The sequence below is a fragment of the Muricoccus roseus genome, from assembly GCF_900141905.1.
Taxonomy (GTDB): Bacteria; Pseudomonadota; Alphaproteobacteria; order Acetobacterales; family Acetobacteraceae; genus Roseomonas; species Roseomonas rosea.
The window spans coordinates 1-55,802 of sequence record NZ_FQZF01000033.1 but is presented as its reverse complement, the minus strand read 5'-3'; the positions used below and the strand labels follow the sequence as shown (position 1 = coordinate 55,802).

General features: G+C 69.7%; 54 protein-coding genes and 1 tRNA gene (1 of these 55 running past the window's edge). 10 read left to right on the top strand and 45 right to left on the bottom strand.

What is annotated here, in order from left to right:
* The 5 genes from BUB97_RS21340 to dctP all read right to left on the bottom strand — a co-directional run.
* Positions 1–135 carry part of the coding region annotated (locus BUB97_RS21340) for an MCP four helix bundle domain-containing protein (RefSeq protein WP_175562705.1) on the bottom strand (this coding region is incomplete at its 3' end). Its footprint begins 1,034 nt before the window's first position, so 135 of the 1,169 annotated nt are shown.
* Positions 136–227: 92 nt separating this feature from the next.
* Positions 228–1,748: a carbohydrate porin gene (locus BUB97_RS21335; protein ID WP_073138591.1), complete on the bottom strand. Its 1,521-nt coding sequence runs from the start codon at positions 1,746–1,748 to the stop codon at positions 228–230.
* A gap of 1 nt (position 1,749) precedes the next feature.
* Positions 1,750–3,057: a TRAP transporter large permease gene (locus tag BUB97_RS21330; protein ID WP_073138589.1), complete on the bottom strand. Its 1,308-nt coding sequence runs from the start codon at positions 3,055–3,057 to the stop codon at positions 1,750–1,752.
* Positions 3,054–3,563: a TRAP transporter small permease gene (locus BUB97_RS21325; protein WP_073138587.1), complete on the bottom strand. Its 510-nt coding sequence runs from the start codon at positions 3,561–3,563 to the stop codon at positions 3,054–3,056. The genes BUB97_RS21330 and BUB97_RS21325 overlap by 4 nt, the downstream gene beginning before the upstream one ends.
* Positions 3,564–3,611: 48 nt before the next feature.
* Positions 3,612–4,655: a TRAP transporter substrate-binding protein DctP gene (dctP, locus tag BUB97_RS21320; protein WP_073138585.1), complete on the bottom strand. Its 1,044-nt coding sequence runs from the start codon at positions 4,653–4,655 to the stop codon at positions 3,612–3,614.
* A 98-nt stretch (positions 4,656–4,753) separates the two neighbouring features.
* Here dctP and BUB97_RS21315 point away from each other — a divergent pair, with 98 nt between their 5' ends.
* Positions 4,754–5,308, top strand: coding sequence for a sugar O-acetyltransferase (locus BUB97_RS21315; protein WP_073138583.1), 555 nt, complete (start codon positions 4,754–4,756; stop codon positions 5,306–5,308).
* A 168-nt stretch (positions 5,309–5,476) separates the two neighbouring features.
* On the opposite strand, the gene BUB97_RS21310 is transcribed toward BUB97_RS21315, so the two are convergent.
* The 6 genes from BUB97_RS21310 to BUB97_RS21285 form a co-directional block, all read right to left on the bottom strand.
* Positions 5,477–5,668, bottom strand: coding sequence for a hypothetical protein (locus BUB97_RS21310; RefSeq protein ID WP_073138580.1), 192 nt, complete (start codon positions 5,666–5,668; stop codon positions 5,477–5,479).
* Between the two features lie 67 nt (positions 5,669–5,735).
* Entirely contained in the window at positions 5,736–6,491 is a 756-nt protein-coding gene (locus BUB97_RS21305; protein ID WP_245818401.1) for an ABC transporter ATP-binding protein, read from the bottom strand.
* On the bottom strand, positions 6,470–7,333 hold the full coding sequence (locus BUB97_RS21300) for an ABC transporter ATP-binding protein (protein WP_073138576.1): 864 nt from the start codon (positions 7,331–7,333) through the stop codon (positions 6,470–6,472). Before BUB97_RS21300 ends, BUB97_RS21305 begins: the two co-directional genes overlap by 22 nt.
* The gene (locus BUB97_RS21295; RefSeq protein ID WP_245818400.1) at positions 7,330–8,355 is read right to left on the bottom strand and encodes an ABC transporter permease; all 1,026 of its coding nucleotides are present in this window, start codon (positions 8,353–8,355) and stop codon (positions 7,330–7,332) included. Before BUB97_RS21295 ends, BUB97_RS21300 begins: the two co-directional genes overlap by 4 nt.
* Positions 8,352–9,365, bottom strand: coding sequence for an ABC transporter permease (locus BUB97_RS21290; protein WP_073138572.1), 1,014 nt, complete (start codon positions 9,363–9,365; stop codon positions 8,352–8,354). The genes BUB97_RS21295 and BUB97_RS21290 overlap by 4 nt, the downstream gene beginning before the upstream one ends.
* 4 nt (positions 9,366–9,369) lie before the next feature.
* A complete protein-coding gene (locus tag BUB97_RS21285) occupies positions 9,370–10,968 on the bottom strand; it encodes an ABC transporter substrate-binding protein (protein WP_073138567.1) in 1,599 nt (532 codons plus the stop codon).
* Positions 10,969–11,061: 93 nt separating this feature from the next.
* On the opposite strand from BUB97_RS21285, the gene BUB97_RS21280 reads away from it, so the two are divergent.
* Together BUB97_RS21280 and BUB97_RS21275 are read left to right on the top strand one after the other, a co-directional pair.
* Complete coding sequence (locus BUB97_RS21280) at positions 11,062–11,730, top strand: phosphoribosyltransferase (RefSeq protein ID WP_073138564.1); 669 nt, start codon at positions 11,062–11,064, stop codon at positions 11,728–11,730.
* An 86-nt stretch (positions 11,731–11,816) separates the two neighbouring features.
* The gene (locus BUB97_RS21275) at positions 11,817–12,533 is read left to right on the top strand and encodes a DUF1194 domain-containing protein (RefSeq protein WP_073138561.1); all 717 of its coding nucleotides are present in this window, start codon (positions 11,817–11,819) and stop codon (positions 12,531–12,533) included.
* A 50-nt stretch (positions 12,534–12,583) separates the two neighbouring features.
* Here BUB97_RS21275 and BUB97_RS21270 read toward each other — a convergent pair whose 3' ends face one another.
* A complete protein-coding gene (locus tag BUB97_RS21270; protein ID WP_073138557.1) occupies positions 12,584–13,018 on the bottom strand; it encodes a DUF3775 domain-containing protein in 435 nt (144 codons plus the stop codon).
* Positions 13,019–13,183: 165 nt separating this feature from the next.
* Between BUB97_RS21270 and BUB97_RS21265 the strand changes: the two genes are divergently transcribed.
* On the top strand, positions 13,184–13,534 hold the full coding sequence (locus BUB97_RS21265) for a hypothetical protein (protein ID WP_073138554.1): 351 nt from the start codon (positions 13,184–13,186) through the stop codon (positions 13,532–13,534).
* A 22-nt stretch (positions 13,535–13,556) separates the two neighbouring features.
* Here the strand turns inward: BUB97_RS21265 and BUB97_RS21260 are convergent, their stop codons facing one another.
* Genes BUB97_RS21260 through BUB97_RS21250 form a run of 3 tightly spaced genes read right to left on the bottom strand, consistent with a single transcriptional unit; the run spans position 13,557 to position 16,422 of the window.
* A complete protein-coding gene (locus BUB97_RS21260; protein ID WP_073138551.1) occupies positions 13,557–14,384 on the bottom strand; it encodes an aldo/keto reductase in 828 nt (275 codons plus the stop codon).
* 21 nt (positions 14,385–14,405) lie between these two features.
* Positions 14,406–15,446, bottom strand: a complete 1,041-nt coding sequence (locus tag BUB97_RS21255; RefSeq protein ID WP_073138547.1) for a WD40 repeat domain-containing protein — start codon at positions 15,444–15,446, stop codon at positions 14,406–14,408.
* Between the two features lie 4 nt (positions 15,447–15,450).
* Positions 15,451–16,422 (bottom strand): CobW family GTP-binding protein, encoded by a 972-nt coding sequence (locus tag BUB97_RS21250; protein WP_073138542.1) that lies wholly within the window; start codon positions 16,420–16,422, stop codon positions 15,451–15,453.
* A 138-nt stretch (positions 16,423–16,560) separates the two neighbouring features.
* Here BUB97_RS21250 and BUB97_RS21245 point away from each other — a divergent pair, with 138 nt between their 5' ends.
* Positions 16,561–16,923, top strand: coding sequence for a plasmid stabilization protein (locus BUB97_RS21245; protein ID WP_073138539.1), 363 nt, complete (start codon positions 16,561–16,563; stop codon positions 16,921–16,923).
* A gap of 60 nt (positions 16,924–16,983) precedes the next feature.
* On the opposite strand, the gene BUB97_RS21240 is transcribed toward BUB97_RS21245, so the two are convergent.
* A complete protein-coding gene (locus tag BUB97_RS21240; protein WP_073138534.1) occupies positions 16,984–18,996 on the bottom strand; it encodes an AI-2E family transporter in 2,013 nt (670 codons plus the stop codon).
* Positions 18,997–19,124: 128 nt separating this feature from the next.
* Positions 19,125–20,450 (bottom strand): omega-aminotransferase AptA, encoded by a 1,326-nt coding sequence (locus BUB97_RS21235; RefSeq protein ID WP_456306342.1) that lies wholly within the window; start codon positions 20,448–20,450, stop codon positions 19,125–19,127.
* Between the two features lie 136 nt (positions 20,451–20,586).
* On the opposite strand from BUB97_RS21235, the gene BUB97_RS26585 reads away from it, so the two are divergent.
* Together BUB97_RS26585 and BUB97_RS21225 are read left to right on the top strand one after the other, a co-directional pair.
* Complete coding sequence (locus BUB97_RS26585) at positions 20,587–21,834, top strand: glycoside hydrolase family 108 protein (protein WP_217659728.1); 1,248 nt, start codon at positions 20,587–20,589, stop codon at positions 21,832–21,834.
* Between the two features lie 60 nt (positions 21,835–21,894).
* Positions 21,895–21,971: transfer RNA gene (locus BUB97_RS21225), tRNA-Arg, on the top strand.
* Between the two features lie 80 nt (positions 21,972–22,051).
* On the opposite strand, the gene BUB97_RS21220 is transcribed toward BUB97_RS21225, so the two are convergent.
* From BUB97_RS21220 to BUB97_RS21190, 8 genes are all read right to left on the bottom strand, one after another.
* Positions 22,052–23,107, bottom strand: coding sequence for a site-specific integrase (locus BUB97_RS21220; protein ID WP_073138529.1), 1,056 nt, complete (start codon positions 23,105–23,107; stop codon positions 22,052–22,054).
* 4 nt (positions 23,108–23,111) lie between these two features.
* The gene (locus tag BUB97_RS21215; RefSeq protein ID WP_086062434.1) at positions 23,112–23,402 is read right to left on the bottom strand and encodes a helix-turn-helix transcriptional regulator; all 291 of its coding nucleotides are present in this window, start codon (positions 23,400–23,402) and stop codon (positions 23,112–23,114) included.
* 20 nt (positions 23,403–23,422) lie between these two features.
* Positions 23,423–23,752, bottom strand: a complete 330-nt coding sequence (locus BUB97_RS21210; protein WP_073138526.1) for a DUF2190 family protein — start codon at positions 23,750–23,752, stop codon at positions 23,423–23,425.
* Between the two features lie 2 nt (positions 23,753–23,754).
* Positions 23,755–23,970: a phage head-tail joining protein gene (locus tag BUB97_RS21205; protein WP_073138521.1), complete on the bottom strand. Its 216-nt coding sequence runs from the start codon at positions 23,968–23,970 to the stop codon at positions 23,755–23,757.
* Positions 23,971–23,982: 12 nt separating this feature from the next.
* A complete protein-coding gene (locus BUB97_RS21200) occupies positions 23,983–25,830 on the bottom strand; it encodes a prohead protease/major capsid protein fusion protein (RefSeq protein ID WP_073138517.1) in 1,848 nt (615 codons plus the stop codon).
* Positions 25,827–25,985 (bottom strand): hypothetical protein, encoded by a 159-nt coding sequence (locus tag BUB97_RS25950; RefSeq protein ID WP_175562704.1) that lies wholly within the window; start codon positions 25,983–25,985, stop codon positions 25,827–25,829. Before BUB97_RS25950 ends, BUB97_RS21200 begins: the two co-directional genes overlap by 4 nt.
* Positions 25,986–26,203: 218 nt before the next feature.
* Positions 26,204–27,706 carry a phage portal protein gene (locus BUB97_RS21195; RefSeq protein WP_073138513.1) on the bottom strand — a complete coding sequence of 501 codons (1,503 nt, stop codon included), beginning with the start codon at positions 27,704–27,706 and terminating at the stop codon, positions 26,204–26,206.
* Between the two features lie 4 nt (positions 27,707–27,710).
* Positions 27,711–28,298 (bottom strand): hypothetical protein, encoded by a 588-nt coding sequence (locus BUB97_RS21190; protein WP_073138510.1) that lies wholly within the window; start codon positions 28,296–28,298, stop codon positions 27,711–27,713.
* Between the two features lie 232 nt (positions 28,299–28,530).
* Between BUB97_RS21190 and BUB97_RS25945 the strand changes: the two genes are divergently transcribed.
* Positions 28,531–28,884, top strand: a complete 354-nt coding sequence (locus BUB97_RS25945) for a hypothetical protein (protein ID WP_139281412.1) — start codon at positions 28,531–28,533, stop codon at positions 28,882–28,884.
* Here BUB97_RS25945 and BUB97_RS21185 read toward each other — a convergent pair.
* The 10 genes from BUB97_RS21185 to BUB97_RS21140 form a co-directional block, all read right to left on the bottom strand.
* Entirely contained in the window at positions 28,808–30,616 is a 1,809-nt protein-coding gene (locus BUB97_RS21185; protein ID WP_217659727.1) for a phage terminase large subunit family protein, read from the bottom strand. The two genes, BUB97_RS25945 and BUB97_RS21185, sit on opposite strands and share 77 nt — an antisense overlap.
* The gene (locus BUB97_RS21180) at positions 30,603–31,088 is read right to left on the bottom strand and encodes a hypothetical protein (protein WP_139281411.1); all 486 of its coding nucleotides are present in this window, start codon (positions 31,086–31,088) and stop codon (positions 30,603–30,605) included. Before BUB97_RS21180 ends, BUB97_RS21185 begins: the two co-directional genes overlap by 14 nt.
* A 441-nt stretch (positions 31,089–31,529) precedes the next feature.
* Positions 31,530–33,629 (bottom strand): virulence-associated E family protein, encoded by a 2,100-nt coding sequence (locus BUB97_RS21175; RefSeq protein WP_175562703.1) that lies wholly within the window; start codon positions 33,627–33,629, stop codon positions 31,530–31,532.
* A 690-nt stretch (positions 33,630–34,319) separates the two neighbouring features.
* Complete coding sequence (gene acnA, locus BUB97_RS21170; RefSeq protein ID WP_073138505.1) at positions 34,320–36,902, bottom strand: aconitate hydratase AcnA; 2,583 nt, start codon at positions 36,900–36,902, stop codon at positions 34,320–34,322.
* Positions 36,903–36,945: 43 nt separating this feature from the next.
* Positions 36,946–37,806, bottom strand: coding sequence for an alpha/beta fold hydrolase (locus BUB97_RS21165; protein ID WP_073138503.1), 861 nt, complete (start codon positions 37,804–37,806; stop codon positions 36,946–36,948).
* Positions 37,803–38,180, bottom strand: a complete 378-nt coding sequence (locus tag BUB97_RS21160; RefSeq protein ID WP_217659726.1) for a hypothetical protein — start codon at positions 38,178–38,180, stop codon at positions 37,803–37,805. Before BUB97_RS21160 ends, BUB97_RS21165 begins: the two co-directional genes overlap by 4 nt.
* Positions 38,177–39,409, bottom strand: coding sequence for an ABC transporter substrate-binding protein (locus BUB97_RS21155; protein WP_073138501.1), 1,233 nt, complete (start codon positions 39,407–39,409; stop codon positions 38,177–38,179). Before BUB97_RS21155 ends, BUB97_RS21160 begins: the two co-directional genes overlap by 4 nt.
* A 32-nt stretch (positions 39,410–39,441) precedes the next feature.
* The gene (locus tag BUB97_RS21150) at positions 39,442–40,890 is read right to left on the bottom strand and encodes an NAD-dependent succinate-semialdehyde dehydrogenase (RefSeq protein ID WP_073138499.1); all 1,449 of its coding nucleotides are present in this window, start codon (positions 40,888–40,890) and stop codon (positions 39,442–39,444) included.
* Entirely contained in the window at positions 40,887–42,959 is a 2,073-nt protein-coding gene (locus BUB97_RS21145; RefSeq protein WP_073138496.1) for an acetate--CoA ligase family protein, read from the bottom strand. Before BUB97_RS21145 ends, BUB97_RS21150 begins: the two co-directional genes overlap by 4 nt.
* Positions 42,960–42,964: 5 nt before the next feature.
* Positions 42,965–44,152: an acyl-CoA dehydrogenase family protein gene (locus BUB97_RS21140; RefSeq protein WP_073138494.1), complete on the bottom strand. Its 1,188-nt coding sequence runs from the start codon at positions 44,150–44,152 to the stop codon at positions 42,965–42,967.
* A 144-nt stretch (positions 44,153–44,296) separates the two neighbouring features.
* On the opposite strand from BUB97_RS21140, the gene BUB97_RS21135 reads away from it, so the two are divergent.
* Positions 44,297–45,202, top strand: a complete 906-nt coding sequence (locus tag BUB97_RS21135; protein ID WP_073138492.1) for a LysR substrate-binding domain-containing protein — start codon at positions 44,297–44,299, stop codon at positions 45,200–45,202.
* 363 nt (positions 45,203–45,565) lie between these two features.
* Here BUB97_RS21135 and BUB97_RS21130 read toward each other — a convergent pair whose 3' ends face one another.
* The 9 genes from BUB97_RS21130 to rpsF form a co-directional block, all read right to left on the bottom strand.
* Positions 45,566–47,182: a hypothetical protein gene (locus BUB97_RS21130; RefSeq protein ID WP_073138490.1), complete on the bottom strand. Its 1,617-nt coding sequence runs from the start codon at positions 47,180–47,182 to the stop codon at positions 45,566–45,568.
* A 149-nt stretch (positions 47,183–47,331) separates the two neighbouring features.
* Complete coding sequence (locus tag BUB97_RS21125; protein ID WP_073138488.1) at positions 47,332–48,111, bottom strand: ABC transporter ATP-binding protein; 780 nt, start codon at positions 48,109–48,111, stop codon at positions 47,332–47,334.
* A complete protein-coding gene (locus BUB97_RS21120; protein ID WP_408906148.1) occupies positions 48,108–48,911 on the bottom strand; it encodes an MlaE family ABC transporter permease in 804 nt (267 codons plus the stop codon). The genes BUB97_RS21125 and BUB97_RS21120 overlap by 4 nt, the downstream gene beginning before the upstream one ends.
* Complete coding sequence (gene alr, locus BUB97_RS21115; protein WP_073138486.1) at positions 48,908–49,981, bottom strand: alanine racemase; 1,074 nt, start codon at positions 49,979–49,981, stop codon at positions 48,908–48,910. Before alr ends, BUB97_RS21120 begins: the two co-directional genes overlap by 4 nt.
* On the bottom strand, positions 49,974–51,506 hold the full coding sequence (locus BUB97_RS21110) for a replicative DNA helicase (RefSeq protein WP_073138484.1): 1,533 nt from the start codon (positions 51,504–51,506) through the stop codon (positions 49,974–49,976). The genes alr and BUB97_RS21110 overlap by 8 nt, the downstream gene beginning before the upstream one ends.
* A gap of 15 nt (positions 51,507–51,521) precedes the next feature.
* A complete protein-coding gene (locus BUB97_RS21105) occupies positions 51,522–52,802 on the bottom strand; it encodes an SAM-dependent methyltransferase (protein ID WP_073138482.1) in 1,281 nt (426 codons plus the stop codon).
* Between the two features lie 153 nt (positions 52,803–52,955).
* Complete coding sequence (gene rplI / locus BUB97_RS21100) at positions 52,956–53,522, bottom strand: 50S ribosomal protein L9 (RefSeq protein WP_073138480.1); 567 nt, start codon at positions 53,520–53,522, stop codon at positions 52,956–52,958.
* A gap of 16 nt (positions 53,523–53,538) precedes the next feature.
* A complete protein-coding gene (rpsR, locus tag BUB97_RS21095; RefSeq protein WP_043830720.1) occupies positions 53,539–53,817 on the bottom strand; it encodes a 30S ribosomal protein S18 in 279 nt (92 codons plus the stop codon).
* A 6-nt stretch (positions 53,818–53,823) separates the two neighbouring features.
* The gene (rpsF, locus tag BUB97_RS21090; RefSeq protein WP_073138478.1) at positions 53,824–54,294 is read right to left on the bottom strand and encodes a 30S ribosomal protein S6; all 471 of its coding nucleotides are present in this window, start codon (positions 54,292–54,294) and stop codon (positions 53,824–53,826) included.
* Between the two features lie 357 nt (positions 54,295–54,651).
* On the opposite strand from rpsF, the gene aqpZ reads away from it, so the two are divergent.
* The gene (gene aqpZ / locus BUB97_RS21085; protein ID WP_073138476.1) at positions 54,652–55,398 is read left to right on the top strand and encodes an aquaporin Z; all 747 of its coding nucleotides are present in this window, start codon (positions 54,652–54,654) and stop codon (positions 55,396–55,398) included.
* Positions 55,399–55,570: 172 nt separating this feature from the next.
* Here aqpZ and BUB97_RS21080 read toward each other — a convergent pair.
* Positions 55,571–55,802: transposase (locus BUB97_RS21080; RefSeq protein ID WP_175562548.1), on the bottom strand; the 232-nt coding region annotated here is incomplete at its 5' end.

Here is a 55,802-nt window from a genome sequence, read left to right as displayed (position 1 = left end):
ATCCGTGATCACCGTATCCAGCGCGTGGATGCGAAGGATGGCGAAACCACCGAGGCCGGTGATGGCGAAGAGGAGGAGGCCGAGCGCCGCGAGGATCTTCCCGCGGATGCGCAGTCGGTTCAGCGGACCTGTCATGGGATCTCCGGCACGGGCCGCCGGCATCATCGCCGCGGCGCCGGCAGTGGCTAACCGGACTTCCTCAAATGAATCTGAACATCCATCGGCGCTCACTGAAGCGTGAGTGGGCGGCGGAGGCCGTCTTGCTCCAGCGCATGAGCCTGCCTTTCCGTGCCACTTCGCCAGGCCGCCCTCAGGCCGAGCACGGTGGCGTTCCGTATGGCGGCGCCTCCCGGATCGCGCGGGTTCGCCACATGCCCGCCTGGCCGGAGGATGTACTGCAGGAAGGGCTGGACCGTGAGGCCGGGCACGACCTCCCCCTGATAGGAGACCTCCGCCACGGCCTCGCTCGACCGCACGGGTTGCGGCGTGGGGCCGAAGAGAAGTTGGTCGCGGTCCAACCCGCGTGCGGCGGACGAGACATGCGCACAGGCGAGGCCGAGGCCCAGCGTGTCGTTTACGCGGCCCGGGAGCAGCCCTTTGTAGGTGAAGCCGCCATCCGCGTAGAAATCGATCTGGCTCGTCGCCGAGGGGGAGCCCGCGACGCGCAGGAACACGCCAAGCCCCTGGTCCCTGGTGCCGGGCTCGCGATAGGCGAGCTGGTCGATGCTCGCATAGATGCCGCTGTTGCCCCGGAGGCGGCGTGGCACGCCGGAGCCGGCCGGGTCGCGCAGAGAGAGGCCGTTGGCATCGCGGCGCAGGTCGTCGAAGCCGCCGAAGTGGTGATACCCGCCCAGCTTCACCATGCCCGGCAGGCCGGCCGCGCCGCTGCCCAGGGTGAAGCCGAGGTTCAGTTCGGCTATGGCCAGACCGGCGTCGCGCGTGCGGAAGCGGGTGCCGCTCCGGTTGCTGCGCTGTGGGTCCTCACCGGGTCCCGCCGGGTCGCCGTCGAACAGCGCGGCCAGGAAGGTGACGTTTTCGACGGGCGCGAGCTTGAGCCGCAGCCCGGGCGCGGCCAGCGGGTAGGCCGGTCCGCCGGCGGGCAGGTTGGCGCCCATGACCGCGGGCCAGCCGAAGGTGGCATTCACGAACAGCCCCGCATACTGGCTGGTGAAGAACTCGGTATCGACCCCGAGCTGCCCCAGGCGGAGAGCGACCCTGTCGTCCCACAGCGCCTGTTCGAGCCAGAGCTCGTACAGGCGTGAGGAGCCCTGGGCCTCGATCCCGCTCACGGTGGCCAGGTTGCCGAGGCAGCATTCCGACAGGCCCCGGCCATTGATCTGGAAGGCATTGGCATGGAAGCTGAGGCCGGGCAGGCCGGCGAGCTTTTCCAGGTCGATGCTCAGCTCCATGTCGAGCCGCCCCTGATAGACGGAGCCGCGCCTCATGCCGCCCGAGACGTTGCCCAGGGTCTCGGCGATATAGGTGAGGCCATAGGTGACGCCGCGTTCCTCGAACCAGGCGCGCAAACCGCCGGGGTCGGGGTTCGGGAAGGCCTGGGCGATGGAGGCCGCGCCGGGTGCCTCGCCCGGGTCGTCGGTGGCCTCCGGCGCGGCCGGTGCCTGCTGGCCCACGGCCGCGGGCTGCGCGGCGAGTGGCGCAGGAAGGCTCGCGGCCCCCAGCAGCAGCGCGCCCGAGAGGAGCGCGGCGGAGAGGCGGGGGAAAGGCGGCGTGTTCGAGGGCCGGGTCATGTCATAGGTCCCCCATCCAGCGCGGAAGGGCCAGGGCGATTTCGGGCATGAAGGTCACGGCCAGCATCACCGCTGTCATCGCCAGCAGGAACCACCACACCCAAACCATCGTGCTCTCCATGCTGCAGCCTGCGATGCGGCAGGTGACCATCAGGTTGACGGCGGTGGGCGGGGTGAAGGCGCCGATGGCGACGTTCATGGTGATGATCACGCCGAACCAGGTCAGGTCCCAATGGAACAGGGTGGCTATGGGCAGGAGGATGGGCAGGAAGATGAGGTAGGTGGAGATAGCGTCCAGCGCCGTGCCGGCGATCATCAGCATCAGGGTGATCGCGAGCAGCATCACCACCTCATTGTCCGTAAGGCCGATCAGCATCTGTGCCAGCGCATCGAAGATGCCGGCGGCGCTGCCGGCATGGGCGTAGATGGCGGCGAGCGCGATGATGAGCAGGACGACGGCGGAGATCTCCGCGCTGTCGCGCAGCACGTCATAGAGGTCTCGCCAGCCGAAGCTGCGATAGACCACCGCGCCGACGAAAAGCCCGTAGAAGACCGCGACCACCGCCGCCTCTGTGGGGGTGAAGGCGCCGGAGCGGAGGCCGCCGAGGATGACCACGGGCGCGGCCAGGCCCCAGATGGCGTCGAGGAAGGCGCGCCAGAGCCGCCCGGCGGTGAGGGGCGGGCGGGCCGAGCGGGGTTCGGGCAGGCCAAAGCCGCCGCGCCGGGCGAGCCAGACGGCCGGGACGATCAGGGCGAGGCCGGAGAGGATTCCGGGTACGACGCCGGCCAGGAACAGCGCCGGCACCGAGACGCCCGGCACGAGCACCGCATAGACGATGAAGGGGATGGAGGGCGGGATGAGCACATCCGTCGCGCCGCCAGCCGCGGTGAGGGAGGCGACATAGGGCGCGGGGTAGCCCTGCTTGAGCATGGGCGGGACCATGACCGCCGCCACCGCAGCCGCATCGGCCGCGCCGGAGCCGCTGACGCCGCCGAGGACCATGCAGAGCAGCACGGCGACGATGGCGAGCGCGCCGGTGCGGTTACCGACGAGGAGCTGGGCGAAGCCGACCAGCCGTGCGGCGACGCCGGCCCGTTCGAACACCATGCCCGCCAGGACGAACATAGGGAGCGCGAGCAGCGGGTATTTGGCGATGCCGGTCCAGATATTGGTGGGCAGGGCCATGACGCCCATGCCCTCCATGGCGATGACGAGGAAGCCGGTGAGGCCCATGGCGACGCCGATGGGAACCCCCGCCAGCATGAGCAGGATGAAAAGGACGACGAGGAGCAGGAGGGCGAGCGTCATGCGCGGATCACCCGGACCATGCGGCCGGCCAGCCGGGCGCAGATCACCACAGCCATCAGCGGCATCCAGCCGGTATAGAGCCATTGCGGCACGCCGAGGCCGGGGGAGAGCACTTCGAAGCGGTATTCGTCCCAGGTGTAGAAGGCGCCGAACCAGGCCAGCGGGACGAACACGGCGAGGCCGCAGAGCAGGACGAAGATCTCCACGCGGCGCGCGGCGCGGAGGGACAGCTTCTCGGTGAAATAGGTGACGCGGATGTGGCGGTCCGCGCCGAAGGCGGCGGCGCTGCCGAGGAAGGTCATCACCACCATGATCGCGACCGAATACTCCTCGGTGAAGGCGAGGGAGACATCGGTAAAGTAGCGGGTCAGTACATTCGCCATGGTGATCACGGCCAGCAGCGCCATGGCGGCCGCGGCCAGCGCGCCTTCCAGGGTGATGGGGATGCGCGGCGGGGCCTCCCCGAGCTGCAGGCCCGGGGTCTGGATGTCGGCGTGGTCGGTCATGGCGGCTTTCGGCAGGGGCGGGGCGGCGCGGGGCCGCCCCGGGGCAGATCAGCTCACGCGGGCGATGGCGGCCTCGGCCTGACGGACGAGGTCGGTGCCGACGGTTCCGGCCCATTTGTCATAGACGGAGCGGGTGGCGCGGGCGAAGGCCTGTTTCTCGGCGGCGGTGAGGTCGATCACCTCCACCCCGCGTCGGGCGCATTCCTCCAGGGAGGAGCGGTCGCCATTCGCGCCCAGCCCCTTGCGGGCGGCGTTATTACCGGCCTGCCCGGCCTCGCGCGCCGCTTCCACGACGATCTCCCTGTCGCGCGGCTCGAACGCGGCGAGCGCCTGCTTGCTGATCGCGACGATCCCGGCATCCGCGCAGTAGTTCCAGAGCGTGAGGTGCTTCTGGGCCAGCGTGTCCATGCGGAAGCCGAGGAAGAGGTTCACCGGGTTCTCCTGCCCGTCCACCGCGCCGGTGGAGAGGGCCGGCTGGAGATCGGCGAAGGACATCTGCACCGGGTTGGCGCCGAGCGACGTGTAGATCTCGGAGAAGATGGCACCGGCGGCGAAGCGGATCTTCAGCCCGCGCAGGTCCCCGGGTGCGCGGATGGCGCGCTTGGAGTTGCTGATCTCGCGGAAGCCGTTCTCACCCCAGGCCAGCGGCTCGATGTCGCGCTGGGCGAGGGTGCGGAAGAGCGCGGCGCCGACCTCGCTGGCCACCAGCGCGTCGAAGGCCGCGGTGTTGGGCATGAGGAAGGGGAGGGAGAAGATGTTCATCTCCCGGACCTGGGGGGAGATGTTGATGGTCGAGAAGACCGCGCCGTCGATCACGCCCTGGCGGATCGCCACCAGCTCCCGCGTCTGATCGCCGCCGACGAGGGAGGAGCCGGGATAGACCTTGAAGTTCAGCCGCCCTTCCGAGCGCTGGTTCACCAGGTCCGCCCAGACGAAGGCCGATTCCGAGAGGGCGATGGGGCGGTTGCCCACCACCGTGATCTTGTATTCCGGCTTGTAGCGGCCCTGGGCGCGGCCGATGGTCGGCATGGCAAGGGCCGGCAGGGCGGTGCCCATGGCCAGCAGGGATCGGCGGCTCACGCGCTGGGTCATCGTCTCTTCCTCCCCCGGATCGTTGCGGGCACTCTGCGAGAGCGGAACGAGTGCGGCAAGGGGTGGCCTGCCGGCGCCGGCGGGCCCAATCTGGCGGCATGACCGAAGGCGAGAAGATGCTGGCCGGCCTGCCCTATGACGGCATGGATCCGGACCTGTTGGCGGCGCGCTACCGGGCGCGGTCGCTGATCCTCAGCATCGATGCCCTGCCGCCCGAGGATGAGGCGGCCCGGCGCGCCGGGCTGGAGGAGCTGCTGGGCGGGATCGGTGAGAAGACCATGGTGATGCCGGGCTTCCGCTGCGACTACGGCAGCAACATCCGCATCGGCGCGGCCAGCTACGTGAACTTCAACTGCGTCTTCCTGGACTGCGCGCCGATCACCCTGGGGGACCACTGCCAGGTGGCGCCCTCCGTGCAGATCTACACGGCCACGCATCCGCTGGAAGCCGGGCCGCGCGCGGCGGGGATCGAGAGCGCGCATCCCGTGACCATCGGGCGCAACGTCTGGCTGGGTGGCGGCTGCATCGTGCTGCCGGGGGTGACGATCGGGGATGACACGGTGGTGGGCGCCGGGGCGGTGGTGAACCGCGACCTGCCTTCGGGCGTACTGGCGGTGGGGAACCCGGCGCGGGTGGTGCGGAAGCTGGGCTGAGCCCTTAGCGACCGTTTGAGAATGGGACGGGTCGGTCTGCCGGGGCTTTTCGCGCCGGATCGGCGCGTCCCGTCTCGCCGATAGCCCCGCTATCGGCTTCACCGGTCCACTCCGCCCGAGCCGAAAATCCCTCGACAGCCCTCTGCCGCCGCATTCTCAAACGGTCACTTAGCCGATATCCCGCCGGGGCGGGCGCGGCATCGGCTGCCCCGGCCCGCGCCGCCCCTGGCGCATAGCGGCCTGCACGGCACGGAAAAGGTGCAGCTTCCAGCCGCCCAGGCCGATGGAGCCGAGCGCGCGGTTCTGCTGCCGTCGGATAGCGGCCCCGATCAACGCCTTCGCGATCCGACCGACCAGCATCCTGTCTTCCCCAGTTCTGTCGGGCGAGAAGCGCGGGGCGGCGGGGGTGGTTGCGTCGGCCGCGCCCTCAGGCGCTCTCCAGCGTGTGGGAGAGGCGGATCAGGTCCTGGGTATGGGGATGCACGGCCTTCCCGGCTCGCAGGGCGGCCTCGTCCAGCACCTCCACGATCCGCCCGCCCTGCATCACCGCCAGCCTGCCGCAGAGATGCGCGACCACCGCCAGGTTGTGCGAGACGAGGATGCAGGTGAGGCCGCGCGCGGCGCGCAGGTCCGCCAGCAGGTTGAGCACCTCGGCCTGCACGGAGACGTCGAGCGCGCTGGTCGGCTCGTCCAGCAGCAGGATGCGGGGGTCGGCCACCAGGGCACGGGCGATGGCCACGCGCTGGCGCTGGCCGCCGGAGAGTTGGTGCGGGTAGCGGAAGCGCGCGGCGCGGGGGAGGGCAACCTCCTCCAAAGCGCGGAGGATGCGGGCATCGGCGTCCTTCACCCCGTGCACGGCCAGCGGCTCAGAAAGGATGCGGTCCACCGTCTGGCGCGGGTGCAGCGAGCCATAGGGGTCCTGGAACACCATCTGCACCGTGCGGAAGAAAGCGCGGTCGCGCCGGCGGCCGAGCGCCTTTCCGTCCACCGCGATGCCGCCGGTCCATTCCGTGATCAGCCCGGCGATGGCGCGCAGCACGGTGGACTTGCCGCTGCCGCTCTCGCCTACCAGGCCGAAGGTCTCGCCGGCACCCACGTGGAAGGAGATGCCGCGCACCGCGTGGTTGGCGCCGAAGCGGATGTCGAGGTTCTGGATGTCGATCATGCGTGCGGCGCCAGCCATGCGGGGTCGCGCCTCAGGGTCGGCAGCCGGTCCCGCTTCTCCGTGAGGCTGGGGAGGCATTCCAGCAGCCCGCGCGTGTAGCCATGCGTCGCCTTGTGCAGGTCGGCGGCGGGCAGCTCCTCCATCACCTGGCCGGCATACATCACCGCCACCCGGTCGCAGAAGCGGGAGACGAGGGGGAGATCGTGGCTGATGAGCATCAGCGCCATGCCGCGCTGGTCCACCTGCTCCTCGATCAGGCTCAGGATCTCGGACTGCACGCTGGCATCCAGGGCGGAGGTGGGCTCGTCGGCGATCAGCAGCTCGGGGTTCGGGGCCAGCATCATCGCGATCATCACGCGCTGGCCCATGCCGCCCGAGAGCTCGTGCGGATAGGCGTCGTGGACGCGGCGGGGATCGCGGATCTTCACGCTCTCCAGCAGGTTCAGCGCGGCGTCCCGGGCCTCCCGCTTACCCATCCTCGCATGCGCGCGCAGGGCCTCGGCGATCTGGCTGCCCGCCGTCATCACGGGGTTCAGGCTGTATTTCGGGTCCTGCAACACCAGCCCGATCCGGCCGCCGCGCAGGCTGCGCATCTCGCGTTCCGAGGCGGCGAGGATGTCCGTGGTGCCGAAGCGCAGCGCATCGGCGCGCACCTGGGCGGAGGCGGGCAGGAGGCGCATCAGGGCGCGGCCGGTGACGGACTTGCCCGACCCGCTCTCCCCCACGATGCCCAGCTTCTCCCGCCCGATGGAGAAGGAGACGCCGCGCACCGCCTGGGTGACGCCGGTGGCGGAGGGGAAGGCGACATGCAGGTTGCGCACGGCGACCAGGGGTTCCCCCCGGAGGGATGGATCGCTCATCGCTGCTTCGGATCCAGCACGTCGCGGAGGCCATCCCCCAGCAGGTTGAAGGCGAGGGAGGCGGCGAAGATGGCGATGCCGGGCATCAGCGCGACCCACCACTGCTCCAGGATGAAGCGGCGGGCGGTCGCGATCATCGTGCCCCATTCGGGCAGGGGCGGCTGCGCGCCGAGGCCGAGGAAGCCGAGGCCCGCGGCGGTGAGGATGATGGAGGACATGTCTAGCGTGACGCGCACGACGAGGGAGGGCATGCACATGGGCATGACATGCCGCAGCACGATGCGGGCGTGGGAGGCGCCGGTCATCCGGGCCGCGGCCACGTAATCCGTGCGGCGGATGGTCAGCGTCTCCGCCCGGGCAAGGCGGGCATAGGGCGGCCAGGCCGTGAGGGCGATGGCGATGACCGCGCTCTCCACCCCCGGGCGCATGGCGGCGACGAAGGCGAGGGCGAGGATCAGCCGGGGGAAGGCGAGGAACACATCCGTCACGCGCATCAGCAGCCGGTCCCAGATGCCGCCGGCATAGCCGGCCACGCAGCCCACCAGCAGGCCGAGCGGCGCGACGAGCAGCACCACCGCCACGACCATGCCCAGCGTGATGCGGCCGCCATAGAGCAGGCGCGACCAGACATCGCGCCCCAGCTCATCCGTGCCCAGCCAGTGCTGGGCGGAAGGGGCGGCGAGGCGGTTGCCGAGTTCCTGGATGCCCGGGTCATGTGTGGCCAGCACGGGGGCCAGCAGGATGAGCAGCAGCATCACGAGGATGACCGCCAGCCCCACCGTGGCCAGCGGGTTCCGCCGGAAGGCGAGCCAAGCCTGGTAGCGCCGGCCCCATGCGGCCTGGGAGCGCGAGGCGGGCGCGTCGGTCAGCAGCCACTCACGCCGGCGCGGCACGCCGCCCGGCCCGCGGGGAGAGGGCGCGCCGGCCGCTTCCGGCACGGCATCGGGCGGGATGGGCTCCACCGCCGCGGTGGCGGTGGCCGCATCGGCCATGGGGCTGCCGGGGGTGGGACCGGCGCTCATCGGGTGCGCGGGTCCATCAGGCGGTAGAGAAGATCGGCGAGCAGGTTCAGCACCACATAGATCAGGCCGACGACGAGGGTGGCGCCCAGCACGGCGTTCATGTCGGCATTGAGGAGGGAGACGGTGAGGTACTGGCCAAGGCCGGGCCAGGCGAAGATCGTCTCGGTCAGCACCGCGCCCTCCAGCAGCCCGGCATAGGTGAGGAAGATGACCGTCACCAGCGGGACCAGGGTGTTGCGGAAGGCGTGGCGCCAGACGATGCGCGTGCTGGAGAGGCCCTTGGCGCGGGCCGTGGTCACGTATTCGCTGCGCAGCTCCGCCAGCATGAAGGCGCGCGTCATGCGGGCGATGTAGGCGAGGGAGAAGAAGGCGAGGATGCCGGCGGGCTGGATGAGGTGCAGCACCGCATCCCAGAAGGCGGGCCAGTCATTCGCCAGCGCGGCGTCCAGCGTCAACAGGCCGGTGATCGGCTCCACCATGTCCTGGTAGACGATGCCCTGGCGCCCGGGGCCGGGAAGCCAGCCGAGCCAGGCATAGAAGACCAGCAGGGAGATGAGGCCGAGCACGAAGACCGGCAGGGAGTGGCCGGCAAGGCAGAAGACGCGCACCGCCTGGTCCGCCCAGCTTCCCTGCCGCGTGGCAGCAAGCACGCCCAGCCCGATGCCGAGGATGGCGGCGACGAGGATGGCGAAGGTCGCCAGCTCGAAGGTGGCGGGGAAGAAGCGGGCGATATCCTCCCACACCGTGTTGGATGTCATCACCGAGCGCCCGAGATTGCCGGTGAGGATGTCGGTCAGGTAGCGCCAGAACTGCACGAGGAGCGGCTGGTCGAGCCCGAGCTCGATCCGCGCGCGCTCCACCACATCGGCGGGCGCGCGGTCCCCCACCACGGCCAGGACGGGGTCGATCGGCACGACGCGGCCGATGAAGAAGGTGACGACCGCGAGGCCGAGGAGGGTGATGGGGATGCTGGCGGCCGTGGCCGCCAGCGCCCCGAGGCGCGCCTTCAACCGATCAGCCCTTGGCGACGGTGGCGTAGCTGGTGCGGTCGCTCAGCACGCCGATCTGCATGCCGCGCAGGCTGTTCCGCATCACCGCCGTCTCCAGCTCCTGCAGCATGACGGCGAAGGGGCTGGTCTGCTGGTGCTCGCGCTGGAGCGCCTCGTACATGGCCACGCGCTTGGCCGTGTCGGTTTCCTTCACCGCCGCCAGGGTGCGGGCGGTCAGCTCGGGGATGTTCCAGCTGGAGCGCCAGGCGAGGGTCTTGTTGCGCGCATCCTCTCCATTGTCCGGGTTCATGCTGAAGGCCTCGGCATTGCTGTGCGGGTCGAAATAGTCCGAGCCCCAGCGCAGGAGGGCGAGGTCGTGCTGGCGCGCGCGGGTCTTAGTGATGACCGCGCGCATCTCGCCGGGCAGCATGCGCGGGCGGATGCCGATGGCGGCCAGGTTCGCCTGCAGCGCCTGGGCGATGTCGCCCACCGGGGCGCCGGAGAAGAAGTCGAAGCTGCATTCGAAGCCGTCCGGGTGCCCGGCCTCGGCGAGCAGGCGCTTCGCGGCGGCGACGTCCAGCTTGAACGGCTTCTCGGTCAGCGCACCGGGCAGGCCCTCGGGCAGGAAGGCCTGGTGCACGGCGTAGTTGTTCGGGACGATGTTGCGCTGGATGCCCTCGTAGTCGATCGCCATCTTGATCGCCTGGCGGACCTGCAGCTTGGCCAGGATCGGGTTCTTCTGGTTCATGGCGACGTAGAGCAGGCTCGCCTTGCGCTGGGAGACCACGGTGTAGCTGCGGTCGCCGCTCAGCGTCTTGATCTGGTCGGAGGCGAGGTTGCGCGCGAGGTCGTAGTCGCCGCGCTGCAGGCCGAGCAACTGGGCGGAGGGATCGGCCACGTGGCGCATGATGATGCGGCGCGTGGCGGGCGGGGTGGCGGAGTTGGCATTGGCCTGCAGCGTCACCGCCTCGCTCGCCCGCCAGGAGACGATGCTGTAGGGGCCGGAGCCGGCGGAATTGCCCTTCAGCCAGGCATTGCCCCAATCCTCGCCCTGGGCACGGCCGGAGACGGTGGCCTTCTCCACGATGGAGCCCACCCCGGCGGAGAGGCAGTAGAGCAGGAATGAGGTGGCGGTCGGCTCGGCGGTGGTCAGCACCACGGTGCGCGGATCGGTGGCGCGGATGGTCTGCGCCATGTTGTCCTTGGTGAAGCCGAATTGGTTGATGATGAAGGCCGGGCTCTTGTTCAGCGCCACGACCCGCTGGAGGGAATAGGCCACGTCCTCCGCCGTCACCTCGCGGCCGCTGGAGAACTTCTGGCCGGGCTTCAGGCGGAAGGTGAAGGTCTTCGCGTCTTCGCTTGCGGTCCAGCTCTCCGCCAGGTCGCCGGTCAGGCGGGACGGCTCGTCATTCGGGGTGGTGACCAGCTTCTGGTAAACGTTCCCGGCGATCTCCTGCGCCGTGTATTCAAAGCTCTCGGCCGGATCGAGCGTGATGATGTCGTCGATCTGCTTGGCCATGACGATGACGCCGGGCGGCGTCTGGGCATGGGCGGCCCGGATCAGCGAGTCCCAGGGCAGGAAGGCGGCGCCCGAGGCGGCGAGGAGGTTCCGGCGGGTGGTCATGCTTCGTCTCCGGGTAAGGGCGCGGCGGATGCCTGAGCTTTAGGCGTTCCGCAAGGCTGGACCACCAACATCGGCTATGCCAAGCGCGATGCCATGGAGTTCTGGCAGAGATTTGACCCGGCCCCGGATCGAGCGCCGCATCAGGGCAGTATGGCCGTTCCCATGCCGGACGGATCGGCCCTGCGGCTGCCACTGCGCGATTATGGCGGGGTGGCGGTCACGGGGCTGATCGTCAACCAGGCCTCCTTCGCGGTGCTGCGCCGGATCGCGGGCTGGATGGCCGAGGCCGCACGGCCCCTGGGGGCGGAGGTGGTCTGCGGCCTGCCCACCCTGGGCCATGCGCTCGCGCCCCTGGTGGCCGAGGCGCTGGGGCACCCGAACTGGGTGGCCGCCGGCTATTCCCGCAAGCGCTGGTACGAGGAGGGGCTCTCCGTCCCCGTCTCCTCCTCCACCACCCCCGGGGAGCGGCGGATGTGGCTGGCCCCCCGCATCCTCTCGCGGCTGGAGGGGCGGCGAGTGCTGCTGGTGGATGACGTGATCAGCACGGGAAGCTCCGCGCTGGCCGGGCTGGCGCTGCTGCGGCGGGTGGGGGTGCGCCCGGTGGGGCTCTGCGTGGCCATGGCGCAGGGGGATCGCTGGGTTCCCTCCTGGCCGGCCGATGTGCCGGTCTGCGCCGCCTTCGCCACGCCTCTGCTGCGCCCGGGGGAGGGCGGCTGGGTGCCGGATGCCGCGACCGTTCCGGGGGTGCTGCTGCCCGGCTGACAAAGCCGTGCATTGCGACAAAATCGTTGCGGCTGCCCACGCCCGCTGTTCTGATGAAGAGAGCACTGGCGCGAGGACATGGTTCCATGCGGCGACGCTCCCTTCTCGCGGCCAGCGGCGCCGCGATGCTTCCCGCGGCACCGGCGCGCGCGGAAGGGGCGGTGGACCTGCTGCTCGTGCTGGCCGTGGATGTGTCCCGCTCCATCGATGACGACGAGGCGCGGCTCCAGCGCGAGGGCTATCGCAGCGCCATCACCGATCCGCGGGTGCTGGAGGCGATCCGCTCCGGGATGATGGGCGCCATCGCGGTGGCCTATGTCGAATGGGCCGGGTCGGACTACCAGCGGCTCGTCATTCCCTGGACCCATATCGGAAATCAGGCTGAGGCCCAGGAATGGGCCGCGATGCTGGAACGCGCGCCGCGCGTCGCACTGTCCTGGACCTCGATCTCGGGCGGGCTCGACTTTTCCATGCGCACCCTTTCGGAATCGCCCTTCGAGGGCACGCGCCGGGTGATCGACGTCTCGGGCGACGGGGTGAACAACAGCGGCCTTCCCGTGGAGCAGGTGCGGGACCGGGTGGTGGCGGAAGGCGTGACGATCAACGGCCTTCCGATCATGAACGACCGCCCGACCTTCGGGCGGCCTTCCCCCGTGCCGCTGGACCACTACTACCGGGACTCCGTCATCGGCGGCGACGGCGCCTTCCTCATCGCGGCCGAGGATTTCGAATCCTTCGGCAATGCCGTGCGCCGCAAGCTGGTGCGCGAGATCGCGGGGCTGGCCGGGCCAATCTTTGGCTGAAGCAGGGCTTCGGCTGAAACGCTTCTTCGGCCGAAGCCCTGGCGCGCCTCTCAGCGCTCGATCTCCTCCACCACGATGCCGAAGGCGGCCAGGCCCTCGGCGAGGAGGTCGCCGAGCAGGTCCATTCCCATGAGATAGCCCGCCGGATCCGCCTCGTTGCGCTCACGGGCGAGGTTGAGCGCCTCCTCCCACTCATCCGGCTCGTAATCCCCGCGCCCGACCCAGGCGAGGGCCATCAGCGCGGCCTGCTCGTCCTCGTTCAACTCGTCGATCAAGGATTCCAGGTTCTCGCCGGTCAGGTCGGGCTTGGCGGCGTCCTCCGCGTCGAGCTCGGCATCCTCGCCGGCAGCGTCCCCCTCCGTCGCGTCCGAGGCGCGGGCCGCATCGATGATGCTCGCGATCGTCTGAAGGCTGATTCCGAGATCGACCTCGTCATCGTCGTCCTGTGGCGAATTGCCAGGGATTCCAGAGGATTTGTCACTCATGGCGGGGGTCTCGACTGCACTTTTCGGGTTGGTGTTGCCCGCCCAACGCTTGACCCGTCTTTCGGCTTCGCGAAACCGCCGTCTCGACTCGGCGTTCATTCCGCAGAGAACGGCACAAGAAGCGGCGCCAAGTATCTGATTGGAATGGAAAGAGGGGGTCGTGACATGGTGAAGGTTGGTGCGATGGCCCTCTTCGGCGTCCTGGCTCTGGCGCCCTTCGCCCAGGCCACGGAAACGCCGGCTTTCGTGAATGCGACGATGTGCGACGTGGCGGCGCCGATCGCCTCGGGCGCCACGATCTTCTCCCGCCAGATCCGGGCCGAGCGCCCCGTCACGGCGCGCGGTGGCAAGCGGGCCGAGACCCAGGCCCAGACGCGGCGTCGCGCTCCCGCAGCCCAGCCCGCCCCCGCCGCGGAGGTGGAGGAGCCGAGCAACGAGGCCGAGGCGGTGCTGCGGCGGGCGGTGCATTACTGCGTGACGCCGGGCGGCGTGGCGAACCCCGTCCGCTATACCTGAAGCAAGGCCCGAGCGCGGCGGCTCAGGCGGACCAGTCCGGCGCGAAGCCGGGATTCACGAAGCGCTGGTCCTTCGGCAACGCATCGAGTTCCGCGATATCGGTTTCCGTCAGCTTCGCCGCGAGATCGAGGGCGGCGAGATTGGCGCGCTGGGTTTCCCGGCGCGCGGCCTTCGGAATCGCGGCGACGCCGTCCTGCCGCAGCAGCCAGGCCAACGCGACCTGCCCCGCCGTGGCGCCGAGCCGCGCGGCGATAGCGGCGATGCGCGCGTTCTCGATGAGGCGGCCCTGGCCCAGCGGCGAATAGGCGGTGAGCACGATGCCCTGCGGCCGCGTGATCTCCAGCAGCCGCTCCTGCGAGAGCAGCGCGTGATACTCAACCTGGTTCGCCGCGATCGGCACGCCGGTTTCGATGGCGCGCTTCAGCAGCCCGGGCGGGAAGTTCGCGACGCCGACGGCACGGACCAGGCCCTCCTCCCGAAGCCGCGCCATGTCATGCATCACGCGCGCGAGGTCGATGTTCGGCCTGGGCCAATGGACGAGATAGAGGTCGAGGTAATCCGTGCCGAGGCGTGAGAGGGAGGCTTCGCAGGCGGCGCGGATCTGATCCGGGCCGAGATGCTCCCACCAGACCTTGCTGGTGACGAAGACATCGCCGCGGGGAAGGCCGGAGGCCTTGAGGCCTGCGCCGACCTCCGCCTCGTTCTCGTAGCGCTCGGCGGTGTCGAGCGCGCGATAGCCCAGCGCGAGGGCGGATTCGACGGAGGCCTGACCCTCGGCACCGGAGAGCTTCCAGGTGCCGAGGCCAAGGCGGGGAATGGAAATGTGCGGAGTGGTGATGCGATCGCTCATGCGCCCCAGCTTGGGGATGCGTCAGCGCTTCGCCAAGTCCAACAGGGCGCCGAATCCTGTCTCCGTGCCGAAGGCGAGATGTGTGCCGGACGCGTTCCAGGCCAGGGCCGAGACGGCGCCGCGACCGGGGGCCGCGACCGGCACCACCTTGCCCGAGGCAATTTCCGCCATCAGCACGAGGCCATCGGCGAAGCCGGCCACCACCACCTCATGCTGCGGGTGGCAGGCGACACGGGTGCAGATTACCTGATCCCCGCCCGCGATCTCGGTGGGCGCCTTGCCCATGGGGCCACCGCCGAAGAAGGGCCAGAGCACGACGGAATCCGCGCCGGAGGAGGCGAGCCAACGTCCCTTGGCGGTGAAGGAGAGGGACTGGGTCTTCGCCGGATAGCCGGACATGCGCATGTGCTGGCTGTCGGTCAGGCGCCAACCATGCAGGGAGTTCTCTTGCATGGCCGTCACCACGTTCTGCCCATCGGGCGAGACGGCGATGGCGTGGTGGCTGCCCTTCCACTCCAGCACGCGCGGCTTGTCCTCCTTCGCCGCGACGAACCAGGCGGAGACGCCGTTGTAGTGCGAGGCGAAGATCCGCTTGCCCTTCGCGTCGATGGCGACGCCGCCGACGGTGGAGGGATGCGGGCCGAGCACCTTCAGCTTCGCGCCCTTGCCGTCGAAGAGATGAACGTTCTTGCCCACGGCCACGGCGCGCAGCCCGGAGGGATGGGTGGCGACGTGGCTCACCCATTTCATCATGCCGAAATCGGCGAGCGTCTCCGTCTCGCCCTCGGTCGTGACGCGGAGGAGCTTGCCGTCATCGCCGCCGGAGAGAAGGCCGTCCGTCGCATCCGGCACGAGCGTCAGCCCCGCGCCGTCATGCAGCGCCTGCCGCTGCCACTCCGCCGCATGGTCGGCAGGGGTGGCGAGGTGGAGGCTGCCATCGGAGAGGGCGAAGCCGATGGAACGGCCCTCCCGCCCGAAGGCGACATCCACCACCCAGGCGCCGAGCTCGCGCCCGGTGCCGCGTTGATCCAGCAGGAAATCCGCTTCCGCCACACCCGACATCGGTTCAGGCCGCCGCGGTGGATTCGAAGCCGCGGCGCAGCTTCGGCCGGTTCAGGTCCCGCCCGATGAAGACGATGCGCGACTTGCGCGGATCCCCCTCTTTCCACGGGCCGATATAGTCGCCATCGGCGATCATGTGCACGGCCTGGAAGGCGAAACGGCGGTCGTCGCCCTTGTAGTGCAGGATGCCCTTGGTGCGCAGGAGGTCCTGGCCCTTGGTCTGGAGCAGCTCGCCGATCCAGGCGTTGAACTTCTCCGGGTCCACCGGCTTGTCCATCTCGAAGGAGACGGACTGCACGTTGCTGTCGTGGCTGTGGTCGTCGTCGCCCGAGAGGAAGGCCGGCTCGCGGGCCAGGATGCGCTCCAGGTTGAAGGAGTCGCGGCCGATCACGGCATCGAGCGGCACGTCGGACTTGGTGGCGCGGCGGATCTCGACGGTCGGGTTGATGGCGCGGATGCGGCGCTCGACCTCGTCGGCCTCTTCCGCGCTCACCAGGTCCATTTTGTTCAGCACGATCACGTCCGCGAAGGCGACCTGCTCCTCGGCCTCCGGGCTGTCGCCCAGCCGGGTGAGGAGGTGCTTGGCGTCCACCACCGTCACGATTGCATCCAGCCGCGTCGCGCGCTTCACGTCCTCGTCCACGAAGAAGGTCTGGGCGACGGGGGCAGGGTTCGCGAGGCCGGTCGTCTCGACGATGATGCCGTCGAACTTGTCCTTGCGCTTCATCAGCCCGCCGAGGATGCGGATGAGGTCCCCGCGCACGGTGCAGCAGATACAGCCGTTGTTCATCTCGAACACCTCCTCGTCGGCGTCGATGACGAGGTCCTGGTCCACGCCCATCTCGCCAAACTCGTTGATCACCACGGCGAACTTGCGCCCGTGGTTCTCGGTGAGGATGCGGTTGAGGAGGGTGGTCTTGCCGGCGCCGAGATAGCCGGTGAGGACGGTGACGGGGGTGGTCGTGGTTTCGGACATGGGTACGCCTCGGGAGAGGGGAGGTCAGGTTCGGGACGTTATATGGTATCGCCCGGGGGGTGGACCATGGGGGTGGGCCCGGAACCCGAATCCCGGTTCCACGTTGTTCCGGCATCCATTCGAGAGGAGGCCGGTCCGATGCCCCGTGGCGACAGATCCGCCTATACCGACAAGCAGAAGCGTATGGCCGAGCATATCGAGGAAGGCTACGAGAAGCGCGGCGTCTCCGAGGAGGAGGCCGAGCGGCGAGCCTGGGCCACCGTCAACAAGGAGACGGGCGGGGGCAAGAAGAGCGGCTCCGGCCGCGGCAAGGCCATGAACACCCAGCCTTCCCGGACCGGGGGCCAGCGTGGCGGGGCGGCGAGCGCGGCCCGGCCGGCGAGCGCCCGCTCCGCCTCCGCCAAGAAGGCGGCCGCCCGCCGCACGCCGGAGGAGCGCTCGGCCTCCGCGAAGAAGGCCGCGGCCACCCGGAAGCGGAACGCGGCACGCAAGAGCGCCTGAAAGGCCGGCCAGGCCGGGAGCTCCGGGTGCCGATCGCATCCAGGCACTCTCGGCGCCGCTTCAGCCCGGCAGGGGCTTCCTCTCCATCACGGCCTGGGCGGCCACCGGCGTCTGCTCGCCGGAGGAAGCGACCTTCAGGCAGGCGGTGACGGCCGCGTGGAGGGAGGAGGTGTAGTGGTCCGCGCCCACGGCCCTGGCGAGGCTGGCATCGGTGAGCACCGCCTCCCCCTCCGGCCACAGCCCGACCAGCAGGGGCACGCCGGGCAGGCGCTGGCGCAGGCGGCGCAGCAGGTAGCGCAGATGCGCGGGGCTGCCGCTGATGTCGAGATAGGAGATGCAGACCATCGCCACGCCGGTGGGGTCGAGCTTGCCCACCTGCGCGCGTGAACTGGCCTCATGCGGAACCACCCGGGCTCCGAGCCCATGCTTCTCCAGGATCTGGGCGAGCATGGCGGAGGCGGCCTCGTCCAGCGGGCCACGGCCGGCGAGGCAGAGGACCGGCCGCTCCGAGGACCAGGCGCCGGCCCGCTCCGCCCGGGGCGGGACGGGGATGGCGGGGGCGGGGCGGGCGGGAAGCGCCTGCTCGGCCGCGCTGGGAGGGGTGGGCGGCTTGTCCTCAGGCTGGGGCGGGTCCCTGTCCGGCGTCTCGGCCAGGTCATTCACCAGGCCGGTGACCGCGTTCTTCACGCGCTCCAGCTTCTCCGGGCGCAGCACGCCGCGCTCGGCATCATTGGCCGCCAGGCGCAGGCCCTTCAGCGCCACCTCATCATAATAGGAGGAGAGGGAGCGCTCCTGCAGGAGCGTCTCGGCCTGGGCCAGCGCCTCGTCCGTGTCGCCGGCCAGCATGCGCTGGTAGAAGTTCTCGACCGGCGTCAGGGCCGGCCTGTCGCCCAGCATGACATCGAGGAATTCCAGCCGCTCCACATGGCGCCCGAGCACGACGAGGCAGAGGGTGAGGGGGGTGGCCAGGATCAGCCCGATCGGGCCCCAGAGCCAGGTCCAGAAGATGGCGGCGACGATGACGGAGACCGGCGAGAGGCCGGTGCTGTGGCCGTAGACCATCGGTTCGATCACCTGGCCCATGAGCGGCTCGGTGACGAGGAAGAGGGCGGCGGTCCAGATGACCATGGACCAGCCGGGCTCGGTACCCGCCGCCAGCATCAGCGGGAAGGCGGCCGCCAGGATGGAGCCGACATAGGGCACGAAGCGGAACAGCGCGGCCAGGATGCCCCAGACGATCGGGCTGGGCACGCCGATGAAGAAGAGCCCGATGGTGACGATCACGCCGAAGGAGCCGTTCAGCATGAGCTGGGCGAGGAAGTACTTGCTCAGACGCCGCCCGGCCTCGTCCAGCGCCTCGGTGGTGCGGTGCAGGTCGTTCGAGCCGAAGAGGCGGATCAGCCGATCCCGCAGGTCCTCCTGCTGGAGAAGCACGAAGACCGCGACGATGAAGACGATGAAGGTCGTCTCCAGCGGGCCAAGGACGGGGGAGACGATCTTGCGCGCGAGCTCAAAGGCCGAGGATTCGCCGGGGCGGATCTCGACGGGCACGGGGCGCCGGTCCTCCCCGGGGGCCAAGCCGGGCGTCGCGTTGCGGTCCGGGCTGGCCGGGGCGGGCGCCGCGGCAGGCGGCCCGTCCGGCGAGGTATGGGGCCGGGCCTCGTTGTTCAGCCGCCGGGAGAAGTCCTCGATATGGCCGAAGATGGAGCCCTGCGCGGCCTCCGCCTTCGCCTGGATGGCGCTCTGGTAGCGCGGCGCATCCCGCGCGAGGCTCGCGATCTGCACCCCGATGATGCTGCCGATGAGCAGGATGATGCCCAGCGCCAGCATGACCGACAGCAGCACCGCCGCCACCCGCGGCACCCGGAGGCGGCGCAGGCCCCCCACCACCGGCGCCAGGACGAAGGAGAGGAGGATGGCGAGGGTGATGGGGATCAGCACCTCCCGCGCCAGATAGAGGCCGGCGACTGTCACCACCCCGACGACGACCGTGAGCAGATGCGACAGGTCGGGGCTTGAGGGCGGCTGGATCTGGGCCGGCGGGCGCTGCTCCGGCAGAGAGGTGGTGCTCATGGGCAGCGGGGCGGCTCCGGGTGGTCGGAGCCTAGAACGCGCGGCGGCGCCTTCGGTGCATGCGGCGCCGGCCTCGGGCAGACACCAAAATAAGGCGGCCGGGGCGTGGGCCCCGGCCGCTGTGCTCATCAGGCGATGGCGTGGATCGCGTCGCTCAGCGTGCCCATGATCCGGTCCACATGGGGCTTCTCCACGATCAGCGGCGGGGAGAGGGCGATGATGTCGCCGGTGACGCGGATCAGCACGCCGTCATCGAAGCACTTGCGGAACACGTCCATGGCGCGGGCGCCGGGCTTGCCCTCGCGCGGGGCCAGCTCGATCCCGGCGATGAGGCCGAAGTCGCGGATGTCCACAACGCCCGGCGCGCTGCTGAGCGAATGCGCGGCCTCCTGCCAATAGGGCTCGATCGCGCGGGCCCGGCCGGGCAGGTCCTCCTCCCGGTGAAGGGCGAGGGTGGCGATGGCCGCGGCGGAGGCCAGCGGATGGCCGGAATAGGTGTAGCCGTGGAACAGCTCGATGCCGGCGGGGGAGCCGTTCACCACCGTGTCGAACACCTCGTTGGAGGTGGCGACGGCGCCCATGGGCACGGCGGCGTTGGTCAGGCCCTTCGCCATGGTCATGATATCCGGCGTCACGCCCAGGCGCTCGGCGCCGAAATCCGTGCCGAGGCGGCCGAAGCCGGTGATGACCTCGTCGAAGATCAGCAGGATGCCGTGCTTGTCGCAAAGCTCGCGCAGGCGCTGCAGGTAGCCCGTGGGCGGCACCAGCACGCCGGTGGAGCCCGCCACCGGCTCCACCATCACCGCCGCGATGGTGTCCCCATGCAGCGCGACGAGATCCTCCAGCCGGTCCGCCAGCTCGATGCCGTGCTCCGGCTGGCCCTTGGCGAAGGCGTTTCGCTTGGGGTCATGCGTGTGCGGCAGGTGGTCCACATAGGGGAGCATGGCGCCGAACTGCTTGCGGTTGCCGCCGATGCCGCCCACCGACATGCCGCCGAAGCCGACGCCGTGATAGCCGCGCTCCCGCCCGATCAGTCGCACGCGCTGGGACTGGCCGCGGGCCTTCTGGTAGGCGAGGGCGATCTTCAGCGCGGTATCCGCGCTCTCGCTGCCCGAATTGGTGAAGAACACCTTGTCGATGCCGGCGGGCGTCATCTCCGCCACGCGCGCCGCCGCTTCGAAGGCGATGGGATGGCCGAGCTGGAAGGTCGGCGCGAAATCCATCAGCGCGGCCTGCTTCTGGATGGCTTCGACGATCTCGCGGCGGCCATGGCCCGCATTGCAGCACCAGAGGCCGGCCGTGCCGTCCAGCACCTCACGGCCCTCCGGCGTGTAGTAGGACATGCCCTCGGCTCGGGCGAGCATGCGCGGGTTCTGCTTGAAGTACCGGTTGTCGGAGTAGGGCATCCAGAACGAGTCGAGGTTGTTCGGACGCGGGAGGGACATCTCGTTCATCGCAGCACACCTTCGGGCAGGGCGGCAGGATGCTCCCTTCCGGGGCGGGCGAACAAGGCGCTCCTGACGAAAAGGCTTGATTTCCTATCCGTTCGGGGTTTATGTTCCTGTTCTGTTCTTTGGCAGGAGTCCATCCGTGGCATTTCCCCTCATCGCGGTCGCAGCCGCCCTCGCGCCGGAGATCGTGCGACTGATCGCCGGCGACCGCGCCGGCACCATGGCCGGGACAGTGACCGAGGCGATCCGGCAGGTCACGGGCACCGAGGACCCCGCCGCCGCCCGTGCCGCCCTGGCCGCCGACCCCGAAAAGGCGAATGCGCTGCGCATCCGGCTCGCCGAGATCGCCTTGGAGGGGGAGCGCCTTTCGGCGGAGCGCGAGGCCGGGCAGCGGAATGCCGAGTTGGACAGGTTGCGCGCCACCCTCTCCGACACGCAATCGGCCCGGGCGAACATGGCGGAGATGCTGCGGGGCGGCAGCCGCCTGGCCTGGGGCCCCGCCACCGTCTCCAGCCTGGTGGTGCTGGGCTTCTTCGCGGTGCTGATCCTTCTCGTCACCCTCGATGCGGGGCCTGGAGGCGCGGCGCGCTTCGACCCGCAGGTGGCCTCCGTCATCAACATCACCGTGGGATCCCTGGGCGCGGCCTTCGCGGCCGTGGTGAACTTCTGGATCGGCTCCTCCCAGTCCTCGCGGGACAAGGACGCGATGGTCGGGCGGCTGCAGCAGGCCCAGATGCAGCAGGCGCAGGCGGCGATGGCCACGCTACGGGACGGCGCGCCGATGCGTGAGGCCGGAACGACCGCGCTGCGGCCGGTCTCCCTCGCCACCCCTTCCGGCACCGATTCCGGGGAGGAGCGCTTCGAAGCCTGCCTGAAGGTGGTGCTGCGGGCCGAGGGTGGCTTCGTGAACCACCCGTCCGACCCCGGTGGCGCCACCAACATGGGCATCGCTCTCCGAACCCTCTCGGAGTTCCGGGACGCGGAGGTGACGGAGGAGGATGTCCGGAGCCTGACCCGGGCGGAGGCGCGCGAAATCTACCGGGCCCGCTACTGGACCCCGATGCGCTGCGCCGATTTGCCAGCCGGGATCGACCTCATGGTCTTCGATTTCGGGGTGAATGCCGGGGCCGGCCGCAGCCTGCGCCTGCTTCAGCGCTCGGTCGGGGTTACCCCGGACGGATCGGTGGGGCCGATCACCCTGGCCGCGGTGCGGGCCTGCCGGAGCGCGGAGCTGATCGGCCGGCTGGCCGAGGGGCGGCTGGCCTACTATCGGGGCCTCAGCACCTTCCCGACCTTCGGGCGGGGCTGGACCCGCCGGGTGGATCATGCCCGGCAGGCGGCGCTGGCGATGGCGACGGAGCCCGCCTCGGTTCCGCTGGCGGCCTGAACAGGTTGCCGCCGGGGGGTTCCCCCCGGCGGCCGGAGCGGCTACAAGAGCGCCCGGCGAGGACCCGTAGCTCAGCTGGATAGAGCGTTGCCCTCCGAAGGCAAAGGTCGTACGTTCGAATCGTATCGGGTCCGCCACAGAGTTTGCATTTTCCAGTCCTTACAGTTGGTTAGTGTTTAGAGAGGCAACCCCGGCCAGGGGGTTGCCTCTCATCCTTTCATGCCTCTGCCGTTCTGTTGAGCCTGGACATGGCAGTTGCGGCCAGCCGCACCTGATCCGCAGCCCGCGTGTATCGCGTGATCTCCGACAGCGTGGCGTGGCCGGTGATCGCGCCGATCTCGTTCGCCGTGCATCCGGCCTCGGCCAGCCGCCGTGCAGCGGCCTTGCGAAGGCCGTGGGGGCTACAGCCGGCAGGCAGTCCGGCGTCACGGGCGCAGGCCGTGAACCAGTTGGAAAAGCCCTCCGGCGAGAAGGGCTTGCCCGCCCTGGCGGTCAAGAAGGTCAGATGTCCGGACTTGTGGGCGTCCTTGGCATCCGTCAGCGCCGGGTGGACCGGGATCGTCAGCCGGGCGCCCGTCTTATTTTGCACCACGTCCAGAACCGTCAGTGCCTTGCCGTCGCGCTCCACCGTCCGGAGATGCTGGCGGCCCATCCGGACCACATCTCCGCGCCGCTGGCCGGTGTAGAGGAGGAGGGCGAGGGCCAGCCGGGCGCGCGTCCCTAGGGGCCACTTCTCCTCGAAAGCGGCAATCTCCTCCTCGGTCCAGCTATGGAAGCCCTTCACCTTGGCGCGCACCTTCCGCACGCCCTGGGTCGGGTCATCCTTACGCCAGCCGCGCTCTACGGCGTAGCGCATGAGGTACTTGAAGATGCGGAGGAGGTTGTTCGCGGCAGCCGGTTTGTCGGCCTTCCCATCTAGCAGGCGGCGCAGCCTGGGCGCGTCGAGGTCGCCCACCAGCTTGTCACCGTGATCCGCGCGGATACGTTCCGCGATCCCGCGATAGGTGGCTTGGGTGGCCGGCGCGAGACGCTTGAAGTCGCTGGACGAGTACCACGCGAGGATCAGCGCTTCCATTGTCCCGGCCTCCGTCCGCTGGGCGCCGACGGGCACCGGCTGGCCGGCAAGGGCGGCCTGATACACGGCCATGAACTCTGGGGAGCCGGGCAGGCCGGGGATGGTCGCCCGCGCATAGCCTGGGCGGCGGAAGTAATACCGGGTCGTGCCGTGCCGATCCCGGAAGCGGTGGACATAGGGGAGCGCGATCTTCGCCACGGTCTCAGTCCCAGGTGTTGCTGCGCGCAGGTTGCCCCCGGCGAGGCATGGCACGGAAGGCGGCGCGTAGTTCCTCGGGGTCCCAGAGGACCCGGCCCCCGATCTCGAAGGGTGCGGGCATCCGCGCATCGGTCACAAGGGTATCAAAGAAGGAAGGGGAAATGCCCAGCAGGGCGGCGGCCTGGGTTCGGCTTACGGCGAAGGGTAGGACGCCGGGGGGCAGGGCGTCGAAGGCGCCCACCGCGCCCGCCGGGGAGGGTGTCGCGGCCTCCCCGGGCTGGGCGCGGCGGGACATCGGAAGTTACTTCCAGCCGGTCACAGAGCGCCGGACAGCCTGACGGCCACTTCGGCCGCCCCTGAGCCCGCCGGCTCGGTCGCGACGCCCAGCTTCGTGTTTCCGCTGGCCGTCTTCGTGACCAGCTTCGTGCCGCTGGCGTAGTAGGCGGCATCACCCACGGCGAAGGCGTCGGCCGCCACCTTGGGCAGGCTGAAGACTCCGGTTACATCCACGTCCACGGGCGCGCCCTGGGTGGCAGAGCCGTTCGCCACTCCGACGATGACGCCCACTTGCACGACTCCACCGGACAGCACGTCGGCCGGAGCGGGGATGGTCAGCGTGTCCCCACGCTGGATGAAGTTGCGCATGGTCAGAGTCCTTTCGAGGTTCGGAAGATGATGGTGTGAGGGGTGGCGCGGCCGGCTCGCAGGATGGCCGCCTCCACGGAAGCAATGGCGCGAGCCAGTTCGGCATCGCTGCCGAACCGCACCCGATCTCCACCTGCATCCGTGATCTCGCGGACCCCGCCCATCCGGAGGTTCAGCAGCTTCGCGCGCCAAGCGATCAGTTGGGCGAGGTCGTCCATCGTCCGGCCGCCTTAGATCGCGTCGCCCGGATTACGCTGGGCGCCCCGGAAGTCGGTCACGCCGCAGCCGAAATCGAGGACGACGCGGAAGCTGCGGCCCAGCACGTCCCATCCGTCACGCGAGGCAAGTTGCGGCCCCGGCGCGCTGGACAGGTAACCGCACTGGATGACGGGCGAAGTGGCCGGGTCCGCGAACAGCATCCAGGCGCCTGCCGGAAGCCGGGGCTCCACCAGCACGGTCAGCTTGCCGCCGAACGGATTGACGGCCTCCGTGGTGGTGGCGGTCAGCGCGCCGACCACCTGCTCGGCCTCGGTCTCCTGCTCAGGCGCGACCAGCAGGAACCGGGGCGTGACATTGGCCGGCGTGTTATTCGGATTGCGTTGCCGGCGCATCGCTGTCCGCGCGGCCGTCAGGGCCTCAACGGAGAGGCTATCACCTGTCAGCAGGTTGCCGTGATCGGCGTGGAAGAGGGTCTTCCCATCGCCCAGCTTGGCGCCCATGCCGGCATTCGCCGTCAGCAGGCCGACGATGGTAGCGGCCTCGGTCTCGGCCGCAGCCTTACCCATCTGCCGCTGCCAATCCGCGAAGGCGCCCAGGTCGTCGTTCACCAGCGCCTTGCGGCTCAAGTTGAAGAGGCCGGCGAAGGTCTCCAGCGCGAAGCCTTCCTTCGCCTCGGCCGCCGTAACAGCCTTGATCTCGCCGGACTCGGTCACGCGCTGAAGCGTGCCCGGCCCATCTAGGCGCAGCAGGGAGATGGCGCGGAAGTCGCGGGCGAGACGCTGGCGTGCCAGGGTCGTGCGGACGGGCGAGGCGGCGGCCGTGTAGGACGCCAAAAGGATGTGCTCGCCAGCGCCATCCAGAAGGGCGGGGAAATCGCTCACCGTATGTTGAGCCCGAATCAGGACGGCCTCATCGGACATGCTGCCAAGCCCGCGCTCCCCGTTGCGCGCCAGGGCATCGCGCGCCATCCCGGCCAGCGTCATCCCGGCATAGGGACGGGCGGCATCGGACAGCGGGCAGAGGTCGGGCGCATTGCGATGCGCCAGGGCTTCCACTTGCCGCGCGTGGATCAGTTCCGGGGCATCGTGCTGCACGCCCACATGCGTGCGGATCGGCTGCGCGCTGCGGGTCAGGTGCTCGAACGCGGCAGCCCGCGTCTGCTCCACCGTGGCCCCCGCGTCAATCTGGGCGTCCGCGAACTCGGCGCCCAGATTTGCTGCACGGGCAATGCTACGGATTTCCGCATTGATGGCGGCGCGGGTCTGCATCTCGCCCGGCTGGGCGGCGGGCGCTTCATGCTCCGTGGCAAGGGCTTCGATTTCTGGCGGCATGGTACGAGACTCCTGGGAGGGGGTGGAACGGATGCGCGCGCCGTCGTCGGCGGGCGCGATGACGAGACTGACTTCGCGAAGGGCGAGACGGCCGGCCGTGCGGACGCGCTGCCCGCCTTCGGTCGAATCCGCCCAGGTCATGACGACGTATCCGACACTCACGCCGGACAGGTGGCCGTCCTTGACCAGCCCCCAGGCGTGGTCGTCAGCAAGCCGGAGCCGCCCAACGATGGTGTGCCTTCCCTGGGCGTCGGTCTCGCGACGTATCTGGTCCACGGAACCGATCACATGCTGGACGCTGGCCCCGTTGTGGTTGTCCAGTAGGGGCAGGGATCGCGGCAGTTCCAGATTGGCCGGACCAAGGCTCAGGCGCTCGATATAGCCGCCGCGCTGCACGCTCGCGCCCGACGAGAGCACGGCCAAAACCGTGCGCTCGGCCTCGTTGATGCTGGCCGGACGGAGTGACGGTCCCGGTGCGCGGCGCGTCAGCATGCCGGGATCGGCGGCGCGGGTCAGGGTCTCGCTCATGGGCGGGCCTCGCGATTGATCTTCAGTGCGGCCCGGCGCTGGGCGCGGGAGGACTGCGGCGCGCCTTCATGCGGCAGTCGGAAGTTATTTCCGGCCGGCTGCATCGAAGGCTTTCCGCCCCGCAGCGCACGGCGTGCGGGCTTCGCGTCGCCCATGTATCGAATCCGCGAGATTTCGGGCATTTAGCGACTCTCCTCTTCCTTGCGGCGCAGGGCCGCAGCGGCGCGCCGGAGATGTCGGGATGGCGGCATGGCCGCTTCCATGCCTCGCCCATACCCTTCGCTCAGGTCCGGCCTCATGCCCGTGCCAGACAACTCCTTCGGCAGGGGCCGGAGACGGCCGAATCGGGTGGGGCGTGTGAAGGAACTGCGGCTCACGTCTCGGGCTCCTGATCGTCGGCGGGCGATTCGTCGGAAGTTATTTCCGGCGCTTCGGCGGCGGGCTGGCCGTTGGCCGGGATCGGGAAGGGGCCGATGCCAAGAGCCCGTTCGCGCTCGCGGTCGGCCGCGATCTCCGCGTCCAGGGCCTCGATGTTCCAGCCCTGCGAGGCTACGGCCTGACGGCGGGACATGATGCCGGCGGCCATGGCTTCCCGGATCGCGGCGATGTCGGCTTTCGGATCTATCCACGGTTGCGCGGGCGGCAGGAACTCGGCCGGAAGAAGGTCGTCCAGCGCCGGCGCGCCCAGGTCATCGAGGTCGCCCGCGAGGAAGGATAGCGTGACCCAGCGTTCCCAAATCGGACGCAGCAACTGCGGCACCAACATGGTGTAGAACAGGCGCTCAATCTCAGCGCGGAAGGCTTGCAGGCCGGCGCGCAGGGAGGAGAAGTTGGCCTCCGAAAGGTCGCCCGAGACGATGAAGGAGGGCACGCCCAGAGCCGTGGCGATAGCGCGAATCTCGGACGCGATGAAAGCGGCGGTCTGGGACACCTGCGCAGGGGCGTTCCACCGCACGTCAAGCCCGCCCGGAAGGCGAATCATGGTGCCCGGTTCAGCATGGGCGATTGGTCCATCGAAGGGATCGGAGGCCGCGCCGGCCGGGTCCACGATCACGCCCAGGTGCATGGCGCTCACCTTTACGCCTACCAGCGCGGCGTCCTGCAACTGATCCAGTTCCCCGGCCCGCACGAGCGCGGCTGCGAGCCGCGACAGCCCGCGCACCTGCCCAGCGCTCAGGATTTCACGGACGTGCAGTAGGTCGGTCGCGAGGATGCGGCGGGCGGGGCGGTAGGAGTCGAAGGAGGCGGAGGGATCGGGCTCGCGCACCCAATACGCGACGCGGGTGCCGTTGGCGTCGAACTCCACACCGGCCACGATCTGCCCACCGTTCGGCAGGGCACGGCTCTCCGCGAAGTCCACGGCCTCAGACGGCACGATCCTCAGCAACAGGCGGCGGCCGTCCTGCACCGGGATAAGGTGAACGAATACGTCGCCGTCCCGCAGCGCGTCGCGCAGGATGGCCGCGATGAGGCCGGCGAGGTCAGTCCCGCCATCGGCGTCGCAGCGCAGCCCCCAGGGACCGAAGTGCGCACTTAGGGCTGCCCGCACAGTGGCGTCCGGATGCTGCGGCGTCGTCATCGGGCCAGCGCCGCAGCAGGCCGTCACGATGGCGTCGAGAGCACGACGGATATACCCGTTATTGAAGTAGGCGTGCCGCGCCTTCCACATGGTGGCCTGCGCGCCCGCCAGCATCGCGGAGGGAGCGTGATGGATCGTCGCCCCGCCACGACGGCCGCCCGCCGCCTCGATTGAGGCGCCACCAACCGCACGCGGCCCGGCGTAGTTCCAGCCGTCATCCGCCCACTGGCGTGTGCCAGTGGCGCGGGCGACGCGCCTTGAGGGGGCGGGGCCGATGCGGGTGATGCGGACGGGCATGGGATCAGTGCTCGGTCGCAGTCGTGTCGGCCTCGGCCAGCGCCTTCAGTCGGCGGGCCAGCGGCGTCAGACGAACGGCGAGGACGGACTCCACCTCGAATCCGTCATCCGAGATGCCGTCGGGAAGGAAGGGTTCAAGCGCGCTCGACGCGCATGCGTCGACTCGTCGTGCCGCCGTCTGCGGATGAACGCGACGGTTAAGGTGAAGGACCCACTCCGTCCCGTCGTTGGCTGCGAAGATCGCATGGGTCACCGGATGGTGGGACTGCCGCGAGGCGGGGTGGTCCGGCCCCCAGGCGTAGAGGGCCCGGGAGGCGGCCTGGATCGCGTCGGCCTCGGCGCCCGCCGCGCGAGCGACGCGAAGGGCAGCGGCGGCCAGCACGTCGCTCCAGGCCAGCCAAATTCCTTTCGCGCCGCCGGGGCCGGAGCGAGTCTGGACCAGCCGTTCTGCGACGTGGCGGCGAAGCTGCGTCGTCGGGTCGGTGCTATCCGGCACCACGAGGCCAATAAGCTGGGCGGCATACGGCAGGGTTAGGCGCCCGCCGGGTTCCGGATGGGCGAACAGCGGAGCGGGAAGCTTGTCGTCGGACATCGGCCGATCCTCTCGGGGCGGGGTCGATGACCAACATGGTCTTAGTGATTTCCAGAATCAAGGATGTTTAGAGAGAAACAATTCAATTGACGGACTAAAGGAACGACCTTAAGTCGGGGTGGTCCTGGCTGTTGGAAGCGGCCCTGGGCCAACCCGGGAAGCGAACGCCGCCGGACAGCCTCACCGCTGCCCGGCGGCACCCCTCCCACAATCCGGACCAAAAGGCGGCATCATGCCCAGCATCAATCCGACGCGCCTGGAGCGCGCCACCCTCATCCGCGACAAGGTGCAAAGCCTGATACAGACACACGTGAGCCAATGGCCTGAAGGGCAGCCGGACCGCAGCACCATCCGTGCCGGCGAGTGGATCATCACCGTTTGGACCCGTGACAACGGGGCGCGTACACAGGTCATGGACGTGAACCGCGGTCGCAAGCTGATGAGCGTCGAGTGGGACAAAGACGGTACGCGGTTGATCGCCTTCGACCCTGGCTCTTGGGATGATGAACTCATCGCCGTCCTCGACTCATCCAGTCGCTTCGTATCGTCTCGAACGACTGAAGGGGCTTCGGCGCGGCTGCACTAGCCAATTCCTCCGCGCGCCGGGCTGGATCGGCCTGCACCAGCCCGCGCGCAGCTACCGCGTACACCACGCAATCCAGCGCCTCGGCCCTGCGGCCGGGGACGCGCTCGAAATAGCGGACGGGGCGCCCATGGGTATAGCGGGTGCGCCGCCGCTCGGCCGTGAATTGTTCGAACCACACGGATTCTAGGCTGGCGCTGAACCGGATGCTGCGCGCTGCAACGCGGGCGAGAAGCTGGGCTTTGATCGTATCTACCCCGACAATCATGAGCGACGTGCCGCGTGTCTTGCTCGCCTGGACGGGCGGCCTGTTTCCATCATCGCCTTTGCACGCGAAGACGCGCAGGTGCCGGCGGGCCTTACAGAACGCCGTCACGCGCTCGGTCGTGTTGCCGTCGCCAGAGTCGATCAGCGCGCAATCTACCCGCAGCGTCCCGCCGTTCGGATGCGGCCACGTCGTCTTTAGCGCGTCATCCAGTTCCGCCCAAGTCGTGTCGGCCTGCACGTCGCCGTAGATCACGGAGTGCGCCAGCACCAGCGGCACACCTTCGGCGGTCCAGCCCAGGAAGGTGCATTCGAGGCGGTCCGGCTGCACGTCAACGCCCAAGGTGATGAACAGCACCTCGGCCGGGATAGCGTCGAGGCCGAACGGCTCCACGCGCGCCGCGAGGTCGGTCTCGTCTATCTCCTCCGCGTCCTCTCTCCATCCCTGCGCGAGGATGGTGTTCACGAACGGTTGCAGCGTCTCCGGGCCGCCGCGCTTTGCGGCTAGAAATTCCCTCGCCAGGATGCCCCAGCGCGCGTTCGCCAGCGGCGAAATCAGCGCGTTGAGCCTGAAGCCGGCGTGTCCCTGCACCTCGGGCGCGGTCGCCCGCCAGCGAGCCGCCTCCACCATGTCGGCCTTGTGCCGCTCCTCCGTCGTGCGGTCGCAATGCGGGCAGACGAACGCGGCCTTCTCGGGCTGCGATTCCGGCCAACGGATGTGTTCCCAGAGGATTTCCGTGAAGCCGCCGCAATGAGGGCACGGCACCTCAAACACGCGGCGGTCGCTTTGACCGTACTGCCGCAGCACGACAGAGGTAGCCTCAAAGGTCGGCGTGCTGCCGATGATGATCTTCCGGTCAGGGAAGGAGAGGGTGCGCCGCTCGGCCAGCAGGACAGGATCACCCTCGGCCGTCACCTCGATCCCGTCCGCCTCATCCACCAGCAGGACGCGCACGTTGTGAGACCGCAGATTGCGGGGAGCGCGCCCAGGGACCACTTTCAGCGATCCGCCGGGGTAGCGCCTCGCCAGCAACGTGTTCCGCCCACCTCCCTCCGCAGCATCCGCCGACAGCAGCCCGGCCACCTTGGGCGACGCCGCGAACAGAGGCTCCAAATCGTCAACTACATACCTGCGGCAATCTGCCTCGGTCGGGAGGAGTGCGAGCACCTGGGCGGGATCGTTCGCCGCGTGGTGCGCGATAAGGCCGGACAGCAGGGTCGTGAAGCCTAGCCGGACGGACTTCACCAGCGTCACCCGCTCCAGCGTCGGATCGGTCAGGGCATCCGCGATCTCGCGCTGATAGGGGAACAGCCGGACGGGGCCGGGGATCGCGCTGACGGTATCCGGCAGCTTCAGCGTGGACTCCATCCACTCCGACAACCGCAACCGGGGCGGCGGGCGCAGCACGCCCAGAGCATCGGCGCGGAGGCGGGCCAGGGCGGGGCGCCAGAGCGCGTCAGATTCCATCATTGGCCTGCTCCTCCAGCGCATCCCGGATTACTCGATCCAGCTCCGCGATATCTCCGGGTGTCAGGCTGCCCCGGCGCGCGTGGAAGCGGCTGGGCACCGCCAGCATGGAGGCGCGCACCTGCCCCAGCATGTCCGCCCACTCGCGGGCTACTGTCACCCTGGGCACCAGTTCGCCGCGCTTGGCCGCGTTCGCCAGTTCCACCTTCTCGGCTTGGGCGGCCAGCAGCCGCGCCTTGTCGCCAGTGGGAGCGGCCTTCGGCGCCTGGGCATGGGCGAACGCGGCGCGCAGCGACTCCCGCAGCGGGAAGCGCCCACGCGCGGAGCGCCGGATGATCCCGGCATCCACCCACTTTCCCAGGGTTCGGGGCGAGACGCCCAGCAGGTCGGCCAGCACATCCACGGATACCTCGCCAGGGAGGCCGCTGGACGCCTCCACGGGCTCCGGAGGTGCCTTGGCGGGGGTAGCGGTCATACGCGCCTCCACGGGCCTGAAATCGGCCTGCATGGATTTTCGGTTGCATGGAGGGAGATCACGCGGCTCCGCGCCCCCCGCTCCCCGGCACCCCCTGGGGAGGACCCATCCGGGGGCGGGGTATGCCCGCCCACAAGCAAGGGCGCGGCGTGTTCCAGCCTGCCGTTCCGACCTTGTTGGAACGCGATACTCCCAACGTTAACAGGGTTTTGGCTGCCCTGTTCCATGTTCCAACCTCGGGTCGGAAAGGTCTCCGGCACGTCCGCGACCCTCCCGCGCCCATATCGCTCCCCCTTATTCTTGTGTGTGGGAGTCCTCTCTAGGAAGTAGGTTGGAACGGTTGGAACAGGTGCAGAAACGCCCCGCGCCACAAGGCTTTTGCGCGTTCCAACGTAGGTCGGAACTAGGTAGGAACAGCCGGCGAGGTCGGAACACAGCATGTCAGATGTCCGCCGCCGGATCGGGCCGGAAGTAGGTCCACAACGTCTTGTCGCCGTAGCGAACCTTCCGCTTCTCCCAGCCCAGCGCCTTCAGCATCTTCGCCACGGCCATCTGATCGGCGCGCGGGAAGTGACTTCCACGGCCGTCCAGGGCTTCCGTCCACACCTGGGCGGCCGTCACCCGGTCCCGCCGCTCGGCGTCCTCCCCGTACTGCGACCGCTCGCCGTCCAGCCACGCGCGCACCAGCGGGATACGGGCGTCCACCTCCTCCCGCGCGGCTTCCTGGGCGGGCGTCGCATATATCTCCTGCCATCGTCGCGTCGGGTGCCACGCCTCGCCCGCGCGGTAGGCGGTGGCCGCCTCTGCCCATAACTGATCGCGGTCCCGCCGCAGGGCGTCGAGGTCGGGTGTGCCCACCTCCAGCGGCCAGAAGCGCCGGTTACCCGTGTCGTCCTTCAGGAACTCCGACTCGTTTGTTGTGCCGATGAAGGCGAGGCCGCGCGGCTCCCTGACGGGCTGGCGCCCATATTTCGGCGTGAACTCCTCCACCGCGCGCGTCAGGAAGTCTTTCAGCGTGCGGAAGTCGGTTCGGCGAAACGCATCCAGTTCCGCCACCTCGATCAGCCATTTCCCGCGCAGCGCCATGGCCGTGCGAACGGAGTCCTCTCCTACCGGGGGGAGCGTGTCGCTGAACCACTCGCGGCGCGGCATCAGCGCCTTGCAGAACGAGGACTTTCCGGCCCCCTGGGCACCGATCAGCGCGGGCATATGATGCACCTCGCAGCCGGGTTCATAGGCGCGCGCGACCAGTGAGATGAGGAACATGCGGCCGATCCCCTGCGCATACGGGTCGGCCTTGGCGCCCGCGTACGCGTGCATGAGGTTTGCGAGGCGGGGCGTGCCGTCCCACCGTAGCCCGTCGAGGTAGTCCCGCACGGGGTGGAAGCGGTGATCCCGCGCGACGAACTCCACGGCCTCCCGCATATCCTCCCGGGAGACCATCAGACGGATGCGCTGAATCCACCGCCGCGCAGCCGTGGTATCCGCCTCCTCCCACGGCTCCGGCACGGCATACGGCGCGCGGTCCAGCCCGTCCCCGTCGTGCGTCGGTAGCGGGCGCAGCTTCACCACCGTCTGCGCCATGGCGTCGAACGCCAGCACGTCCGCCCAATCCGGGTGCAGGCGCAGCGTGACAACGGCATTCTCCAGGCACGGCACGGCTCGGCGCTTCTCCTCCTCGCCCACCGTCATCAGCGTGGCCAGCCATGCGCGCTCCGGCTCGACGCGGGCGGCGGCACGCGCCCAGGTCCGGGCCACCTCGCGTTCCGGCTTCTCGGCCGCCCAGGGGGCCACGTCGGGGTGATCCCGCCATTCCGCCTCGCCCTTCCCATCGCGGGCGAGGTCACAGGCGAGGCGGAACGCGACGCCGGAGCGGGACTCGTCCTTCGGCCGCCGGAGCGGCGCGACGTGCCCGCCGGCCTCGCCCCCCTTGGGCGGCTTGCTGCCCTTCCCGACGGCCCCGGCGTCGAGGTCATGGGCGAGGTCCAGCGCGCGACCTTCCACCAGTTCCACCCGGTGCGCCGGGTTCCCGGCAACGGAGCCGTAGAAGTAGGCTTGCGAGAGGGCGAAGGACTCCCCCGCGAGGATGCCGCCCAGGGCGCCGTTCAGCCGCTCAGCCATGTGCCTGCGCTTCTCCGGCGCCAGGGACTTGGAGAAGGGCGCCAGGACACGCCAGCGTGGGGCCTCGGGCGTGTGGCTGGGCGAGGTATAGACCAGGGCGGCCAGCCGGGCGGCCTTCAGCCGGGCAATGGCCTCCTCCACGCCCACCTCGCCACCGTCGTAATCCGCCTCCACGCCGTCCACGGCCAGCACGTTGGCGTCATGCCGCAGGCTGCCCTTCTCGGTCTTCCGATCTCCGAACCGGGCCAGCTTCAGCCAGGGCAGGGCGTCCTTCTTCGGGGCCGTCCGCTTCAGGATGGCCGGGGCGAGGTCCCGCAGGGTTATCGCTACCTCTTTCTTCGTGGAGGCGGCATGGCTCGTGAACCGGGTGACGGTCAGCACCCGTTCCAGGGCGTCGGGGGAGCCGGACTCGTCGTCCAAGTAGGCGTCCGCCCATGCCTCATCGTGGGCGTCGGTGCCGGCGATGCCGCCCCGAGTCGTTCCGGCGCTCATCGGGCACCCCCGCCATGGCCGGAGGTTTGCCGATCCCAGAAAAAAGCATTGGGAAACAGTGGGAGCCGTGCTAGCAGTTTGCCTGCGCAGCGCTTTGAAAAGGCTGTATTATGGGACCCGCATCGGGTCCGCCATCCTCCTCTCCTAAGCCAATGAGCGCGTCGGCCTTTTGGGCCAATTTGGCGCTGGGCAGAGTATCCACACCCAGGCTGGCGTCAGCTCACTCACGAGGGGCTAAGTCCAAGCTCACGCGCACTTCCGGGTGCTTACGCGCCGGTGCCGGTGCTTGCCGCTGGCAACCTGCCCGTGACCCCTCCCCAAGCGGTCGTGCACCTTCGTGTCCGCGCGAGGCCCGGGGGGGGCATAACCCGGGCGCGCGTTCCTACCCACCTATCCCGCGCACGACTTCCCTCCTCAAAAGTCACGGGGTTGGCCGGGGCGGATCCGGAGATGGGTAAGGTCGAATTTTTTCTCTGTCCCGGAAGTCTTAGGCCCCCCGCGCACACACCTGCGCCCCGCTTCCCGTGCTCCCCGCCCTTATAGGGGACGGGAGAGCGGCGGGAGCAGGGGAGCAGCCGTCAGGCCAGCTAGATGCCTAAGCGGTGGAAACCCGCACACTCACGCCGCGCGGTCCGGCCGCCAGCGCGATGCAATGAGCGGAAGGACACCGCCGCCGGCCAGATCCTCCGCCTCCTCCTCCGTCTCGATCCCGCAGAGGAGGTCCAGCTCGACGCGGCGCTCTCCCTGCTGGAAGCGCGCCCGCACCGTACTGCCTGGCCGCATCGCCTGTGGCAGGCCGAAGAGGTCCACCTCCTCCTCCCCTGTCAGTCCGAGCGTCTCGGCGCCCGTCCCTTCCGGAAAGGCCAGGGGCAGCACGCCCATGGCGACGAGGTTCGCGCGGTGGATGCGCTCGAAGCTCTCCGCGATCACGGCGTGGATACCGAGGATGCGCGTGCCCTTCGCCGCCCAGTCCCGCGCCGATCCCGCCCCGTAGTTGCGGCCGGCCACCACCACCGCCGGCACCCCCGCCGCGGCGTAGGCTGCCGCCGCCCCGTGGATGGAAAGGACCTCGCCACTGGGCAGAAGGCGAGTGAAGCCGCCCTCCCGCCCCGGTACGAGCCGGTTCCGCAGGCGCAGGTTGGCAAAGGTGCCGCGCGCCATGGCCTCATGGTTCACCCGGCGAACACTGTAGGACTGGAGGTCGCCTGCCGGCGCCCCCTGCGCGACGAGCCAGGTACCTGCCTCGGAGTCCTCGGGAATGCGGGAGATCGGGGAGATGTGGTCCGTCGTCACGTCGTCGCCGAGCAGGGCGAGGATACGCGCCCCCGTCACGTCGCCCCGGATCTGCGGGGCCGCGAGCGGGCCGGTGGCGAAGGGAGGCGGCCGCAGGAATCCGCTCCCCGGATCCCAGGGAAAGCGGGCTCCACCGGGCGCCACCATGGCCTGCCAGGCGGGGCTGCCGACGAAGGCATCCGCGGTCCGCGCCAGATAGAGCGCGGGACGGATGGAGGCCTCGGCAGCCGCCACGGCCTCGTCGTCTGGCCAGAGCTCGGACAGCATCACCGGGCGCCCTTCGGCGTCGTGGCCCAGCGGCTCGGCCGTCAGGTCCCGGCGAAGCGTGCCGGCTAGGGCATAGGCGACGACGAGCGGCGGCGAGGCGAGATAGCCCAGCCGCACGAGCGGATGGACCCGCCCCTCGAAATTGCGGTTGCCAGAGAGCACGGCGGCTACGTTCAGCCCACCGGCGCGGATGCCCGCCTCGACATCGGGGGGGAGGGGACCGGAATTGCCCATGCAAGTCATGCAGCCATGGCCCGTCAGCGCGAATCCCAGGGCCGACAGATCGTCCAGCAGGCCCATCTCGGCGAGGTAGCCGGTGACCACCCGTGAGCCCGGGGAGAGGGAGGCCTTCACCCAGGGCTTCGGCACCAGCCCGCGCCGGCGCGCCGCGCGCGCCAGGAGGCCGGCACGCAGCATGGAGGTAGCATTGGCGGTATTCGTGCAGCTCGTGATGGCGGCGATGACGACGTCGCCGTCCACAAGTCCGGTCCGCTCCTTCCCGGCCCGTAATGGCGGCAGGGTGGCCGGGACCTCCGAGAGGCGTCGCCGCTCCTGAGGCCGAGAGGGGCCGGCCAGCACGGGCTCCACGGATCCGAGGTCGAAACGCAGCACCTCGTCGAAATCGCGCCCGCCATCAGCGCGCCAGAGGCCCTGTGCCTTCGCATAGGCTTCGACCAGCCCAATCCTCGCCTCGTCCCGTCCGGTCAGGCGGAGGTAGCGCAGCGTCTCGGCATCCACGGGGAAGAAGCCCATGGTGGCCCCGTATTCCGGGGCCATGTTGGCCACCGTCGCGCGGTCCGCGAGGGAGAGGGCGTCCAGGCCCGGCCCATCGAACTCCACCACCTTGCCCACCACCCCGTGGTGGCGCATTGCCTCGGTGAGGGTCAGGGCGAGGTCCGTCGCCGTCACGCCCGCTGCCAGACGACCCGAAAGCTGAACGCCAAGGACGCGTGGCACGCGCAAGGCCACGGCCCGGCCGAGCATCGCCGCGAGGGCCTCGATCCCGCCCACGCCCCAGCCGAGAACACCGAGCGCATTCACCATCGTGCTGTGGCTGTCCGTGCCCAGCATCGTGTCGGGGAAGGCGAGGCCGTCGCGCAGCACCACTCCCTCGGCCAGGATCTCCAGGTTCACCTGATGGATGATGCCCATGCCCGGCGGCACCACGCGCAGGCGGTGGAAGGCACCCTGCGCCCAGCGCAGGAAGCGGTAGCGCTCGGCGTTGCGCCGGAACTCGATGGCAAGGCTGGCCTCGGCAGCCCCGGGCGTACCATGGACGTCCACTTCCACCGAGTGGTCCACCACGAGGTCCACGGGGATGGCTGGCTCCACCAGGGCCGGGTCCTCCGCCGTGTCGCGAAGGGCGGCGAGGTCGGCCAGCACCGGCAGGCCGGAGCTGTCCTGCATGAGGATGCGCGCGGGGCGCAGCCGGACAGTGGCCGAAGGATCGCGGGCGGCGATCGCGGCCAGCGCCTCCTCCTCTCCGTGGCGTAGCGCATCCTCCGCCAGGATGCGGAGGCTCGCTGGCAGGCCGGCGAAATGCGCCAGCCCGGCGGCCTCCGCCGCGGCGAGAGAGACGTGCTCGATGCCTGGCAGGAGAGGGCGGCGGAAAGCGCCCGCCAGGCCGCCGCCTTCCTTCATGCGAGTGCCGCCGCGGCGATGAGCCCGATCTTGCCCGGCACCCTCATGGCCCGATCCTCTCCGTCACCGCAGCGCGAACCCGGTCCAGCACCGGCCGTAAGAATTCGGCGAAATGCGCGTAATTCTCGGTCATCGGGAAATGGCCGAGGCGGGACATGATTGTGACCTCGCTGCCGGGGATATGGCGCGCGGTCTCCCGCGTCGCCTCCGGCGAGCAGGAGTAGTCGTACTCGCCCGTCAGCAGCCAGACCGGGCACTTCGCCGTGTCGATCATCGCCAGGCGGTCGCGCAGGTCGCCCTCAGCTTTGTAGAAGTGCAGGTCGCCGCGAAACACGCCAGGGCCACCCTGCATGTAGTGCCACAGCGTCTCCCACCGCTCGCCCTCCGGCGATTGCGGCGCCATCAGGCCTGAGACAATGCCGGCGCAGACCTCGCCGCCATGCACGTCCGGCCGGTGCGTCCACTCCGTGTCGTAATAGGGATCGACATGGGAGGAGGATTGCAGGCCGATCACGCCGCCCATGCGTGCGCCATGCGCCGCGGCCAGCTCCAGCACCACGCGCCCGCCGATCGAGCAGCCCATCACCACGGGCCGGTCCAGGCCCAGCGCGTCGGAGACGCCGAGGACCGCTTCGACATAGGCCGCGGTGGTGAGCTTGTACTCCTCCTTCCACCAGCCATTGGGCGGGGAGGACTTGCCGTGCCAGGGCAAGTCAAAGGTGATGCAGCGGAAGTTCCGCGTCACCCGCCCATCGTTCAGCAGCCCGCGCCACTGCCGCGTGTCGGAGCCCGCGGTGTGCAGGAGGAGCAGCGGAATGCCCTCTCCGGCCTCCTCGACATAGATGCGGTGCGGTTGGCCGCCGAGGGGGATGGTGGTGTAGCCGCCGCGGATCGGTTCCATCATGCCGCGCTCTCCGAATGCGCGCCGCGCAGTCTGGCGAGCGCGGCCTTGAACCACAGGAGGTGGCTCATGAAGGGATGCAGGTTGCCCTCCAGCCGCAACTCCCGGCCGCGCAGCAGCGCCATCAGGTCGTGCCGGCCGGGTGGGGGCTCCGGTGAGAGGAAGTCTCGCCACGCCGCCGGCTCGATGCGGATGGCGAGAGTCCAGGATGGCATGAGGAAGGGGCCGCGGCGCACGCCCTCCACGGCGCCGTTCCGCAGGCGCAGCAGCCACTCCTCGGCCCCGACCGCGAGCATCACGTCGGCGTCCAGGAAGCGGCCCCAGCGGCGCAGCACCGGGTCGTTGTTCACGAGCCCGGGCAGGTCCTCCGGCGTCACGACGGCACCAAGGCGCAGCCCGCACCCCGCATGGGGCGGAAGGCTTCGTCGGCGGGGATGGTGCGGGTGGTGCCGTAGTAATCCCAGGGGCCCTTGCTCTCCTCCGGCGTCTTGACGCGGAAGAGGTACATGTCGTGCACCTTGCGGCCGTCGGCGCGCACGGTTCCCCGGCCGAAGAGCAGATCCTCCGTGCCGTTCGCCTTCATCCAGCCGACCGCCGCGCGGCCGCTGGCATTGTCGCCAAGCGCTTCGCGGGCCTTGAGGTAGTGCAGCACGGCGGAGTAGCCGCCGGCATGGATCATCCCCGGCTTCTGCCCGCCCATCTGTGGGGCGAACCGGGAGGAGAAGGCGCGCGTGCCCTCGTTCATGTCCCAGTAGAAGGCCTCCGACAGCGCGAGCCCCTGCGCGGCCTGCAGCCCGAGCGAGTGAACGTCGGCGATCTGGAACAGCAGCCCCGCCAGCCGCGTGCCGCGCCGGGTGACGCCGAACTCGGCCGCCTGCTTCACGCAGTTCACCGTGTCGGTCCCGGCATTCGCCAGGCCGATCACCTTCGCCCGGCTCGCCTGCGCCTGCACGAGGAAGGAGGAGAAATCGGTCGTTCCGGGAAAGGGGGTACGGGCGGTGCCGAGGACGCGGCCTCCGGCCTCCTTCACGAAGCCTGCCGTATCGCCTTCCAGCGCATGGCCGAAAGCGTAGTCGGCGGTGATGAAGAACCAGGTGTCCGCTCCGTCCGCCACCAGGGCACGCCCGGTTCCGGCCGCGAGAGACCAGGTGTCGTAAGTCCAGTGCACGTGGTTCGGCCCGCAACTCGCGCCCGTCAGCGCCGCGGTGGCGGGGCCGGTGAAGAGCGCGACCTTGTCCTTCTCCGCCACCAGCCCGCCGATAGCGAGCGCGACGGAGGAGACGGGCACGTCGAGGATGGCGTCCACGCCCTGCCGGTCCAGCCAGTCCCGCGCCATCGAGAGGCCGACATCGGGCTTGTTCTGAAAATCTGCTTGGATCACCTCCACCCGCAGGCCCGGGCGGGCGCGCATGAAGTCCTCCGCCGCTAGCTTCGCGCCTATGACCGATCCCTGGCCGGTGTTGGCGGAGTAGGGACCGCTCATGTCGCTGAGCACGCCGATCCGCACGTTGCGCGTCGGCTGTGCCCGCAGGGCGGGTGCCGCCAGAGCGGAGGCCATCGCCCCGCCGCCGATCAGCAGGGATCGCCTGCCGGTCCAGAACGTCATCTTTCTTTCTCCTCCCGTTTCGCCGCGGCCGTTCAGGCCTGCAGCTCGCATTTCACCGATTGAAAGGCCTCCAGCCCCTCAATGCCGCCCTCCTGGCCCAGGCCGCTCTCCTTCCAGCCTCCGAAGGGAGATTCGGGCAGAGACGCGCGCCACGAGTTCACTGCGACGTTGCCTGCCTCGATCCCGTCAGCGAGGCGGTTCGCCACGGTTCCGTCCCGCGCCATGACGTAGCTGGCCAGCCCGAGCGGAAGCCGGTTGGCGAGCGCCAGCGCCTCCTCCACTGAGCCGACAGGGCGCAACAGGGCGAGCGGGCCGAAGGGCTCGGCATTTGCGGCAAGGCAGTCCTCCCGCGCGTCGTCCAGCACGGTGGGGTTCCAGAAGAAGCCCGGTGATTGCGGCGCCGAACTGCCGGCCGCGATGGTCACGCCACGCGAGCGCGCCTCCTCGGTCAATTCCATCATGGCGGTGACGCGCCGGGCATTCGCCAGCGGGCCCATCGCCGTCGCGGGGTCGAAACCGTCGCCGACGCGGATCGCCTTGGCGGCAGCCACAACGCCGTCGCGGAAGCGGTCGTAGACCCGCTCATGCACGTAGAAGCGGGTGGGCGAGGTGCAGACCTGGCCCACGTTGCGGAACTTGGCCGCGCTGGAAGCCTTCGCCACCGCGTCCACGTCCACGTCGTCCCAGATGATCACGGGCGCATGCCCGCCCAGTTCCAGCGTCGTGCGCTTCATCCCGGACAGGGCCAAGGCGGCGATCTTCTTGCCGACGCCCACCGAGCCGGTGAAGGTGACCCCGCGGATCACGGGATCCTCAATCAGGCGCTGAGAGATCCAGGCCGGGTCGCCGAAGACGACGCTGAGCAATTCTGGGGGGAGACCGGCATCCAGAAGGCACTGCGCCACGGCGAGTGCCGTGGCGGGGCTCTCCTCGGAGGCCTTGATAATCACGGGACATCCCGCCGCCAGCGCCCCCGAGATTTTCCGGGACGGCGTGATGGAAGGCGCGTTCCAGGACGAGAAGGCGGCGATCGGGCCCAGCGGCGACCGCAGCACGAGACGGCGCTCCCCCGGCGCGCCACCGGGGATCACCCGGCCGTAGGCGCGCTCGCCCTCGCCCGCATGCCACTCGAAGATGCCGGCTGCTGTCTCGATCTCTGCCAGTGCCTCCTGGTAGGGCTTTCCCATCTCCAGCGTGATGAGTGTGGCGATGGCCGTGCGGCGCTCGCGCAACAGGGTGGCAGCGGCGCGGATGATGCGGCCGCGAGCTGGCGGTGCTGTGTCCCGCCAGGCCGGGAAAGCCCGCGCCGCGGCGTCGAGCGCCTCTGCCAGATCGGCATCGGTCGCGTGCGGCACCTCGCCCAGGGTCTCGCCCGTTGCGGGATTAAGAACGGGCTCACTGTCGCGCGCCTGCTCCACGCACCGGCCGGCGATGATCAGGCGAGGGTGGGGATAGGTGAGATCGAGGAGAGGGGCGTTCATCGGCTTCCCCCCTCCAGGCGTATCACGGCGTCCACGGCGAGGACCCCGCGTCCTTCCTCGAGCACCATCAGCGGGTTGATCTCGCACTCCGCGACGTCCCCGCGCTCCACGAGGCGCGACAGGGCGACGATGGCGGCGACCAGCGCCTCCATGTCGCCGCGCGGCTTGCCGCGATAGCCCTCCAGCGCGCGGAGGGCGCGTACCTCGGCGATCATCTCCCGCGCCTCATCAGGGTCCACGGGCGCGAGGCGAACGCTGCGGTCGCGGTAGATCTCCGTCATGATGCCGCCGGCCGCGAGCAGGATGATCGGCCCGACCTGCGGGTCGCGCCGGTAGCCCACCAGCACCTCACCGAGCGGCTTCGTCATCGCCTGCACCAGCACGCGGCCAGCGCTCAGCGCCGGGCGGCGCTCGGCGACACTGGCCACGATCCGGCCGGCTGCCTCGGCCAGCGCCGTGTCCGAGCTGACCCCGAGCACGACGCCGCCGAGGTCGGTCTTGTGGAGGATGTCCCGGTGCAGGATCTTCACCGCGACCGGATAGGGAAAGGGCAGGCCTTCCTGACCGGCCCGGGCCGCGGGCAGTGCCATGCACGGTGCGTGCGGCACGCCAATGTCGGCGAGAAGCTCGTAGGCTTCCGCCTCGTCCAGCATGTACGCGCACCCCGCTGAGGCAGGCGGGACGGCGGCACGGGGCCGAGGGGCACGGCGGCTGAAGGCGGCAATGATGGCGTCGGCGCAGGCCTCCGGCGTCCGGAAGGCCGGCACGCCGGCCTCGGCCAGCATGGCGAGGGCCTGAGGTGCCTCCGGGACGCAGAAGGACGCGATGTGGGCGCCGTTCCGGGCTGCCTCGACCACCGGCTGCACGACCAGTTCCGGCTGGAAGCGCGAGGAGGACCCGGCAACGGCCACCACGACGTCGAACTCGGGCGCGGCAAGCAGCGCGCCCAGCGCGGCCCCCATCACCTCCGGCTTCACCCCGGCCAATGTCAGGTCGAGGATGCGGCCATGGCCAGGGTCGATGCCCGCCGCCGCGAGCTTCGCGCGCGTGGACTCGGAGGGCGGCTCAACGGCCACGCCGCGAACGCCGAGGTTGTCCACCACCATCGCCGCCCCGCCGCCCGTCGTCGTCACCACGCCGACGCGCGGCCTGCGCGCGCCGGCTGGTCGGATGGGCAGCCGGCGCAGCAGCGCCGGAGCCTCCAGCAGCCCTTCCAGCGTCTCCACGCGCGCGATGCCGCAGTCCCGCAAAAGGGCGTCGGCCACGTCGTCCTCGCCGGCCAGCGCGCCGGTGTGGGACTCGGCCAGCTCCGCCGCCTCCACGGAGCGCCCGAGCTTGTAGGCGATCACCGGCTTCCCGCGCTCGGCGGCCCCGCGCGCGAAGTCGCGCAGCGCATCGGCGCCGCGCAAGGTTTCGAGGAAGAGGAGGTAGGACGTGACTTGCGGGTCGTCGAGCGTGGAGGCGCAGATGGCACCAAGTTCCAGGTCCACCTCCGCGCCCACGGATACGAGGCCCGCGAAGCCCAGCCCTCTTCCTCGCCCGCGCGAGAGGATGGCGCCGATCATGCTGCCGCTCTGGGAGGCAACGAAGGCACCGCCCAAGGGCAGGTCCGGCTCCGCGAAGGCGGCGTTCGCGGTCAGCACCATGCGGTGGTGCAGGTTGACCAGCCCGATGCTGTTGGGCCCGAGCAGCCGCGTGCCGCTGCCGCGCAGCATGTCCCGCAGCGCCTCCTCGCGCTCCGCGCCCTCCGGCCCCGCCTCCGAGAAGCCACCGGCGAGCACGGTCACGGCCGGTATGCCCAGCCGCGCGCACTCGGCCACGGCCTCCATGGCGCCCTCGGTCGGTAGCAACACGAAGGCGTGGTCCGGGCGCTCGGGCAGGGCCGCGAGCGACGGGAAGGCCCGCTCACCCATGACCGTTCCGCGGCGGGCGATCGGGTAGACCGCACCACCGAAGCCGCCTCCCCGCAGGTAGCGCAGCGGGCGGGAGGCCGTCTTGGCGACGTCGTCGGAGGCGCCGATGATGGCGATGCTTGCCGGCGACAGAAGTTCGGCAGGTGCGGCCCGCATCGCGCCTACTCCGCCGCTCGCGCAGCGTCCGGGGCAGCCGTCGGCCTGGGCGGCCGCTGGGAGAAGCGGCGCCCGAACACCTCCTCCGCCAGCCGGTTTTTCATCATCTCGATCGAGCCGCCCGCGATCATCCAACCGCGGCAGCGGCGCATGCAGTACTCGACCAGTGACTCCTCGGAGAAGCCGGTACCGCCCATGATCTGCACGGCTTCGTTCGCCGCATCAAAGCCGGCCTGGTTGCAGGCCAGCTTGGCCAGCGTCGTCTCATAGGGCGAGGGCAGGCCGCGGTCCGCGTTCACCGCTGCGCGGTAGAGCAGGAGCTGCGCTGATTCGAGCTTCAGCGCCATCTCCGCGAACTTCCACTGGATCCCCTGGAATTCGGAGAGGGTGCGCCCGAACTGCCGGCGGGTCGCGGCGTGCTCCTTCGCGCGCTCGAAGGCGTAGCGGCCCACGGCGAGGGAGCGCGCGGTATTGCCCACCCGCTCGGCGTTGAAGGCGGCGATCTGCTTCTTGAATCCGCCGGGGCCGAGGAGGAGGTTCTCCTTCGGCACGCGGCAATCCTCGAAGTAGAGCGTGCTCCACTCCTCCCCGTTCAGGAAGCGCGACGGCTGCCCCACGGTGAAGCCAGGGGTGCCACGCTCGATGAGGACCGAACCGATCCCGTCGATGCCTGGCCCGAAGCGGAGATAGATCAGGTAGAGCGAGGCCTCGGCGCTGTGCGTGCCGAAGACCTTGGAGCCGTTGACGACATAGTGGTCACCGTCGAGGCGCGCCGTCGTCCTCAACTCGGTCGCGGCCGAGCCAGCTTCCGGCTCGCTCATGCCGAGGGAGATAGCGTTCTTTCCCGCCAGCAGGTCCGGCAGCCACCGCGCCTTCTGCTCCGGCGTGGCGTACTCGGCAAAGGTGCGGATCGGGCCGAAATTGCCAGCCTGGACCACGTCCGCGCTGCGGGGACAGACGAGCGCCACCTGCTCGATCGCCAGCACCGCGTCCATGAGCGTGCCGCCCTGGCCGCCATCCTTCTCAGGGATGGTGATGCCGAGCAGGCCCTGCTGCGCCATGAGCTGCGCCACGTCATAGGGAAAGCCCGGCCTATGCGCGCGCTCGAGGGCCCCAGCGGCCAGATGTTCCTCCGCGAAGCGGCGCACGCTGTCGGCGAAGATCCTCTGATCCTCGGTGAGGTTGAAATCCATGCGCGCGCCGTCTCCGCCCTAGGTCTTGCTGGTGTTGCCGCGATGCTGCGCCCGGGCAGCGGGACCGGGTAGCCAACCGTTCTTTATGCATCCATGATATTTGGTTATGTCTTGCGTGCGACGTACAGAAGCGTGGAGGAGTCGATGACCGCGCCAGTGCCCCCCTTCAACCCGCTGCATGTTTTCACGGTGGCTGCCCGCCTCGGCAGCTTCACGCGCGCGGCGGATCTCCTCGGCGTGTCCCAGGCGGCCGTCAGCCGGCAGGTCGCGGTCCTGGAAGGTTATCTTGGCGCACGGCTCTTCCAGCGCGAACGGCGTGGCGCGACGCTGACGCCGGAAGGACAGATGCTGCAGGAGGAACTGGGGCCGGCCTTCGAGCGGATCGCGGCGGCGACGGAGCGGGTGCGGCGGGAGGCGCGGACGGCGCCGGTGCGGGTGCGGGTCTACAACACCTTCGCGGCGAAGTGGCTCCTGCCGCGGCTGAACCGGTTCGAGGCTGCGCATCCCGGGATCGCAATCCGCCTGAGCCATAGCGTCACGCCCGTGAACTTCGACCGCGACCCGGTGGACCTCTCCATCCAACTTGGGGACGGCCATTGGCCGGCCCTGGGATCCCGGCCCTTGCTGCCGGATGTGTTGCAGCCCGTGTGCAGCCCCCGTCTCCTGGAAGCTGGCCCGCCGCTCCATAAACCTGACGACCTGCCAGGGCACCGGATGCTCGTCTCTCGCTACCGCCGCAACGATTGGCGCGACTGGCTCGCAGGGATCAGCCGCCTGGACCTCCTTCAGGAGGGGATGGAGTTCACGAGCTCCGTCCTGACCTACCAGGCGGCGGTGGAGGGGTTGGGCGTGGCGATCGGCCAGATGCCCTTGTTGAGCCAGGACATCAGGGCCGGCCTGCTCGTTCCCCTCTTCGACCTGCCGGTGCGGCGCGCCCTGGCTTACCACGCCGTCTGGCCCGCCGAGCGTCCGCCCGACCGGAAGGCTCAGGCCTTCCTCAACTGGCTCTACAAGGAGGTGGATGAGGGGGAGCCAGGCAGGATGACCTGACCCGAACCTCTTGCTCAGGCCGCCCAAGGCACCGTCAGAAGCGGCACCGGATCCGGACTGCGCCTAGGCGTTGCTGATCGATGCACCCCGGGCGCGCGGTAGGACTGCCGGAGCGGCTGCCAGGGTTGCTGGTCCGGAGCTGTCGACACGCTGCATCATGCCGGCTCCTCGGCTGGTCGCGGCATCGACGGCCGGCGACCTGATGCGCGAGGGCGCAGGAGGCCAATCCTCGGCGCGCTTGTGTTCAACACCGGCCTCGAAAATCGTCCGGAAACAATACGAGCCGTGCTCGGTTTTTGCCTGCTCCGCCCGTCACTCTGAAACTCACCTCACCCACGACTTGTCCTGGCCGGGATCGCGGGTTCAGGGCCCTCCCTCCGGCCAACATGGTGCTGACCCCGCCGCACGCTCTGCCGGCCGTGCCGGGAGCTCCTGCAGCCACCCCGAAAGCATCTCTTCCGGCCAGGGCGCCAGATAATGTGCCCAGTCCGTCGTGGCGGCGAAGACCGAATGGCGAGCGGCTTCAAGCAGGGGGCACTCCGCGCTGGCGGGCCAGGGACGCTTGAGCAGCAGGCTCGCTTCCATCGCCGCACCGCCCAGTGCAATGACCGCGAAGCCGACCAGCGCTTGCCGCGCGGCCTGCTGGGCCCGCCCGGGCTGCGGAGCCAGCAGCGCGGCTGCCACGGCCACGGCCAGCACGGCCAGGGGTGCCATGCCGCCGCGCGCCGTCATCTCGTTGCCCGGCCCGAAGACATAGGCGGGCAGCAGGCAGAGAAGAACAACCGAGGCCATGAACACCCGGCCGCGGATCAGCAGCGCCGCCGGAACCGCCCAGCACAGCACCTCGAGCAAGAGGAAGACGGCCCAGACCAGCGGCGTGCTCCAGCCCGGATGCACGCTCAGCAAGGGGCCATGCGGCACCGCCGCCGATCCCGCGACGAGATAGAGGCAGACGGGAATGGCGAAGAGAACGGCCAGGAGGTTGGCGGGGGACAGCGCCAGCCCGGCCGCCCGCCACCCGTGCTGGCGAAGCAGGACGGCCCCGGCCAGCAGCGCCGCCCCGGCGCTCGCCACCGGGCTCCAGAAAGCACCGGCGGCCAAGGGCAGGGCGAGGTGGCGGAGGAATTCGGGGCGGCGCCCATGCCGCAGCAGCAGCAGCGCGAGCAGCCAGGCCGGCATGGCATGGTTCGGTGCCCAGAGGATGGCCGTGACATGCCCGGAATACTGGAACAGCCGGGGCCACCATTCGCCACCCCGGCCCCAGCTCGCCAGCGGGCCGGTCCCGAACCGCCAGTCGAGCCACATGTTTGGCAGGAGATCGAGGCCGTGGAACAGGATGAAGACGATGGCGAGGAGGGCGAAGGCGCCCCGGCGCCCCGGCGCCACCGCCCGCGCCACGAGGGCGAGCAGCATCAGCACCAGACCGAAGCCCAGGCCGGTGGAGAGCCAGAGCGCGATCTGGGCCGCCCGGAAGCCCCCGATGCGGCCAAGGAGCCCCGCGGGAAGATAGAAGCCGAGCGGCGCCCGCAGCAGCCATTGCGCACCACCGGCCTCCTGGTAGCCCACCGGCCAGGGCCCGGCGGCGAGGTCCCGCAGCACGGCGTCGCGGATCTGCCAGTCGGCCGAGCTGTAGACGAGGTGATGCGCCCCGGTGGCGCCGGCCCAGAGCAGCCCGAGGGCCAGGCAGAGCGCGGTCATGCGCGCGGAGAGCGGCCAGGTGCCGCGCCAGCCCGGTGCCAGGGCGAATGCCGCGACCGCGGCCAGGCCAGCCGGCAGCGCCACCCAGAGGCTCACCCAGCCCAGGAGGAAGAGCAGCCCGGGGAAAAGAAGATAGGCCAGGATGGCCAGGGTGAGGCGATCCGGGGCGGAATCGCCCAGCAGGCGCTCGAGATCGAGGCGGCCAGTGGGCGTGCTTCCGGCCGGGGGAGGGCGGTGCAGTTCCCCATTCGGCGAAGGGGAACCCTTCGGGATCGAGATCAAGCCGTCTTGCCTTCTCAACGGGGTGCCGGGCGCCGCAGGCCCTCCGGCCCATGTCCTGTCAGGCAACCGGGGCCGAACAAGGGCGGGCCGGGAGTGCCCCGCAACGCACCCGTGCCTGCCTCAGGGGCGCCGATCCCGCGCCTGGGTGGTCACCGGCGCAGTTCCATCGCGATCGGCCCCTCGCGCTCCCCGCGCGCGAACTGGTCCACCAGCGCATTGCCGGTCTCGCCGAGCCGCGCGGCCGGGCCGGTCCAGACGATGCGCCCCTTGTGGATCATCGAAGCCTGGTCCCCGATCCGGCGGGCGCTGGCCATGTCATGGGTGATGGTGACGGCCGTGGCGCCCAGGCGGCGGACGCAGTCCACGATCAGCCCGTCGATCACCGCGCCCATGATGGGGTCGAGGCCGGTCGTCGGCTCGTCGAAGAAGATGATGTCGGGTTCGGAGGCGATGGCGCGGGCGAGGGCCACGCGCTTCTGCATGCCGCCCGACAGTTCGGAGGGGGAAAGGTCGCCGACGCTCGCATCCAGCCCGACATTGGCCAGCACCTCGGCGGCCTTGTCGCGGGCCCTGGTCCGGGTGATGCGCTTCTGCGCGAGCAGCTTGAAGCAGACATTCTCCCAGACCGGCAGGCTGTCGAAGAGGGCGCCGTTCTGGAAGAGCATGCCGGTCCGGTCCAGCACCGCCTCGCGCTCCCGCGCCGACATGGCCAGCACGTCGCGCCCGTCGATCTCGATCGTGCCCGCATCCGCCGGGATGAGGCCGAGGATGCATTTGATCGTGACCGACTTGCCCGAGCCGGACCCGCCGAGGATGACCATGGAATGGCCGGGCATGACATCCAGGTCGACGCCGTCCAGCACCTGCTTCGGGCCGAAGGCCTTGCGCAGCCCGCGCAGCCGGATCTTGGGAACATCGCTGCCGCTCATCGTGCGAAGAAGGCCTCGGTCAGCACGTAGTCGAGCGCAAGGATGAGGATGGAGGAGGCGACCACCGCCGTGGTGGTGGCCGCGCCCACGCCCTGCGCGCCGCCGCGGGAGTTGTAGCCGCACCAGGTGCCCATCAGCGCCACTACGAAGCCGAAGACGGCGGCCTTCACCAGGCCGCTCACCACATCCATCACCTGCAGGACGTCGAGCGTCGATTTGAGGTAGGTGGCGCTGCCGAAGCCGAGCTTCAGCGTGCCGATGAGATAGCCGCCCATGACGCCCAGCACATCCGCCACCAGCACCAGCAGCGGCATGGCCAGCAGGCCGGCCAGGAGGCGGGGGGTGACGAGATACTTCATCGGGTCGGTGGAGAGGGTGGTCAGCGCGTCGATCTGGTCGGTCACGCGCATGGTGCCGATCTCGGCCGCGAAGGCGGCGCCGATCCGGCCCGAGACCATCAGCGCGGCGAGGACGGGCCCGAGCTCCCGCGTGATGGAGAGGACGACGACGTTCGCCACCGCCCCTTCCGCCCCGAAGCGGGAGAAGCCGGAGAAGGATTGCAGCGCCAACACCATACCGGTGAAGACCGCCGTCAGCCCCACCACGGGCAGGGAGAAGTAGCCCACCTCCAGGAAGGCGCGGAGGAAGAGGCGGAAGTGGAAGGGCGGGCGCACCACATGGCTCAGCCCCTCCAGTGCGAAGAGGACGACGGCGCCGGCGGTGCGGCAGAGGGCCAGGGTGGCGCGGCCGAGGGCCGCCACCCAGGCCAGGGGCGGGAAGGCCGTTGGGGAAAGGGTCACGCCGACTGCGTATAGACGCGGCGGTAGCGGGCGCCCAGGGCGGTCAGCACCTCATAGCCGATCGTGCCGGCGCGGGCGGCGACCTCGTCGGCCGGATTGCCCGGGCCGATCAGCTCGATCATCGAGCCGGGGCCGATGCCGGGGTGGTCGGTCACGTCGAAGGTGCTGAGATCCATGGAGACACGGCCGACCAGGGGAATGTCCTGCCAATTGTGCCGGCCGATCGCCCGGCCCGAGAGGGACCTCAGATAGCCATCGGCATAGCCCGCCGCAACGGTGGCGATCCGCGAGGGGCGGGTGGAGACCCAGGTGGCCCCGTAGCCGACCGGGGTACCGGCCGGAATATCCCGGACCTGCAGCACCGGGACGGCGAGCCGGACGGCCGGGCGCATGGGATTGGCCCGCCCCGGGGTGGGGTTGAGTCCATAGAGCGCGCAGCCCGGCCGGGCCAGGTTCGAGGCGAAGTCCCGCCCGAGGAAGAGGCCGGACGAGTTCGCAAAGGAGAAGGGCGCGGCCGGCAGCCGGGCCCGCAGCGCCGCCAAGCGGCTGGCCTGGGCCGTGTTCATCGGGTGCGGCGGGTCGTCCGCGCAGGCCAGATGCGTCATCACGTAGCGGAGCCGCACGCCCTGGAGGGGGGAGGGATCCTCCGCGAGGGCCTCCAGCTCCGCAGCGGTGAGGCCAAGCCGTGCCATGCCGGTGTCGAGGTGGAGGAACACGTCGCGGCCGGTGCCGGACCAGGCGGCGATATCGCCCGGCGTGTTCAGGACCGGGACGAGCTCCGCCTCCTGGTCCGCGCCGGGCGGGAAGCCGTTGAGCACGACGATCATCGCCCCGGGGCCGAGCACGGGCCGAAGCGCCATCCCCTCGGAAAGCTGGGCGACGAAGAAATGGCGGCAGCCGGCGGCGGCCAGGGCGGGGGCCACGCGGGCCGCGCCCAGCCCATAGGCATCGGCCTTCACCGCCGCGCCCACCTCGCCGCCACCCATCTCGGCATGGCGCGCCCGCAGGGCGGTCCAGTTGGCGGCGATGGCGTCGAGATCGACCGTCAGGACGCCGGCGGTCTCAGCCATAATCTTCCTGGTCGTGGGTCTGCTCGAGATCGCCGAAGCGGGTGAACTCGCCCTCGAAGAAGAGGCGGATGGTGCCGGTGGGGCCGTGGCGCTGCTTGGCGACGATCAGCTCGGCCTTGTTATGGGCCTGCTCCATGTCCTTCTGCCACTTGTCCAGCGCCTCGGTGTACTTCTCGCCGTTGTCGAAGTTCAGCTCCTTCGGCATCTTCTGCGCGAGGTAGTACTCGTCGCGATAGACGAACATCACCACGTCGGCGTCCTGCTCGATGGAGCCGGATTCGCGAAGGTCGGCCAGCTGCGGGCGCTTGTCCTCGCGGCTTTCCACCTGCCGGGAGAGCTGGGACAGGGCGATGACCGGGACGGACAGTTCCTTGGCGATCGCCTTCAGGCCCTGGGTGATCTGGCTGATTTCCTGCACGCGGTTCTCCGGCCTGGTGCCCGCGGCCGGGCGCATCAGCTGGAGATAGTCCACGATGATGAGGTTCAGCCCCTTGGTCCGCATCAGGCGCCGGCAGCGGGTGCGCAGCGCCGAGATGGTGATGGCCGGGGTGTCGTCGATATAGAGCGGCATGGAGGCAAGCTCGCGGCTCACCTCCACGAACTTGTCGAAGTCGCGCTGGGCGATGTCGCCGCGGCGGATCCGGTCGCCCGAGACCCGCGACTGCTCCGAGAGGATACGGGTGGCGAGCTGGTCGGCGCTCATTTCGAGGGAGAAGATCGCGACGCCGCCCCGGACCACGGCGTTGGGGTCCTTCTCCAGCGCCTCGCGCTGCACCGCCCGGGCGGCGCCGAAGCCGATCTTCACGGCTAGCGCGGTCTTGCCCATGGCGGGGCGGCCGGCGAGGATCAGCAGGTCCGACGGGTGCAGGCCGCCCAGCTTGCTGTCCAGGTCCCGCAGGCCGGTCGAGAGGCCGGAAACGCCGCCCGGGGTGGTGAAGGCGCGCTCGGCCAGCTCCACCGCCGTGGTCAGCGCCTTCTCGAAGGAGACCATGCCGCCATCGGAGGAGCCGTCCGTGGCCAGGTTGAACAGCGCCTGTTCGGCGGCCTCCAGCTGGGCCTTGCCGTCCAGCTCCGGCTCCGCCCCGAAGGCGCGGTTCACCACCACCTCGCCCAGATCCACCAGCTGGCGGCGCAGGAAGCAGTCGAAGATGACGCGGCCGTATTCGCCGGCATTGATGATGCCGACCATGGCCGTGAGCAGCTGGGTCAGATAGGCGGGGCCGCCCACCTCATCCAGCAGGCCGGAATGCTCGAACTCGGCGCGGAGGGTGACCACGTCGGCCAGCTGCCCGGCCTCGATCCGGCGCTGGATGGCCTTGTAGATGCGGCCATGGATCGGGTCGGCGAAATGCTCGTCCGCCAGGAACTCCGAAACCCGTTCATAGGCCTTGTTGTTGGCCAGCAACGCGCCCAGCAGGGCCTGCTCCGCCTCGAGGTTGGAGGGGGGCAGGCGCTGGGACAAGCCGAGCATGCCGTTTCCGGCCGGCTCGCCGCCGGGCTGCAGCAGGGCGTCGAAGGCGTTCATGGGGCCAGTCTAGCCCTAGGCGGGCTCCGCGTCCTGCCTCACCTCCTGGGCGGCCGCTGTGGATGGCGGTGGATCATGTGGATAAGCCGCGGCGCGCTCGGCATCCACCATGTAGTCCCGGGTCAGCGGCAGGGCGTCCACCTTCCGGGTGAGCTGGACCTGCCAGTTCATATGGCCCCAGTGCCGGAAGGCGAGCTCCGAGCAGGAGAGATAGAACTCGAACATCCGGCAGAAGCGCTCATCGTAGAGCGACTTGATGGCATTCCGGTTGGCCGAGAAGCGGGCCCGCCAATGCGCGATCGTCATCGCATAGTGCAGGCGCAGGATCTCGATATCGGTGATCCAGAGCCCGGCCTTCTCCACCGCCGGCACCACCTCCGACAGAGCGGGGGAATAGCCGCCGGGGAAGATGTATTTTGTCAGCCAGGGATTGGTGGTGGTGGGTCCTTCCGACTGGCCGATCGCGTGGATCAGCGCCACCCCATCCTCCTTCAACGCGGCTTTCACGGTGCGGAAAAAGGCGGTGTAGTGATTGATGCCCACATGCTCGAACATGCCGACCGAGACGACGCGGTCCATCGGCTGCTTCCAGGCACGATAATCCATCAGCTCGAAGCGGACGCGGTCCGACAGGCCGGCCGATTGGGCGCGGGCCCGCGCCTCGGCGAGTTGCTCCTCTGAGAGGGTGAGGCCGGTGACGCGGGCCCCGAAGTCGCGGGCGAGGGTGATGGCCAGGCCGCCCCAGCCGGAGCCGATGTCCAGCACCTCCAGGTCTGGCCGGTCCAGCCGGAGCTTGGAGGCGAGGTGCCGCTTCTTGAGGGCCTGCGCCTCCTCCAGCGTTTCCGTCCCTGTGGGGAAATAGGCGCAGGAATACTGGCGGTCGGCATCCAGGAAGAGGGAGTAGAGAGTGCCGTTCAGGTCGTAGTGATGGGCGACGTTGCGGCGGCTGCGGTCGGCCGTGTTCAGGTCCATGAGCCGGCGCCCGGCCCAGCGGATGCCTTCCCCTAGCCGCATGACGGGATGGGTTCCGCCTCGGGCCAGGTTGAGGATCAGCAGGTTCATCACGTCATGGATGGTGGAGCCGTCGATGGGGTCGATGTCGCCGTCCATGTAGCCCTCGCCGAAGGCCAGGGACGGGTTCCAGACCAGGCGGCGGGCAATCTCGGGCGTCTTAATCGCCAGGGCCGCGCTCGGGCCCGGGCGCGTCCCGCCGAGGGTGCGTGTGGTGCCGTCCGGGCGGCGCACGGTGAGGGTTCCGTGATGGATCAGGCGGGCAAGGATGGAGTCGATCAGCAAGGCCGAGCCTCCTTTGTGACAGGAGGCTGTGACGGCACCGGTGCCTGATCAATTGCCGCAAGGTCGGGTCACGGAAGCGTGATCGCCAGATATGCGAATGGCCGCCCCGAACCGAGGCGGCCATTCCGTATTTGCGCTTGTGACGCGAGTCGATTACTCGCGGGCGGCACCCAGCTCGGAGAGCTCGGCGGCCAGCTCGGCCTCGAGGGAAGCCTCCTCGGCCTCCTGCTCGGCGCGCAGGTCCTCGCCACGCGCCTGCTTCTCGGCCTCTTCCGGGGAGCGGGCGACGTTCACGATCACCGGGATGGAGACCTCCGGGTGCAGCGCGACGCGGACGGTGGTGAGGCCCAGCGTTTTGATCGGCTGCTCCAGGATGACCTGGTCGCGGGTGATGGTGAGGCCGGCATCCTTCGTCGCGTCCGCGATGTCGCGGCCGGAGACGGAGCCGTAGAGCGCGCCGCTCTCGCCGGCGGAACGGATGAGGACGATCTGCAGGCCCTCCATCCGCTCGGCCACGCGCTCGGCCTCCTCACGCCGCTTGAGGTTCTGGGCCTCCAGCTGCGCGCGCTCGCTCTCGAAGCGCTTCAGGTTGGACTCGGTCGCGCGGATGGCGCGGCCGGAGGGGAGGAGGAAGTTGCGGGCGTAGCCGGGCTTCACCTTCACGGTGTCGCCCATCTGGCCGAGCTTCTCGACCCGCTGCATCAGGATGACGTCGATCATGGTCTATGCCCCCTGATCAGTCGTTGATCACGTAGGGGAGCAGCGCCAGGAAGCGGGCGCGCTTGATGGCATTCGCCAGCTCGCGCTGCTTCTTGGCGGAGACCGCCGTGATGCGGGAGGGCACGATCTTGCCGCGCTCGCTCAGGAAGCGGGAGAGCAGGCGCACGTCCTTGTAGTCGATCTTCGGCGCGTTCGGGCCGGAGAAGGGGCAGGACTTGCGGCGGCGGTAGAAGGGCCGGCGGGCGCCGACGGCCGGGCGGCGCGCGGCGGGGGTCAGGTCGGTCGTGTCGGACATTCTGGATTACTCCTCGCCGCCGTTGGGATCGAGCTCGTCGCGGGGACGGGCGCGGAATTCCTCGCGGTCGTCGCCGCGCTCACGGCCACGGCCGGAGCCGAAGCGGCCGGCCGGGCGGGGGCCGCGGAAGCCGCGGTCACGCTCACGGTCGTCGCCGCGCTTGGCGAGGATGGCGGAGGGGGCGTCGTCGATCGTCTCGATCCGCAGCGTCATGTGGCGCAGCACGTCCTCATGAAGGCCGAGCTGGCGCGCGACCTCCTTCTCGGCGGCGGCCTCGCAGTCCAGGCCCAGCAGCATGTAGTGGGCCTTGCGGTTCTTCTTGATCTTGTAGGCGAGGCCGCGGAGGCCCCAGTACTCGCGCTTGCGGATCTCGCCGCCGGCGCCGCCGACGATCTCGCCGACCTGGTCGGCGATGGCCTCGACCTGCGCCTGCGTCAGGTCGTTCCGCGCGATCAGCACGGTTTCATAAAGCGGCATCTCTGTCCCTTCGGATGTCTCAGCCCCGGGGCCGACGCGGGATGCGGCGGCCAGGAATAGGGCATAGCCGCGCGCGATGCCTCGCGCCCGGCAGGGTGGCGGGGGCGTATAGGGGAAGTGGTGGGTAGAGGCAAGCGGAATGCCGAAGGAAGGAGAGTTTCAGGGTGCATTTAGGCACTTCCGAGGTCGTCAGGGCCAGTAAGAGCGAGCCTTGAGCTAATTCAACGCAAGCGAAATAAAAACGTGATCGAACCGGATCGTGAAACGGGCGGAGTGTAGGCCGCCGAGCGCCGGTTCGAACTGATCTGTCAGTGGCAGACGCCGCAGCACGGGGCCTGCTCGGGGAGGACGGATGTCATGAGCAGCGACATGCAGCGCCGCCTGGCGGCAGAGCTCATTGGAACCTTCTGGCTGGTGTTCGGGGGGTGTGGGGCGGCGGTATTCGCTGCGGCCTTTCCCGAACTGGGGATTGGCTTCGTCGGAGTCTCCTTCGCCTTCGGCCTGGCGGTGCTCACCATGGCCTACGCGGTCGGGCATATCTCGGGTGGGCATTTCAACCCGGCCGTGACGATCGGCCTCTGGGCGGCGGGGCGCTGCGCCAACAAGCATGTGCTCCCCTATATCGTGGTCCAGGTGATCGGGGCGGTCCTGGCGGCCGGGATGCTCTGGCTGATCGCCTCGGGTAAGCCGGGCTGGACACCCGGAGGGTTCGCCTCGAACGGCTATGGCGCCCTCAGCCCAGGGCAATACTCGCTGGCCGCCTCCTTCGTAGCGGAGCTGGTGCTGACCTTCTTCTTCCTGTTCCTGGTGATCATTGTCGGAACCACGTCGAAGGGCGCTGCCATCGGCTTCGCGGGCATTCCGATCGGGCTGGCGCTCACCCTGATCCATCTCATCTCGATCCCGATCACCAACACCTCGGTGAATCCGGCCCGCAGCACCGCGCCGGCGATCTTTGCCGGGGGTGGTCACTTGACGCAGCTTTGGCTGTTCTGGCTGGCGCCGATCGCGGGGGCGGCGCTGGCGGGCATTCTCGCGCGGATCCTCTACGAACCCATCACCTCGGTGGAGACGACCGTCGTGGAGGATCGGCGTCCGGCCTGAGAAGCCGGGAAAGGCGAGCGACCGCCGTTTGTACGGCCGGCGGAGAGGCGGTCCTAGCAGGTCGCTGAATTACTCGGCGTTCTGGAGCGTTTTCCCGTCGGAGGGACCAGCGGCTTTGCGCGTCCGGCCCGTTCCTACGAGCGGCATGGACGCCGGATGCCGGTTTTCGGCTTCATGCTGCCAGCAGCCGGGGCAGTCGGGCCAGGTTGTTGGCGACCATCGTCAGGATGAAGCGGGATCGCACGCGTTCGATGCGACGATAGACGGTCTGGGCCATGCCGCCGACGGTCTTGGCCCAGCCGAAAGCCTCCTCGATGCGCTTGCGGTGTTTCTGGGACAGGGCATGGCTCTCGTGCCGGGTGGTGCGGCCGTCGATCGCTGAATGTCGCGATTTCTGCGCGACA

Bases quoted from the DNA above. Each gene is read 5' to 3' on its own strand.
- BUB97_RS21190 (WP_073138510.1), bottom strand. From the start codon at position 28,298: ATGTCCGACGACAAGCTTCCCGCTCCGCTGTTCGCCCATCCGGAACCC.
- BUB97_RS21145 (WP_073138496.1), bottom strand. From the start codon at position 42,959: ATGCGGGCCGCACCTGCCGAACTTCTGTCGCCGGCAAGCATCGCCATC.
- BUB97_RS21305 (WP_245818401.1), bottom strand. From the start codon at position 6,491: ATGGCTGGCGCCGCACGCATGATCGACATCCAGAACCTCGACATCCGC.
- acnA (WP_073138505.1), bottom strand. From the start codon at position 36,902: ATGAAGGAAGGCGGCGGCCTGGCGGGCGCTTTCCGCCGCCCTCTCCTG.
- BUB97_RS21195 (WP_073138513.1), bottom strand. From the start codon at position 27,706: ATGCCCGTCCGCATCACCCGCATCGGCCCCGCCCCCTCAAGGCGCGTC.
- BUB97_RS21285 (WP_073138567.1), bottom strand. From the start codon at position 10,968: ATGACCACCCGCCGGAACCTCCTCGCCGCCTCGGGCGCCGCCTTCCTG.
- rpsR (WP_043830720.1), bottom strand. From the start codon at position 53,817: ATGTCCGACACGACCGACCTGACCCCCGCCGCGCGCCGCCCGGCCGTC.
- BUB97_RS21265 (WP_073138554.1), top strand. From the start codon at position 13,184: ATGGTGAAGGTTGGTGCGATGGCCCTCTTCGGCGTCCTGGCTCTGGCG.
- BUB97_RS21150 (WP_073138499.1), bottom strand. From the start codon at position 40,890: ATGAACGCCCCTCTCCTCGATCTCACCTATCCCCACCCTCGCCTGATC.
- BUB97_RS21255 (WP_073138547.1), bottom strand. From the start codon at position 15,446: ATGTCGGGTGTGGCGGAAGCGGATTTCCTGCTGGATCAACGCGGCACC.
- BUB97_RS21310 (WP_073138580.1), bottom strand. From the start codon at position 5,668: ATGCTGGTCGGTCGGATCGCGAAGGCGTTGATCGGGGCCGCTATCCGA.
- BUB97_RS21315 (WP_073138583.1), top strand. From the start codon at position 4,754: ATGACCGAAGGCGAGAAGATGCTGGCCGGCCTGCCCTATGACGGCATG.
- aqpZ (WP_073138476.1), top strand. From the start codon at position 54,652: ATGAGCAGCGACATGCAGCGCCGCCTGGCGGCAGAGCTCATTGGAACC.
- BUB97_RS21335 (WP_073138591.1), bottom strand. From the start codon at position 1,748: ATGACCCGGCCCTCGAACACGCCGCCTTTCCCCCGCCTCTCCGCCGCG.
- alr (WP_073138486.1), bottom strand. From the start codon at position 49,981: ATGGCTGAGACCGCCGGCGTCCTGACGGTCGATCTCGACGCCATCGCC.
- BUB97_RS21240 (WP_073138534.1), bottom strand. From the start codon at position 18,996: ATGAGCACCACCTCTCTGCCGGAGCAGCGCCCGCCGGCCCAGATCCAG.
- dctP (WP_073138585.1), bottom strand. From the start codon at position 4,655: ATGACCCAGCGCGTGAGCCGCCGATCCCTGCTGGCCATGGGCACCGCC.
- BUB97_RS21325 (WP_073138587.1), bottom strand. From the start codon at position 3,563: ATGACCGACCACGCCGACATCCAGACCCCGGGCCTGCAGCTCGGGGAG.
- BUB97_RS21245 (WP_073138539.1), top strand. From the start codon at position 16,561: ATGCCCCGTGGCGACAGATCCGCCTATACCGACAAGCAGAAGCGTATG.
- rplI (WP_073138480.1), bottom strand. From the start codon at position 53,522: ATGATCGACGTCATCCTGATGCAGCGGGTCGAGAAGCTCGGCCAGATG.
- BUB97_RS21235 (WP_456306342.1), bottom strand. From the start codon at position 20,450: ATGAACGAGATGTCCCTCCCGCGTCCGAACAACCTCGACTCGTTCTGG.
- BUB97_RS21185 (WP_217659727.1), bottom strand. From the start codon at position 30,616: ATGATGGAATCTGACGCGCTCTGGCGCCCCGCCCTGGCCCGCCTCCGC.
- BUB97_RS21210 (WP_073138526.1), bottom strand. From the start codon at position 23,752: ATGCGCAACTTCATCCAGCGTGGGGACACGCTGACCATCCCCGCTCCG.
- BUB97_RS21205 (WP_073138521.1), bottom strand. From the start codon at position 23,970: ATGGACGACCTCGCCCAACTGATCGCTTGGCGCGCGAAGCTGCTGAAC.
- BUB97_RS21215 (WP_086062434.1), bottom strand. From the start codon at position 23,402: ATGTCCCGCCGCGCCCAGCCCGGGGAGGCCGCGACACCCTCCCCGGCG.
- BUB97_RS21140 (WP_073138494.1), bottom strand. From the start codon at position 44,152: ATGGATTTCAACCTCACCGAGGATCAGAGGATCTTCGCCGACAGCGTG.
- BUB97_RS25945 (WP_139281412.1), top strand. From the start codon at position 28,531: ATGCCCAGCATCAATCCGACGCGCCTGGAGCGCGCCACCCTCATCCGC.
- BUB97_RS21330 (WP_073138589.1), bottom strand. From the start codon at position 3,057: ATGACGCTCGCCCTCCTGCTCCTCGTCGTCCTTTTCATCCTGCTCATG.
- BUB97_RS21280 (WP_073138564.1), top strand. From the start codon at position 11,062: ATGGAGTTCTGGCAGAGATTTGACCCGGCCCCGGATCGAGCGCCGCAT.
- BUB97_RS21270 (WP_073138557.1), bottom strand. From the start codon at position 13,018: ATGAGTGACAAATCCTCTGGAATCCCTGGCAATTCGCCACAGGACGAC.
- BUB97_RS21135 (WP_073138492.1), top strand. From the start codon at position 44,297: ATGACCGCGCCAGTGCCCCCCTTCAACCCGCTGCATGTTTTCACGGTG.
- BUB97_RS21275 (WP_073138561.1), top strand. From the start codon at position 11,817: ATGCGGCGACGCTCCCTTCTCGCGGCCAGCGGCGCCGCGATGCTTCCC.
- BUB97_RS21300 (WP_073138576.1), bottom strand. From the start codon at position 7,333: ATGAGCGATCCATCCCTCCGGGGGGAACCCCTGGTCGCCGTGCGCAAC.
- BUB97_RS21125 (WP_073138488.1), bottom strand. From the start codon at position 48,111: ATGAGCGGCAGCGATGTTCCCAAGATCCGGCTGCGCGGGCTGCGCAAG.
- BUB97_RS21250 (WP_073138542.1), bottom strand. From the start codon at position 16,422: ATGTCCGAAACCACGACCACCCCCGTCACCGTCCTCACCGGCTATCTC.
- BUB97_RS21260 (WP_073138551.1), bottom strand. From the start codon at position 14,384: ATGAGCGATCGCATCACCACTCCGCACATTTCCATTCCCCGCCTTGGC.
- BUB97_RS21200 (WP_073138517.1), bottom strand. From the start codon at position 25,830: ATGAGCGAGACCCTGACCCGCGCCGCCGATCCCGGCATGCTGACGCGC.
- BUB97_RS21110 (WP_073138484.1), bottom strand. From the start codon at position 51,506: ATGAACGCCTTCGACGCCCTGCTGCAGCCCGGCGGCGAGCCGGCCGGA.
- BUB97_RS21180 (WP_139281411.1), bottom strand. From the start codon at position 31,088: ATGACCGCTACCCCCGCCAAGGCACCTCCGGAGCCCGTGGAGGCGTCC.
- BUB97_RS21155 (WP_073138501.1), bottom strand. From the start codon at position 39,409: ATGACGTTCTGGACCGGCAGGCGATCCCTGCTGATCGGCGGCGGGGCG.
- BUB97_RS25950 (WP_175562704.1), bottom strand. From the start codon at position 25,985: ATGGGCGACGCGAAGCCCGCACGCCGTGCGCTGCGGGGCGGAAAGCCT.
- rpsF (WP_073138478.1), bottom strand. From the start codon at position 54,294: ATGCCGCTTTATGAAACCGTGCTGATCGCGCGGAACGACCTGACGCAG.
- BUB97_RS21165 (WP_073138503.1), bottom strand. From the start codon at position 37,806: ATGATGGAACCGATCCGCGGCGGCTACACCACCATCCCCCTCGGCGGC.
- BUB97_RS21295 (WP_245818400.1), bottom strand. From the start codon at position 8,355: ATGAGCGCCGGTCCCACCCCCGGCAGCCCCATGGCCGATGCGGCCACC.